45 protein-coding genes and 1 pseudogene (2 of these 46 running past the window's edge) are annotated in these 57,671 nt (G+C 61.1%); 25 read left to right on the forward strand and 21 right to left on the reverse strand.

Translation table 11 applies throughout. The features are described from left to right. Nucleotides 1-651: the 5' portion of a hypothetical protein gene (locus tag HFK18_RS12970; RefSeq protein ID WP_180166547.1), read on the reverse strand. The gene continues 681 nt to the left of window position 1, outside the view; the window shows 651 of its 1,332 coding nt (coding positions 1-651); its start codon is at nt 649-651; its stop codon lies beyond the left edge, outside the window. Nucleotides 652-968: 317 nt separating this feature from the next. On the opposite strand from HFK18_RS12970, the gene HFK18_RS12975 reads away from it, so the two are divergent. Continuing rightward, complete coding sequence (locus HFK18_RS12975; protein ID WP_180166548.1) at nt 969-1,226, forward strand: hypothetical protein; 258 nt, start codon at nt 969-971, stop codon at nt 1,224-1,226. Between the two features lie 506 nt (nt 1,227-1,732). Here HFK18_RS12975 and HFK18_RS12980 read toward each other — a convergent pair. Next, on the reverse strand, nt 1,733-2,158 hold the full coding sequence (locus tag HFK18_RS12980) for a helix-turn-helix domain-containing protein (protein ID WP_180166549.1): 426 nt from the start codon (nt 2,156-2,158) through the stop codon (nt 1,733-1,735). Nucleotides 2,159-2,244: 86 nt separating this feature from the next. On the opposite strand from HFK18_RS12980, the gene HFK18_RS12985 reads away from it, so the two are divergent. The 4 genes from HFK18_RS12985 (at nt 2,245) to HFK18_RS12995 (ending at nt 5,660) form a co-directional block, all read left to right on the forward strand. After that, a complete protein-coding gene (locus tag HFK18_RS12985) occupies nt 2,245-3,096 on the forward strand; it encodes an SDR family oxidoreductase (RefSeq protein WP_180166550.1) in 852 nt (283 codons plus the stop codon). A 713-nt stretch (nt 3,097-3,809) separates the two neighbouring features. Continuing rightward, a complete protein-coding gene (locus HFK18_RS21860) occupies nt 3,810-3,932 on the forward strand; it encodes a hypothetical protein (RefSeq protein ID WP_257216200.1) in 123 nt (40 codons plus the stop codon). A gap of 88 nt (nt 3,933-4,020) precedes the next feature. Further along, on the forward strand, nt 4,021-4,668 hold the full coding sequence (locus HFK18_RS12990) for a hypothetical protein (RefSeq protein ID WP_180166551.1): 648 nt from the start codon (nt 4,021-4,023) through the stop codon (nt 4,666-4,668). After that, nucleotides 4,629-5,660, forward strand: a complete 1,032-nt coding sequence (locus HFK18_RS12995; RefSeq protein ID WP_180166552.1) for a hypothetical protein — start codon at nt 4,629-4,631, stop codon at nt 5,658-5,660. The genes HFK18_RS12990 and HFK18_RS12995 overlap by 40 nt, the downstream gene beginning before the upstream one ends. Nucleotides 5,661-6,301: 641 nt before the next feature. Here HFK18_RS12995 and HFK18_RS21865 read toward each other — a convergent pair. From HFK18_RS21865 to HFK18_RS13025, 8 genes and pseudogenes are all read right to left on the reverse strand, one after another. Continuing rightward, nucleotides 6,302-6,727: a zinc-binding dehydrogenase gene (locus HFK18_RS21865; protein WP_257216201.1), complete on the reverse strand. Its 426-nt coding sequence runs from the start codon at nt 6,725-6,727 to the stop codon at nt 6,302-6,304. Between the two features lie 157 nt (nt 6,728-6,884). Next, nucleotides 6,885-7,034: a hypothetical protein gene (locus HFK18_RS21870; protein ID WP_257216203.1), complete on the reverse strand. Its 150-nt coding sequence runs from the start codon at nt 7,032-7,034 to the stop codon at nt 6,885-6,887. Nucleotides 7,035-7,264: 230 nt separating this feature from the next. Continuing rightward, nucleotides 7,265-7,426, reverse strand: coding sequence for a hypothetical protein (locus HFK18_RS21685; protein ID WP_218946696.1), 162 nt, complete (start codon nt 7,424-7,426; stop codon nt 7,265-7,267). Nucleotides 7,427-7,510: 84 nt separating this feature from the next. Continuing rightward, a complete protein-coding gene (locus HFK18_RS13010; RefSeq protein ID WP_180166553.1) occupies nt 7,511-7,909 on the reverse strand; it encodes a helicase in 399 nt (132 codons plus the stop codon). Nucleotides 7,910-7,963: 54 nt separating this feature from the next. After that, nucleotides 7,964-8,809 carry an alpha/beta hydrolase gene (locus HFK18_RS13015; RefSeq protein ID WP_180166554.1) on the reverse strand — a complete coding sequence of 282 codons (846 nt, stop codon included), beginning with the start codon at nt 8,807-8,809 and terminating at the stop codon, nt 7,964-7,966. 85 nt (nt 8,810-8,894) lie between these two features. Further along, entirely contained in the window at nt 8,895-9,461 is a 567-nt protein-coding gene (locus tag HFK18_RS13020; protein ID WP_257216204.1) for an SDR family NAD(P)-dependent oxidoreductase, read from the reverse strand. 58 nt (nt 9,462-9,519) lie between these two features. Continuing rightward, a pseudogene (locus HFK18_RS21875) lies at nt 9,520-9,696 on the reverse strand (SDR family NAD(P)-dependent oxidoreductase); the annotation flags it as partial. A gap of 64 nt (nt 9,697-9,760) precedes the next feature. Continuing rightward, nucleotides 9,761-10,858: an alkene reductase gene (locus HFK18_RS13025; protein ID WP_180166555.1), complete on the reverse strand. Its 1,098-nt coding sequence runs from the start codon at nt 10,856-10,858 to the stop codon at nt 9,761-9,763. Between the two features lie 177 nt (nt 10,859-11,035). Between HFK18_RS13025 and HFK18_RS13030 the strand changes: the two genes are divergently transcribed. Next, nucleotides 11,036-11,605 (forward strand): TetR family transcriptional regulator, encoded by a 570-nt coding sequence (locus tag HFK18_RS13030; RefSeq protein ID WP_180166556.1) that lies wholly within the window; start codon nt 11,036-11,038, stop codon nt 11,603-11,605. A 218-nt stretch (nt 11,606-11,823) separates the two neighbouring features. Here the strand turns inward: HFK18_RS13030 and HFK18_RS13035 are convergent, their stop codons facing one another. The 3 genes from HFK18_RS13035 to HFK18_RS13045 form a co-directional block, all read right to left on the reverse strand. Further along, nucleotides 11,824-12,597: a thioesterase family protein gene (locus HFK18_RS13035; RefSeq protein WP_180166557.1), complete on the reverse strand. Its 774-nt coding sequence runs from the start codon at nt 12,595-12,597 to the stop codon at nt 11,824-11,826. Nucleotides 12,598-13,739: 1,142 nt separating this feature from the next. Further along, nucleotides 13,740-13,904: a hypothetical protein gene (locus tag HFK18_RS21700; protein WP_218946699.1), complete on the reverse strand. Its 165-nt coding sequence runs from the start codon at nt 13,902-13,904 to the stop codon at nt 13,740-13,742. 1 nt (nt 13,905) lies between these two features. Continuing rightward, a complete protein-coding gene (locus tag HFK18_RS13045) occupies nt 13,906-14,805 on the reverse strand; it encodes an AraC family transcriptional regulator (protein ID WP_180166558.1) in 900 nt (299 codons plus the stop codon). A gap of 170 nt (nt 14,806-14,975) precedes the next feature. Between HFK18_RS13045 and HFK18_RS13050 the strand changes: the two genes are divergently transcribed. The 3 genes from HFK18_RS13050 to HFK18_RS13060 all read left to right on the forward strand — a co-directional run bounded on the left by HFK18_RS13050 (nt 14,976) and on the right by HFK18_RS13060 (nt 17,094). Next, nucleotides 14,976-15,290 (forward strand): DUF1330 domain-containing protein, encoded by a 315-nt coding sequence (locus HFK18_RS13050; protein WP_180166559.1) that lies wholly within the window; start codon nt 14,976-14,978, stop codon nt 15,288-15,290. A gap of 113 nt (nt 15,291-15,403) precedes the next feature. Further along, nucleotides 15,404-16,171 (forward strand): SDR family oxidoreductase, encoded by a 768-nt coding sequence (locus HFK18_RS13055; protein ID WP_180166560.1) that lies wholly within the window; start codon nt 15,404-15,406, stop codon nt 16,169-16,171. 164 nt (nt 16,172-16,335) lie between these two features. Then, on the forward strand, nt 16,336-17,094 hold the full coding sequence (locus HFK18_RS13060; RefSeq protein ID WP_180166561.1) for an SDR family oxidoreductase: 759 nt from the start codon (nt 16,336-16,338) through the stop codon (nt 17,092-17,094). Between the two features lie 467 nt (nt 17,095-17,561). On the opposite strand, the gene HFK18_RS13065 is transcribed toward HFK18_RS13060, so the two are convergent. Further along, nucleotides 17,562-18,233: a response regulator transcription factor gene (locus HFK18_RS13065; RefSeq protein WP_180166562.1), complete on the reverse strand. Its 672-nt coding sequence runs from the start codon at nt 18,231-18,233 to the stop codon at nt 17,562-17,564. 52 nt (nt 18,234-18,285) lie between these two features. Next, complete coding sequence (locus tag HFK18_RS13070; protein ID WP_218946700.1) at nt 18,286-21,246, reverse strand: TonB-dependent receptor; 2,961 nt, start codon at nt 21,244-21,246, stop codon at nt 18,286-18,288. Nucleotides 21,247-21,766: 520 nt separating this feature from the next. On the opposite strand from HFK18_RS13070, the gene HFK18_RS22065 reads away from it, so the two are divergent. Beyond that, nucleotides 21,767-23,185 carry a HAMP domain-containing sensor histidine kinase gene (locus HFK18_RS22065; RefSeq protein WP_180166563.1) on the forward strand — a complete coding sequence of 473 codons (1,419 nt, stop codon included), beginning with the start codon at nt 21,767-21,769 and terminating at the stop codon, nt 23,183-23,185. A gap of 57 nt (nt 23,186-23,242) precedes the next feature. On the opposite strand, the gene HFK18_RS13080 is transcribed toward HFK18_RS22065, so the two are convergent. After that, a complete protein-coding gene (locus HFK18_RS13080) occupies nt 23,243-26,104 on the reverse strand; it encodes a pitrilysin family protein (protein ID WP_180166564.1) in 2,862 nt (953 codons plus the stop codon). A 77-nt stretch (nt 26,105-26,181) separates the two neighbouring features. Next, nucleotides 26,182-29,109 (reverse strand): pitrilysin family protein, encoded by a 2,928-nt coding sequence (locus HFK18_RS13085; protein ID WP_218946701.1) that lies wholly within the window; start codon nt 29,107-29,109, stop codon nt 26,182-26,184. 19 nt (nt 29,110-29,128) lie between these two features. On the opposite strand from HFK18_RS13085, the gene HFK18_RS13090 reads away from it, so the two are divergent. From HFK18_RS13090 to HFK18_RS13115, 6 genes are all read left to right on the forward strand, one after another. Next, the gene (locus HFK18_RS13090) at nt 29,129-30,634 is read left to right on the forward strand and encodes a hypothetical protein (RefSeq protein ID WP_180166565.1); all 1,506 of its coding nucleotides are present in this window, start codon (nt 29,129-29,131) and stop codon (nt 30,632-30,634) included. Nucleotides 30,635-30,638: 4 nt separating this feature from the next. After that, nucleotides 30,639-31,643 carry a MoxR family ATPase gene (locus HFK18_RS13095; protein WP_180166566.1) on the forward strand — a complete coding sequence of 335 codons (1,005 nt, stop codon included), beginning with the start codon at nt 30,639-30,641 and terminating at the stop codon, nt 31,641-31,643. Further along, a complete protein-coding gene (locus HFK18_RS13100) occupies nt 31,643-32,551 on the forward strand; it encodes a DUF58 domain-containing protein (protein ID WP_180166567.1) in 909 nt (302 codons plus the stop codon). Before HFK18_RS13095 ends, HFK18_RS13100 begins: the two co-directional genes overlap by 1 nt. A 182-nt stretch (nt 32,552-32,733) precedes the next feature. Further along, the gene (locus HFK18_RS13105) at nt 32,734-34,275 is read left to right on the forward strand and encodes a hypothetical protein (RefSeq protein WP_180166568.1); all 1,542 of its coding nucleotides are present in this window, start codon (nt 32,734-32,736) and stop codon (nt 34,273-34,275) included. Between the two features lie 9 nt (nt 34,276-34,284). After that, nucleotides 34,285-36,717 (forward strand): VWA domain-containing protein, encoded by a 2,433-nt coding sequence (locus HFK18_RS13110; RefSeq protein ID WP_180166569.1) that lies wholly within the window; start codon nt 34,285-34,287, stop codon nt 36,715-36,717. A 38-nt stretch (nt 36,718-36,755) separates the two neighbouring features. Then, nucleotides 36,756-42,113, forward strand: coding sequence for a hypothetical protein (locus HFK18_RS13115; protein ID WP_218946702.1), 5,358 nt, complete (start codon nt 36,756-36,758; stop codon nt 42,111-42,113). A gap of 60 nt (nt 42,114-42,173) precedes the next feature. Here the strand turns inward: HFK18_RS13115 and HFK18_RS13120 are convergent, their stop codons facing one another. The 3 genes from HFK18_RS13120 to HFK18_RS13130 form a co-directional block, all read right to left on the reverse strand. After that, entirely contained in the window at nt 42,174-43,034 is an 861-nt protein-coding gene (locus HFK18_RS13120) for an aspartyl protease family protein (protein WP_180166571.1), read from the reverse strand. A gap of 198 nt (nt 43,035-43,232) precedes the next feature. Then, complete coding sequence (locus HFK18_RS13125; RefSeq protein WP_180166572.1) at nt 43,233-43,526, reverse strand: hypothetical protein; 294 nt, start codon at nt 43,524-43,526, stop codon at nt 43,233-43,235. Between the two features lie 164 nt (nt 43,527-43,690). Beyond that, nucleotides 43,691-44,524, reverse strand: coding sequence for a universal stress protein (locus tag HFK18_RS13130; RefSeq protein WP_218946703.1), 834 nt, complete (start codon nt 44,522-44,524; stop codon nt 43,691-43,693). Between the two features lie 157 nt (nt 44,525-44,681). Here HFK18_RS13130 and HFK18_RS13135 point away from each other — a divergent pair, with 157 nt between their 5' ends. Continuing rightward, complete coding sequence (locus tag HFK18_RS13135) at nt 44,682-45,311, forward strand: TetR/AcrR family transcriptional regulator (RefSeq protein WP_180166574.1); 630 nt, start codon at nt 44,682-44,684, stop codon at nt 45,309-45,311. A 98-nt stretch (nt 45,312-45,409) separates the two neighbouring features. Here HFK18_RS13135 and HFK18_RS13140 read toward each other — a convergent pair whose 3' ends face one another. Next, the gene (locus HFK18_RS13140; RefSeq protein ID WP_257216207.1) at nt 45,410-46,099 is read right to left on the reverse strand and encodes a TetR family transcriptional regulator; all 690 of its coding nucleotides are present in this window, start codon (nt 46,097-46,099) and stop codon (nt 45,410-45,412) included. 197 nt (nt 46,100-46,296) lie between these two features. On the opposite strand from HFK18_RS13140, the gene HFK18_RS13145 reads away from it, so the two are divergent. From HFK18_RS13145 to HFK18_RS13180, 8 genes are all read left to right on the forward strand, one after another. Then, nucleotides 46,297-47,472 (forward strand): efflux RND transporter periplasmic adaptor subunit, encoded by a 1,176-nt coding sequence (locus HFK18_RS13145; protein WP_180166575.1) that lies wholly within the window; start codon nt 46,297-46,299, stop codon nt 47,470-47,472. Between the two features lie 12 nt (nt 47,473-47,484). Further along, complete coding sequence (gene smeE / locus HFK18_RS13150) at nt 47,485-50,628, forward strand: multidrug efflux RND transporter permease subunit SmeE (protein WP_180166576.1); 3,144 nt, start codon at nt 47,485-47,487, stop codon at nt 50,626-50,628. Next, a complete protein-coding gene (locus HFK18_RS13155; RefSeq protein WP_180166577.1) occupies nt 50,621-52,048 on the forward strand; it encodes an efflux transporter outer membrane subunit in 1,428 nt (475 codons plus the stop codon). Before smeE ends, HFK18_RS13155 begins: the two co-directional genes overlap by 8 nt. A 263-nt stretch (nt 52,049-52,311) precedes the next feature. Next, the gene (locus HFK18_RS13160; protein WP_180166578.1) at nt 52,312-53,628 is read left to right on the forward strand and encodes an NAD(P)/FAD-dependent oxidoreductase; all 1,317 of its coding nucleotides are present in this window, start codon (nt 52,312-52,314) and stop codon (nt 53,626-53,628) included. A 59-nt stretch (nt 53,629-53,687) separates the two neighbouring features. Next, nucleotides 53,688-54,446, forward strand: coding sequence for an SDR family NAD(P)-dependent oxidoreductase (locus HFK18_RS13165; RefSeq protein ID WP_180166579.1), 759 nt, complete (start codon nt 53,688-53,690; stop codon nt 54,444-54,446). A 784-nt stretch (nt 54,447-55,230) separates the two neighbouring features. Then, entirely contained in the window at nt 55,231-56,946 is a 1,716-nt protein-coding gene (locus tag HFK18_RS13170; RefSeq protein ID WP_180166580.1) for an SIR2 family protein, read from the forward strand. Then, a complete protein-coding gene (locus HFK18_RS13175; RefSeq protein WP_180166581.1) occupies nt 56,943-57,518 on the forward strand; it encodes a hypothetical protein in 576 nt (191 codons plus the stop codon). Before HFK18_RS13170 ends, HFK18_RS13175 begins: the two co-directional genes overlap by 4 nt. Next, on the forward strand, nt 57,515-57,671 hold the start of the coding sequence (locus HFK18_RS13180; protein WP_180166582.1) for an AAA family ATPase. Its footprint extends 2,273 nt past the window's final position; 157 of the gene's 2,430 nt are visible here — the first part of the coding sequence; the start codon lies at nt 57,515-57,517; its stop codon lies off the right edge, out of view. Before HFK18_RS13175 ends, HFK18_RS13180 begins: the two co-directional genes overlap by 4 nt.

The raw sequence follows: 57,671 nt of genomic DNA on the forward strand, positions 1-57,671 counted from the left end.
ACGTGTCGCTTCCAGGTGCTTGGGATAGTGTTGGATAAAGTGCCGGAAGGGCAGGGTCTGCAGATAGCTGTACATTGCCTCATTGGCAGGGGGAGTGTTTCCCTCAATCAGCTGGACGCGGAACTGGTCCAGCGGTGCTGCGAGTGAGCGGAATGCACTTGTTAGCAGTGCCTCGTCCGTGCCAAAGGCATCATGCAGGATTTGGGACACCTCGTCATTGGTGCGCTCCATGTGCAGGAGTAGCTCTTCGGCTATAGAGTGCTTCTCTCTGCGGCGGAGCATACGTGACAACATGCTTATGCGACGCGGATCGATCTCCTGTGCGAGTGATTCACAAAGCGTCTGGATCAGCTCTGAGGCGTCAACATCACGCGGGATCGTTGTTACGGTGCTGAACTCCATCGATGCTTGACGGCCGCTTTGTGGCGGCGCCAAGAGCCGCAGCACATTCTTCGAGTGGTTGAGATCACTCAGGAAGATGAGGCGAATCGTTTTCAGTACGGCCAAGGGCATTGGTTTGGCTTTACTGGTGACTGCTACGCCGATCGATTCCTGGAGAAAATCGAGTGTACGCTTTAACGACCTAGTCGATATCAGCTCGCCGTTGGCCTTGACGACCTCTAGGTTCAGGGAATCAATCAGATCAGCCAAGGTCGCCGTGGCTTCCTCTTGCCGGAGTGAGAAGTGGAATGTAGCACTCGTGTTGCAGGGCTTCCTTTCTACGTTTGCCATGTTTGAAATACCGTTGGTTGAAAATTTCTGCTGTAGCAAGAGAATTTCGCAGCATCACATGGGAATAGCGTGGTTTCAACTCTAAGTTGGCTAAGGTTGATTCGCACCTGGTGACCGCGCGTGCCCGCTATGATGGTAATTCTGCATCATCCTAGGCTTTGCGGTCGGGTTCGGGTTTCTTGGAGTGCCGTGGATGAGCAGCCAGGCGCGGTCCGAGATCGAAAAAGATGTTTCGAATGGCAGTGGCGCACTGCCCGGATCGTTGCTGCGTGCCCGACCAACAGCACGGCGGCGATGTTGGTCCGCGTGCCAGTGGCGGAATTGTAGGCACGAAGACCTGGGCCGACTGTCAGCCGGCGCTGAACATGGGGTGCATCTCGCGGTTCGGCATCTCGGAAGGCAGTGCGCGCGACCGGGTGGCGATTCAGTTGCTGCGGGCATCGATGGACTACGACCGTGCATTGCCTTACTTGTTAGGAAACCCATTCCATTGATCCGCCGGCCGTCGCGTTGGGGGGGGGCGCTCGCAAATCGAGCAGTCCCTGCAAGCGGTGTGTGCCCAGTTGGGCGTGGGAAAAAATGACTTGGTTGCCGGTGCCGACGCCGCCGGAGTCCGCTAAAGGCGTAAGCGCATTGCCCGTATGGATCGGCTCACCTTCAGTACCTTATTACTGGAGAATGAGCATATAAGGTGGGCCCTCGCCATCATGGGGCACCGACGCCTAGCCCGTGGATTTACTGCGGCCACCATTTTCCCTTTACCAACCGACGTTGCACGAGTGCTGGCGCCCGCTCCCGCTGCGCGTAGGACGGTTGGAGTGCGTTAGCTGGTGCAGGGACAGGCTCAGAAGGCGTACGCAGCTTGCACCTATACGCGGCGCGGTGACCGGTACGCTCGGTGAACCCACTAGCTCATAGGCCTTGTGGGGCTCAGGCCCCAGCACTGTTGCACACGCTTTGGAGCTGTTTGGCATTGTGCTGACACTGCGCAAGTCACCGCCTATTGGTCTGTGCTGTGTTCCGCCCGCGAACGGGCGATAGCCGGAAGGTTGAGCTCGATCCAGTCGGCTAGGTCGCGGATCTTTAGCGCTGCTTCTCGACCGATGGGCGTTAGGGTGTAGTCAACATGAGGGGGCAGGACATCGTGGGCGCGCCGCTCGACCATGCCGTCATGACTGAGTAGGGCCAAAGTGTGGGAGAGCATGCGCTCGCTGACCCCGCCGATCCGTTTGCGCAGTTGACTGAAACGCTGTGTATCGTCTAGCAGGGCAATGAGTACCAGTACGCCCCAGCGATTGGTCAGGTGACTAAGGATGGGGCGCGAGATGCAGTCCCTGCTCATGACGTTGCCTCGCAGCGGCTGCGGGGGGGTGGGCACGGGTGCGCCAGCGATGGGTGGCGTCTCCGTATTCGAGCTGGTGGGCATAGGGGCACTTACCTTTTTGTCTGTATTTACTGGACGTGCAGACTTTTCTTACAGTCCGGGCTTACTCCAAAAATCGGCAGAACTTCATGACCATCGCAGTTACCGGTGCCACCGGGCAGCTCGGCCAGATCGTCGTCAACAAGCTCAAGGCTAGGGTGCCCGAAGACCAAATTCTGGCCCTCGTTCGCGATCCTGACAAGGCTGCATCGCTGGGTGTCGCGGCACGCGCTTTCGACTACACCCAGACCGATGCACTCGTACCGGCTCTAGCAGGCGTCGACACGCTGTTGCTCATTTCTTCCAGCGAGATTGGCCAACGCACCATTCAGCATGAGAATGTCATCTCCGCTGCGAAGCGGGCAGGCGTCGGGCGGATCGTCTACACCAGTGTGCTCAACGCCCCAGACTCTGAGCTAAGTTTGGCTGAGGAACATCGCGCAACCGAGGGGCTCCTCACTGCATCTGGCCTCCCATACACCATTCTTCGAAACGGCTGGTATACGGAGAACTACCTGGGATCCCTAGAGTCGGCCTTGGAGCATGGCGCCCTCATCGGCAGCGTTGGCGGCGGGGAGATTGCGTCCGCCACGCGCGAGGACTTTGCGGAAGCCGCAGCGGTAGTACTTGTTGAGACGGGACACGACAACGCAATTTATGAGTTGGCGGGCGACAGTGCTTGGTCGCAGGCCGATCTTGCTGCGGAAGTGTCTAGGCAAGCAGGCAAGACGATCGTCTATTCCGATCTGCCCGAGGCTGAGTATGCCAAGGTGCTGGAGGGCTTTCATCTGCCTCCTCCGATTGCTGCAAGTATTGCATCGTGGGATGCGGCAGCTGCGAAGGGCGCGCTTTACTCGGAGGACAAAACGCTTACAAGGTTGATTGGCCGACCGACAACGAAGCTGGGCCAGGCGGTGGAAGACGCATTGAAGGCCATCTGACATCATCTTTGGCGCAAATTCGTACTGGTGACCAGTGAGCGGTTAAAAGTGTTGCCCAAAGGCCCCGACAGCGGGGCCTTTGGCGAGATGAGTCGTTATTTAGTAGCAGATGCCCAATCAAGCAATAAAGCGGTATCCCTGTCTCGCCACCGTTCGTCTAGGGCATCAGCTCCCCGTTCGACTAGCCCGAACGGTCGCAGATGCCCCGTCGCGCTTCGCAGCGGTCAGTACGACCATGACCCATATGGGTGTTCAAGGCGCGGCGGCGGTCATCAGAGAGAGCCTGATCGGCTCATGGGGGGGCAGGTTACTTGCTACGATTTAAGGGTGTCTGAAGGTCAGGATGGTTTCTGTACGCATGCGCTTGGAAAGTGCACCGCTTTGCGTGACCGGCAGGTAGCGGCTGCCAGTGGGCAGTTCACGAGTGTTGGTGTCTACTAATAACAGTCCCTGGCCAGCGACGTCAACGAGATAGAACTCTCCGGCGTTGGGCATGCGCCTCTGTGGGTCGCGACGGGGCCGGAGTGCCTCGGGAGGGGATCATACGCGTCCGCTTGCTGAGTTTCGTGATCTGCCATCGCTCACGGGACCCTGAGCTGACGCATGGTGGCAGACTCCCCACCGGAGCAAGATGATGTTGACGAAGATGAACTAAGGATGTAGAAAAATTGGTGCCCGGATTGGGCGATGCAGCGCAAACAAGGAGATTCAATATGGATTTTGCTCTCGACGCATCTGAACTGGAGTTCGCTTTCGCACAGGCAGACGATGCCAAGGAAACGGTAATGCTGGTGGAGCAGCAGCCGACCACACCCATCTGCGAATGTTTCTGGTGATCTACCGCTAGTCGAAGGAGGGGCATTCGCCCCTCCTTCCAAAGCTAAGACCTAGTGGTTGGCGCAGCTTAAATGGAGATTAAGCGCGATGCTCGTTTCCCAGACTATGCGTATCCGCATATTGGCCACCACTGCCGCCAGCATCGACAGCTCGAAAGCTCTGGCATGTCAGGGATCGACCTTGGTCGTAGGACATCCCAATTCCGTCGCTGCGATCGGTCTGGAGATGGGGCACGCCCGGACACCCGCACAGGCCATGAAACTACTGAAGCAGAACGCCCAGGCCTTCTCGGAAGTCATTGTTTTCTCAGATCAGATCGCCGCAGTTCCGATTGGCCAGATCTACATCGATTCCGGGAATGAGATTGCGTCCGTATCTTCGTTCGAGATGATTTGCGCCATGACACATTCAGCCGCGATATCGTTCGAGACCGGCGCCGTGTACAGAATATCTTCGGATGGCCGAGGTCAGAAGGAATTCCTAGCCGCCCTGTCGCAATTCTTGATCATGGAAGAGTCCAAGGCCGGCAGCGTTGCGAACCTGCTGGCCAGCAACAGAACCAGGCGCACCCATCTACTGACCCAGATTCATCGAATTCGCGACCACCTTTCCTCGGTCATGCAAGAGATCTACTTGGATCGACTCGGCATTGATGAAGGACGGGTGATTTCAGAGCAACTCAAGGAGATCGAAAAGTGCGCAAGGAAGGATCTGCTCAGCTGCACAGCGCACTAGCCAAAGTCCTTGCGGGGTTCTGCGCACTCTACCTGGGCACGTGCAAGATTGTCTTTAAATGGTTGTCGACGGCGTATGTCGACGGAATCATCCTGGCCTTCTATCGTGCTGCGGACGACAAAGATGCCGCGGTACCGTCGGGATTGTCGAAGGTTGACTTCGCCGCGTGGATTCGTGCGAACAATTTAAGGAACGCGCTGATTATTCGGCTTCCGAGCGCTGCAATGGCGGCGTTTGTGCGCACTATGTGCCCTGTGAGCAATGAAACGGCCGGTAGGATCCATCCGGCAGGAGGCGCGGTGGTTGCCATTCCGCACTTCGCCGAATTCATACCTGCCATCATCTCCGTCGCCCTGTGCGCGCCTGCTGACCGTCGCGTGGCAATTTTTTATGAATCGCCTGATGCGGTCGCTACCAATGCCGTCTTCAATCGCGTCGCTGAGCGGACAATTCCGCAACTGGAGCGCGATGTGGTGATCTGCCATAACAACGCTAGTGGCTTGGTGGCGGCGCTCAGGGTGATCCGATCAGGTGGTACGTTAATCATCATGCCGGACGTGGTCAAAGACTCGTCTCTCGGTACAGCGATGCCATTTCTTTCGCGCAGTTTCGTTGCCATGACTGGAATTGGCTCGATCGTGCGTAAGACCGCCGTCCCACTGATCCCAATCATCCCGCGCACGCCGTTCGATGCGTCGTTGACTATCGGAGCGCCGGTCATACCTGCTACACCCGCTGGTCCCGTAGACGACGCGGGGCGATTCACCGACTACATCGATTACTGCATCATGAGAAAAATGTTCGAAAACATGAGTGCCACTATCGGTGGCAGGCAGGCCTTCTGGACGTACTGGCTCAGCTATTCGGCACCCTTCCAGTTGCACGAGAATCCGCCTTCTGGCGACGGGCAGGTCCGTAGCCTTCTGAAGGATCCGTGGCTGTCGGCGCATACGCGTCCGATCGTTGATGTTTCCACAACAGCACATGATTGACCACGCACGTATCAAGTCACGTCCATGGCGACGCCGCATGTCGGTGGAAGCCGTTGTCGCCATGCTTGTCGCTATTGCCCTGCAGATCAGCTTCGCTCTATTCCTGGTTCTGCAAAGCGTTCCACAACCTGCACAAGGTGCGGCGCAGGAGTTCCGCTCGGTTTTGACATGGGTCGAGCGAACGCATCTGCCGTCCCCACCCGTGCATACCCTCCCCTCGGCGCCCTCAACCCCGCCCCTTGCAACGACGAAATCCGTCGTTCGGAAGGCATCCATCTCTCCGGCAGGTACGCAGCCCGACGGATCTGGGATGTCCAATGTTCCACCGGCCCCGTTGATACTTACCGTCCCCTCGACCGCACCGCCGGGCACATTCGACTCGCATGCCTTAGACAGATCCAAATCTCCGCCAGCCTATGAGCAAACGCGGTTTGCAAAGGCGTGGACCCCGGATGGGGGGGCCGTGCAGAAGACATGGGCGCATCGATCGCGAGCGGCTCAACTTCTACTTTCTGCGACCGGCGCGCTGGATTTCCCCTGCACGGATGAAGAGAAGCGCCAACGCAAGCCGCGCTGTGCTGGTGCGCAGTATGACGGGGCTGAGTAGCGGAGCCAGCACCTTCATCTGTCCGGGTTGCGCATCAGTAGGCGGTGCGGGTCGATGGCCTCGTCCATGAAATCGTCGGCGGGGAGGGGAGACCCAGGCGGGCTCGCGGGCTGGCCAAAGGGAAGGAGTGCGCAGGATGAGGGGCAAGGCCGAGCGCTAATCCAAACGCGGCGACCACACCATGGTACTGAGTCTGTGCCAGCACGTTGGCCAGCGTATGGCTGCCAACCGAGTCGATGGCACCAGCCCAACGCTCCTTCGAAATTGGTGCACCTGGGGCGGACAAGGTTTGCCGGTCAATAATCTCCGCAGCGCCCAGCGCCTGCAGGTAGTTGGCTTCCTCCAGCCGCCCGGTCGATGCCACAACACGGTAGCCCAGCGTGGATAACAGGGCGATGGCTATCGAACCGGCACCGCCATTGGACCCGGTCACAAGAACTTCACCGCGCTCAGGTGTCAACCCGCCGTGCTCCAGTGCGAGCGCGGGACAGCATGGGGGTGTATCTGGCCGTGCCAATCGACATGGCATTCCGGGTTGAGAGAACCTCCGGCACCTTGATCAGCCAGTCGCCACCTGACGCGGGCCTTTTGTGCAAAGCGACCGTGGTGTGTCTGGCTCAGGTCCCAGCCATTGGCCAGCACATGGTCGTCGAATACTCGACCGTGACAGTGACGTTACCCGGCATCAGGTCGGCCTCGTCGAAGTCGACCAGGCCGGTGGAAACTACATCGGTGCTCTTGCTGGTCAGCAGTGCTTTGAATGTCATAGTCAGGTCTCCTTGATGGAAAGGGGATTGATGTCTTGCGCTTCGCACCGAGAGGTGAAAAGGAGCCATCGAAAATCGCGATTGATGCCGGGTGCGGTACTCAACGCCGTGTTCGTAGGCGTTGCGTGCGAAACATGCCCCAACCGCTGCTGAGCGCAGACTTACGTTGATATCCCGCTCTCTTCAGGACGCGGAGTTTTGCCCTTTGCCAAGCATCGGAGCTGGCGCGTTTACCAGAGAATCTCCATGATCCCCAGGCGATCAACATCCTTAAGACCGGTGCTGATGGGGCGCACCTGTTGCGGGCTGTCAAGCTCTTGCAGCAAGGCTGCTGGGGGCATCGGGATCGCTCGCCAGCAATCGCGCCAATTGGTACCCAAGGTCTCGCTCATGGCCGCTTTGGCCAGGCTGCTACGCAGCACGCTGCCATGAGGCAGTTGAACGGTTGGCTCAGCAGATTTGATCGCATGGCCAAATCAGAACGTGGTGCGGTCATAGGGAGAGATGACTCTCTGCGGCCGAAGGAACGCGATCAGTCCCTGGAACCACATCACCTCCGAGAAGTCGCCGCTGATGGTCAAGTCCTGACTACCCAGGCCCCGCAGGAAAGCGGCTTGGCTGTCATTGGCCGACAAGATGGTAAAGCCCTTGGCGGCATCGGCGAAGTTCAGGGTGAACTGGGGATTCGCCGTTAGACCGGCCGCGGATCGGAGCATGCCATCGCCGATCAGGTACTGCCGTCTTACGTTTGATGCGGTGCGGATCTGGAAAACCAGGCGCTTGCCGGCGATGTAACGCGCACAGTCGGGGTTGTGCTTGATCTCTCGCTTCAGAAGCTGCGCGAATGCCCATAGCTGAAACTTGAACTTGAGCATGACGGGGCCTTTAAATGCTGGATTCTGGATCAGAGTCGATTCGTGTAGTAGGCGTCACTCGCGCAGGAACTGAACCGCGTGGTCCAGGAAGCGCTGGGGATACTGGAACTGTGCACCATGCCCCGCATCGGGGTAGATGAAAAGCTGTGCGTTCGGCAGGTTCCGGGCCATGTAGAACGAGTTGACGGTTGGAATCATCACATCGTTTACGCCATTGAGGATGAAGGTCGGCTGTTGAATACTGCGCAGATAGGAAAAGGGGTCGTCTTCCGATAGCCTGGGCAGGTACATCATGTTGGCCTCGATCTGCGCCTTGGTGACTTCGGGTGACGACGGCGGATCCTGGTCGACTCGCTGATGCCGTCGCTGCCAGAACTCGTTTGCAGCCTGCTTGGCCTGCTCCGATCGGCCAAAGAATAGGTACACGAAGTCTTCGAAGGTGGGAACCGGCCTAGGCGCGATGGTCAGCACCTGTGGCTCCATATCCGGGGAGCCGCCGCGCGGGCCTGTGCCAAGCAGCATCAACTTGCGCACTAGTTGAGGATGCCGCCAAGTCAGGTCCAACGCCTGGAAGCCGCCCAGCGAGAAGCCCAACACGTCGATCCTGCGCAAGCCCAGCGCGCGAACGAAGGCGGCTGCGTCGTCAGCCATGTCCTCGATGCGGGTTCGTGGCTGGCCACTGGACGAGGCGACACCACTGCCGTTGTAGAGAATGACTTCGCGGCCTTTAGCAAGGCCATCGGTGAGCAGAGGATCCCAATGGTCCATACCACCGCGCATATGCTGCAGGAGCAACAGTGGCGGTTGTGCCGAATCGGCATTGCCCCAGCGGCGGTAGGCGAATCGTGTACCGCCGACATTGGCGAAGCGCGTGGGTGTGGTGAGGTGGGTATCGGTCATTTGGCTACCTTTCGCTGCGTTGACCAAAGGTGCTGGTCTAGCGGCGGGAGTGTCGCTGGGTGTTGCCGCCAGAGGCCGCCGCGATCTAGATCAAGCAGCCGGCTTGTAGCGCTCGGCTACCTCTGCCTGTCGAAGGTCGGAAAGCCCCCCCAAGACGCACGACATCCAGTTCATCCCAGCGTGCGGCATCATGCAGCGGCGGGATCGTGATGCCTTCGCGGCGGTCGAATCCGACCAATGCGGCATCCACCAATTCGCTCACATCCATGAGATCGGGAAGCGTATTGACGTCAATGCCGGCCCGCTCCCAGATCACGGTACGCGTTCCGGCAGGTAGCACCGCCTGAGCGTAGACGCCCTTTGGAGCGAGTTCCAGACCCAGCCCCTGAGAGAGGAAGAGTACGAAGGCCTTGCTCGCACCGTAGACGGACATGCCGAACTCGGGCGCCAAGCCGACCACCGAGCCGATGTTGACGATCGCGCCTTCGCCGGCGTTGGCCAGCCGCGGGGCGATGGCCGAGGCCAGGCGCGTCAGGGCGAGGGTATTCAGTGTCACCGGCTGGTGGATGCTGTCGGCCGACTGGTCGGTGAAGCCGCCCGACTGCGCCATGCAGGCGTTGTTGATGAGGATGCCGATGCGGGCATCGTCCATCGTCGCGCAGGCGGGTTTCCACAGTGGCCAGGTCGGTGCGCACGGTGAGGTCGGCCGGCAGGACGTCTACGGCGACCCCGGTGTCCTGGCGCAGGCGGGCGGCCAGCGACTCCAGGCGCGCCGTGTCGCGCGCGACCAGCACCGGATCGTTGCCGCGGCGTGCGAAGCGTTCGGCGTAAACGGTGCCGATGCCGCTGGAGGCGCCGGTGATGAGGACGGTGGGAAGCTGCCTCATGATGTGTTTCTTGGAATTTGGTCGGCGAGAAGGGGGGGAGGGCAGCGCGACGCTGCCGAACGGATTACTGCGGCGTTGTATCGGTCAAGGCGGGGTAGTCGGTGTAGCCTTCCGCGCCGCCGCCGTACAACGTGGCGGGGTTCAAGGCGTTCATGGGCGCGCCGGTCTTCAGGCGTTCCACCAGGTCGGGATTGCTGATGAAGGCGCGGCCAAACGCGATGAGGTCTGCCTTGCCCTCGACGAGGCGTGCGTTGGCCAGGTCCAGGTCGTAACCGTTGTTGGCCAGGTAGGTGCCCTTGAAACGACCGCGCAGCCCATCGAAGTCGAAGGGCGCCACGTCACGCGGGCCGCCCGTCGCGCCTTCAACCACATGCAGGTAAACGATGCCCAGCTCGCTGAGCTGGTCGGCGATGTAGTCGTACTGCGGCTGCGGATCGCTGACCGTGGTGATGGCATTGGCCGGCGAGACCGGGGAAACGCGCACGCCGGTGCGGTCCGCGCCGATCTCTTCGGCCACGGCAGCGGTGACCTCCAGCAGCAGGCGCGCGCGGTTCTCGATGGAGCCGCCGTAGGCGTCGGTGCGCTGGTTGGCGCCGTCCTTGATGAACTGTTCGAGCAGGTAGCCGTTGGCGCCGTGGATTTCTACGCCGTCAAAACCGGCGGCGATGGCATTGGCGGCGGCTTGGCGGAAGTCGTTGACGATGGCGGGCAGCTCATCGATCTCCAATGCGCGCGGCTCGGACACATCGACAAAGCCGTTGCGGACGAAGGTCTTGGTCTGCGCGCGGATGGCCGAGGCGGAGACGGGCGCGGCATTGCCGGGCTGCAGATCCACGTGCGAGACGCGGCCGACGTGCCACAGCTGCACGAAGATGCGCCCGCCGCGGGCATGCACGGCATCGGTGACCGCGCGCCAGCCATCGATCTGGTCCCGGGTGTAGAGCCCCGGCGTGTCCTGGTAGCCTTGGGCCTGCGCCGAGATCTGGGTGGCCTCGGTGATGATCAGGCCGGCCGAGGCGCGCTGGGCGTAATACGTGGCGGCAAGCGGGCTGGGCACCAGGCCGGCGCCAGCGCGGTTCCGCGTCAGCGGTGCCATCACGATGCGGTTGGCCAGCGCTATCGGGCCAAGGGGATAGGGCTGGAAGAGCGTCGGCGTCGTCATTGGTGTGGGCTTGTGACCGTTAAGGTGGGGCTAAGAAGGTTTCAGATCGGTCCGTCGCGAAAGTCATTCAACGATGACGATGACGATCACAATCATAAATGTCAATGGTTTGATTATGGACGTAATCTAGGTGGTAAAGTGCCGTGCCCCGCAGCACATCGTTACAAGGCATCGGTCATGAAGGTCACTAAGGCACAAGCGCAGGCTAATCGGGCGCACATCGTCGAAACCGCGTCCGCTCTGTTTCGCGACCGGGGATACGATGGCGTGGGCGTTGCGGACCTGATGGGGGCCGCAGGGTTTACACACGGCGGCTTTTACAAGCATTTCAGGTCCAAGGCTGACTTGATGACGGAGACGGCACGCTGCGGCTTTGAGCAAGGCGCCGCCAAGGCCGCAGGGCGTGATGCACGGACCTTTGTCAACCACTACCTCTCTCGTAAGCACCGGGACGATCGTGCTGACGGCTGCACGGTCGCCGCACTGGGCGGGGACGCCGCACGTCAGCCAGAGCCCACGAGAGAGGTTTTTGCGGCCGGCATTGAAAGCATGCTTGCAGGGCTCGCTGGCGCAAAGGACGACGGCGGGAGCGACTTGCGCATCCGAAGTATCGAGACGATTGCTCAGATTGTGGGCGCATTGGTGCTGTCCCGTGCGTGCCCTGATGACTCGCCACTCGCTGATGAGATTCTGAATGTCTGCCGCGCCGCAGCTTTGTCGGCGCTGGATCCGTCCGTTGAAGCATAGAGACCGCATCCTAGGACTGAGGAGATGCAACTGCACCGATGTCAGCGGAGGTGGGGAAGCCTGCGGGAACACGCTGCCGCCACGATGGCCGAAGTGGGTATGAGAGCGATTTGGTACGCATCAAGCCGCCTGCAGCACCACGGTGAATGGGCCAAATCCGAGTCAAGGTCAGGACGTGTGACGCAGAGCGGCTTCAGCGGAAAAGCAATTGCAATCGCTTAAGCGAATACGGCGACAGTCTGTCGTCCTGTCATGACTCGCTTGCCGGATTCATCCCAGACATCCATTTGCTGGATCGAGTAGCCGTGAGCCGCCTTTTCACTGAAAGAGCGCAGAAGGAACCACTCTCCACCGGGAGCGGAAGCAATATCGAAGAACCAATTCACTGAGCTCACGGGCGCCGGACGATTGAGACTTGTGACTGCTGCCGGGGGCAGCGCATCGCCGAGGGCGATCAAGGCGACGACAGGATCCAAGCCATTCGAGTTTTGGTGTTTCACCCACCAGACGATCTCAGGGTTGTCCGAGCCTGAGAACGGGGCCGCCCCGCCTGCCGGCCGGATATCGAAATTTTGGAGGAAAACCGGGGCCATGGACTTGTCGACCAGCAAGGGGTAATGGACCCACGACTTTGCTGGCGGACTAACGGCCGCGTCGTGTTCGATAACACTGTCTCGACCTTCGCCAAAGAAGAACACTGAGCGCACTCCTAGCCCTTCGCCCGAAGATAAATCGGTCCCAACGGTGGTCATGGACCTACCTTCTCTGAGGACGGTGCTGGTAAGGGACAGCTCGCCGGCCACCGGGCCGATGAAAGAAATCTGCCCTGCGCGAAGCGCCGGCGCCTCCCTAGATAGCAGGGCCTTGGCGTGCGCCAAACTCAGCGCTGCTGAGAGTCCTCCAAAGACCGTTCGGCCCTGGTACCAAGAAGCGGGGATACTTGCACCTGTTGCAGTCAACGCACCGACAATGTCAACCAACGAAGAAGTCATAACTCTGCCAATAGGGTAGGGGCGGGCAGGAGATCTCTACCGATGTCCAGCATGTAACAAAGCCGGCCAGGGCGGCAATGGCGCCCCAATCGAACGTAGGACAGGGGAAGTAGCTCTCACAATCGGGAGGCACCAGAGCCTCTGGTTCATCTTAGTAAGGTGACCACCTATGTCAACAGTCATTTCCTGATGCCGGCTGCCAAAAATAAACGGTCATCCGAGCGGCCAACTGATAACTTGCGTGAGCGCGCCACGGTGACCACATTTGGTCCCGGGGATGGCAGCCAAGCTTGTTGACAGTTGAGTTTGTTGGCTAACACTCTGATGAAACCTCTCTTAGGTCACCGAAAACGGAACTGCTTAGGCATGATCTGCTCTTGGCCTTGGATCCAATCGATCACCGAACCGTTGCGTCGATCGGTGATTCCAAGGCCGGGAGAAAACGTACGCATTTGGGGTGCAGTGTAAGAACCTCTAGGAAGGAGCCTCGGAGCTTTGGGCTGTCATTGATTTCAAGGGAGCTGCTGCCAGCGCCTCAACAGGAAGTCGCTGAAAACCGTCAGTCGGCGGGGCACGGGCTCTCGCCGCGCCCGCCTGATGCTGATCTTCGAGGGTATGGCCTCCCATTCCGGCAATATGCGCACCAATCGCCCGTCGCGGAGTTCTTCGTGGATGTCCCAGGCTTCGCGCAGTGAGACGCCCAGTCCGGCCAGGCACACCGCGTGTGGGACGTCGCCGTTGTCGCTGCAGATCGCTCCGCGGACCGTGACAGACTCTTCTCGCCGGCTCATGCGTACTGGGAAGGTGCTTTGCAGCAGCCCTGGATAGGCAAACACCAAGCAGTTGTGCCCTCCAGACCTTCCGGCTGAGTGGGTTGTCCATTCATCTTTAGGCACGCAGGAGACGCCACCAGTATCCGCCGGTCGTCGGCCACGCGCCTCGCCACCAGGCGCGAGTTGGCCAGTTCGCCCATGCGGATCGCCAAGCCCAGATCGCCGCTATACAGATTCTGCACCTGATCAGACAGGCGCAGGTCGAAGCCGACATCGGGGATGTGGACGACAGAAATCGTGGATCGCTAGGGCTACAAACTTGACTCCGAACGGCATGGGGGGCGTTAGGCGGATGATGCCGCTCAGTTCCTAGTTGCTGCCGGTCGCCAGTTTCTGCACTACCTCCAGCACCGCTAGGGCCACGCGGGCACGCTCGGCGATAGCCCGCCCTTCGCCAATGATGCGCAAGTTGCGGGTGTTGCTCTCGAACAGCGTGGTACCCAGCGCGTGCTCGAGCCGGGCGATAGCAGACATCCTAACGAGCCAACGGCTGTCCAATCACTTGACGCATCTGCCGGACGTGGCGCGCCGGCGGTGTGCCGAATTGCCGGCGATACTCGCGGCCAAACTGCGAGGCGCTCTCGTATCCGACGGCGAAAGCCGCATCCGACGCGCTGTGGCTGCCCGACAACAACAGACGGTGGGCCTCCTGCAATCTGAGCTGCTTCTGATACTGAAGAGGGCTGAAGCCCGTCATCGCCTGGAAATGGCGATGAAGGCTTGCCCGGCTCATCCCGCTGGCCTCGCAAAGCGCTTTGGTGCGAAGTGTCTCGTAGGCATGGTCCCGGATCCACGTGACGGCGCGCCTTACGCGGTCCAGTGCGCCGTCAGGTCGCGCGATCTGACGCAGCAAGCGCCCCTGCGGGCCCCGCAACAGCCGGTAAAGCAGTTCACGCTCGATCATCGGGGCGAGAACGGGAATGTCTCCCGGACTGTCGAGCAACGACAGCAGGCGCAGCAATGTTTCGCGAAGCGGAGCCGTCATCGGATTGATAACGACGCCCATGCCTTTGGTATCGCTCTCGCCTTCCGGCGGCATGGTCGCGGCAAGTTCCGCCAGCAGCGCTGGCTCCAGCATGAGCGAGACCGCGACATAGGGACGCTCCGAACCCGCGTCTAGGATTTGCCCGATCAGGGGCAGATCGAGCGCGCTGATGAAGTACTGCGCGCTGTCGTAACTCAGAAGCGTATCGCCGATAGCGATGCGCTTGGACCCTTGCAGTATGAAGCAGATCATTGAGCGATAAAGGCACGGTGTCTTTCCCTCAGACGCACTACCTACGCTGAGTTCGACCCTAGGGATTCGGGTGTCAGTCGTTCCTGCGGACGCATGGCGCAGGGCAATGGCCAGATGGGGGGCTAGTTCGTTGCTCATTACGTAAGGATGGCATCGGTCTAAGCTCACATCAACGATTTTGAGACGATTAGGCAAGAAAATGAGCCTATCAGGCGAACCTGAAATTCGCCATCCGCTTATCTTTGAATCGCACGGTACATGACGCTCCTGAAGTCGTCGCCGGACGATTACGGAAAGAAAGATGAGGTATGGCCGCGTATACACTTTTTGATATCTGGCAAGTTACCGATCAGGACGCGTTCGGCTTATATGCATCGGAGGTCATGGCTGCCGCGAAACTGTTTGGTGGAGTTCACCTGGTGGCCTCAGGCGCTCCGGCCGCCCTCGACGGCCAATGTATTCCGAGGTTCGTGGTGCTCATCGAGTTTCCCAGCCGAGAAAAGGCTGCTGCATGGTACAGCTCCGATCTGTACGCGCCACTCAAAAAGCTCCGCCACGCGAGCGCAGAGTCATTTTTTATCGTATTTTCCGGGCTAGACGAGAAGAATGAATCAACGAGTTGATCAAGGCCAACCAGAAAGATCGCTCGATATCAGTAGATGATTAACCGAAAGAATATTTATTACGATACATGCTGGCGAATTCTTCAGCGAACACCATCAATCCGGAGTTTCACATGAAAGGCTTGAAAGACAAGGTAATAGTTGTGGCTGGAGGCGGGAGTGGCATCGGTGCTGTTACGGCGGCGAGGCTCGGCTCGGAGGGCGCCACCGTCGTGGTGGGAGATATAAGCGGTACGGGAGCCGAAAAGACAGCGGCCGCGATCCAGGCCGCAGGCGGAAGGGCCTTGCCAGTCACTTTCGATCTCTCGGTAGAAGAAAGCTGCGCAGATTTGATCTCATCAGCCGTCAGCGAGTTCGGTGGTATCGACGGCCTCTTCAATGTCGGCGCCGATCTGCGGAACGAGGTGTTCGGGCGCGACACCGATATCGTTGACGTCCCAGTAGAGGTTTGGCAGAGAACGCTGGACGTCAATCTGACAGGATACTTCTTCACTTGCAGGTATGCGATACCACGATTTCTTGAACGAGGCGGCGGTTCCATTGTAAACACGATGACCGGTCTGGCGCTTAGCGGCGACCCCACGAGAGTTAGCTACGGGGTTTCCAAGGCGGGCTTGCTGGCAATGACTAAGCATATTGCGTCTCGCTGGGGTAAGCAGGGCATCCGGGCTAATCTTGTGGCGCCCGGATTCGTACTCACGGAACTTGCTCTGGCCCAGGTCCCACGGGAGGAGCAAGAAGCGATAGCGTCAGCGCTTAGATCACCCCGACATGGAAGGCCGGAGGATATCGCTGCGATGGTCACGTTCCTCCTCTCTGGAGAGGGTGAGTGGATAAACGGCCAACTGCACCTCGTCAATGGCGGCGTCGGGCTGGGATAAGTGGCTCATCCGCCGGCATGGAGTTTTCATCCCTACCGTGCGATCCACAAACAACGCAGCCGGATAGAGCCAATGTTCGACTAAATCAAGACCGATCTCGCCGTTGCCGTCAGCAATGACCAACTAACCCACAGCTGAATGTCGATCCGCCCCAGGCCATAACTATGACCCACCCGATCGGGCTTATCACCGGCGCAAGCCGCGGCCTTGGCCGCAACATGGCGCTTCATCTTGCCAAGCGCGGCGTCCATATCATCGGCACCTACCGTAGTGGCGCCTCCGAGGCCGAGACCTTGCGTCAGGAAATCGAAGCGGTGGGCGGCAAGGCGGCGATGCTGGCGCTCGATGTGACCGATACGACGAGCTTCCCCGCATTCGCCGCCACCGTGTCCGAGACGCTCAAAACAGAGTTCGGCCGGGATCGTTTCGACTATCTGGTCAACAACGCAGGCAACGGCCTATTCTCGAACTTCATCGATGCGACCGAGGAGCAATTCGCGTCCCTGGTTGCGACTCATCTTCAGGGTCCTGTTTTCCTAACGCAGAAGCTCTTGCCGCTGATCGCCGACGGCGGGCGCGTCCTGAATGTCTCGTCCAGTTTCGTGCGCTTCACCCTGCCGGGCTACAGCCTCTATGCCGCCATGAAGGCGGCGGTGGAGGTGCTTTCCCGCTATCTGGCGGTCGAACTGGGTGAACGTCAGATTCGTGTCAACGCCATCTCACCGGGCGCGATCGAAACCGACTTCGGGGGCGGCGCCGTTCGCGACGATGAGGGTGTCAACGCCTTTGTAGCGAAAGGCATCGCACTCGGCCGTGTCGGCTTGCCGGATGATATCGGCTGCGCGGTCGCCGCGATCCTGTCCGACGACATGGCGTGGGCCAACGGCACGACCTTCGACATTTCGGGCGGGCAGTTGCTGTAGTCCGGAGACATTTACCTAACCCGTCCTCTAGTGTCTCTACTATGGAGAGTTGGTGTTCGTACACGGCGCGCATTGCTTGGTCGGCTGATTTAGAGTCGCGTAGTCCATTTGACGAACGAAGCGACATGAATTGCTTCATTGACTAGTGGGAGCTTGAGCCGAAATCATCGTCTTGAAGTAGCCTGGCCAATCGGCGCACTTCATCGCCTGGTATGAACTGGCGCATCCCGGAGCCGACACGCTCCGCCATGCCGGCCAGGTCGTTGCCCAGCACCTGAGAGGGATTGCGAGGAAGCCAAAGAACGAGTGGGCACGCTCAACCAGGCGATGAAGTGAACGAACGTCAGCTTGCGGACCTGGCGGTAGTACGGCACTACTTCACTGCCCCGAGCCTCAGTCGAGCCTGAGCGAATTCCGACTTGTTTGCGACCTATGGATCAAGGCGGTGAGCTAAGGATGATGAGCACTCATTCTTCAACGAGGCTGTAGCCGACGCCTCGCACGGAGTGAATCTGGATGCGCTTTGTCTTTTCACCGATGTTGCGACGAAGGCGGGAGATCTGTGATTCCAGCGAATTGGAACTAACCTGTCGGTCGTAGCCATACACGCGGGCCTCGAGCGATTCGCGTGGCACTAGCACGCCGGGCCGCGCCATCAGTGCGGCCAGCACCAGTGCTTCAGTACGCCGCAGTACTAGCGGCTCATCGTTGATCCAGAATGCGCGACTGTCGGCATCATAGCTGAGTGGTCCAAAACGCTTCAGCTCGCGCCCGGTAATGACGTTGTGTCGCAGTGCGTTACGGATGCGTGCGAGCAGCTCACGAGGCTCGAATGGCTTGGCGATGTAGTCGTGCGCCCCTGATTCCAGGCCGCTAACTTTGCTGTCCAGATCGGCCAACGCGGTGAGCAGAATGAAGCGATGTGCGCGCTGGTGCGCGCGTGCATGGGTGATGAGTGAGAGCCCGTCGCCGTCGGGAAGTCGCCGATCAAGCAGGACCAGGTCGAAGTCATTGTCCAGCACCGCCCTGCGGGCAATGGCCAGGGTGGGGGCCAAGTCAACGACAAAACCCTGCTTGACCAGAAAATGGGTCAGGGTTTCGGCGATGTCCTGCTCGTCTTCTACCAACAACAGGCGCATGTATTCCTCGTAGCTGCAAAGCCCCGGTCCGCTGGACCGGGGCATTTCGGTATCAGAGCTCGTACTGCACTTCCAGTGAAAGTGTGCGGCCTGCCGCGTTATAGCGGGCCGTGTCATACGGTCGATTCTGGATCACCACGAACGGTGGTGTGGAATCCAGGATGTTGCGTCCGGCGAAGTTCAATCGCAGGTCGTTGCGCAGCTGCCAACTGAGCGTGAGGTCGTAGGTGGTGAACGACTCCACGGGCTTGGCATATTCAGGGTTGGACACGTTGCCGGAGTACATCGTGAGCACATAGTCGTTGGTGTAGGTCGGGGTGTAGTTCGCCCACAGCGTGGCAGTCAGGTTGCGGTACTGCCAGCCAAGCTCCGCGACCACCTTGTAATCATCGACGCCCTGCACCGTGCCGACGGTGCGCAGCACCGGCACGCCAGGCAGCGACGTCGTCTCTGCCTTGATGTTGTCCAGCCAGGTCAGCTTCGGTCGGAAGCTGCCCCAGCGAGTAGTCCAGAGATACCCCAGTTCGTACGTAATTGATGAGTATTCCGATCCCTGAAGGTTGAACGTCATCTGGTTGACGTTGATGATCCTTCCGGATGCGTCGCGCTCGTAGAATGCACTCTGCCGCAGCTGATCTCTGGCGGACAGGTAACGGCTGAGCATACCGAACGAGGCGTACTCATTACTGACCTTGGATTGGTTGTAGTTGATATCCAAGGTGAGGCCGGACAGTGCACCTTGCGGAAGCCAGGCGAGGCCGTACGAGCGCTGAATGGAGGTCTCTGGCTTCAGATTGGGATTCGGTGCAGACGTGGCTCGGGCAATGTAGTATCTGGCGCCCGGGAAGGCGCAGTCTGTGGTGCAGGTGTAAAGAGGATCATTGAAGATCCACGCGTCGGTGTTCTGCGTGCCAGTGACCCTGAAGAGGTTGGTCGGCGGCGGTGCAGAGAAACCGCGCGACCAGCGTGCGCGCAGGCTTAGGCTGTCGGTGACTTCCCACAGTGCGCCAAAGCTCGGCGTGGTCTTACCGAATTCGTTCTTGCCGAACAGGATCTGGCCACCCTCGGAGTAGGGCACATTGTCCACGGTGCCTACCGCGCCTTCACTTGTATACACGTCGCGCCGGGCGGCGACGTTGAAGGTCAATGCCCGCATCAACGGGAAACTGAAGTCTTTGCCGAACACCGGAATGCTGGCTTCGGCGAAGAAGGCATGACGGTCGCGACTGGTGGCTAGGATCGAAAGATTTCGGACCTCGCGGCTGTCGATGCCGTCTTCGTTGTAGTCGCCACCTAGCGCGTAGTAGACGCTGCCACCGGGCAGCTCGAAGGCGCTGCCACTCAGACGCACTTCGAAGTTCTGCAGGCGCGATGCCCGGTTCTCGTTGTCCAGCAGATAGTAGAAGGTGTTGATGTCCGCGCCGACCGGGGTGCTGCTGGTGCTCCAGGGATCGAACGCCAGCGACGGACTGGAGCTGGATAACGCCTGACACTGACGGTCGAATATCGCCTGCATCTGCGCCAGCCGTGTGCCGGTTAGTCGGTTGCTATCCAGCTCCCAATTCGTGCAGCGGAAGCCGTTCGGCGAGGTCGGATCCTCAATGAACGACACCACCGAGCCGAAGTTCCTGGTCGCACCGAGGTTCTTGGTTCTCGAAGTGGTGTAGATCAGATCCAGCTTGGTGTTGCTGTTGAACGCGTAACTCAGGCCGAGGTTCGCACTCCACCCCTCCGTCCTATTGGAGACGGTGGCGACTGGTAGGCGGCCAGACTGGATCTCCATGCGGGGATCATAGTAGACAGTGGTTCCGGGGCTGAACGAGTCGGTGAAGTATGCGGGGAAGGGATTGTAGTACTGGCCCGGCCCCAAGGGGATGGCAAGGCCGTTGTCATAGCGCTCTTCCTGCGAGTTCTTGGTGCGATCAAAGAGGCCGCTCGCAGTAAAGGTGAGCTTGTCGGTAATCTTCTGTTCGAAGTTCAGGTTGACCGCAGTTGATTCTGACTCCGGGCCGGCAAGCTGAGGCACACGGTCCGACTTGGCGCTGGCATCGAGCAGTACCAGGTCATCCGCAGTCGGGGCGCGACCGAGACCGGCTGGCACCGTCAACGCCGTATCGATGCGCGTCACAATCTGTGTTGCCGGGTCATACACGTAGTCGCTGATGGGATAGACGGCAGGTTGCGCCCCTTTGCTGAAGCTTCGGAAGTCGTAGTTGGGGTCACCGTTGAAGTAGCCTGAGTAGTCCTCCGTGGTGTATCCGCTCTTCCAGTTGTTGACCGGGCTTCGACGGCTGTGGCTCACCGTTGCTGAAACGCTACCACTCCCCCAGTTGTAGCCGGAGTAGATACTGACGCGTTTGGTGTCTGCATCGTTGCTGGAGTTTTCGTACTGCGCGTTCACCGTGGTGCCCACGTAGTCTCGGCGAAGGATGAAGTTGATGACACCTCCCATCGCGTCCGCGCCATAGACAGCTGAGCCGCCATCCGTGGTGATTTCCACGCGCTCTACGGCGCTGAGCGGGATGCCATTGAGATTCACGAACCCCTGCTGGATGCCCGCGGCGCCGGCCATGCGCCGACCATTGACGAGGATCAGCGTGCGTCCGGCACCCATGCCCCCCAGATTGGCTGCAGAGACGCCCAGTGTTCCCATGTTGCTGATGTTAACGCGGCCCACATTGTCCTGAAGCGGTCCGTTGAGGCGCTCATTGGTGATCGCGCCAATGGTGGCAAGGTTCTGCGGTAAGGTGCGGATCAGGTCTTCGACGCTGGTGACACCGCGCGCCTTGATGTCTTCCTGGTCGATCACGATCACGCGGGAAGATACGTCGCCCTTCTGCAGGCGGCTGCCAGTGACCTCGATGCGTTGCAACGCTTGGGCGGCGGACTCTTCCTGGTCCTCGGCGGCGCTATCTGCGCTGCGTCCGGCTGCACCTTCCTGCGCCCATGCGGGCGACAATGCGGTTGTCAGCGCTATTGCCAGCACGGACAAAGGGAGCGAATGCGTTTTCAACGGATGTTCTCCTAGATTCCAGGCACGTAAGGGTGGACAGCGGGTAAAACCACGGGCTGCAGCCGGGGTCAGGGACGCCTCCCGCGTCCACATGTCTGCTGGATACTCACCGCGCTCCGCGGCTGTGCTCTGCAATGACATGACTTCCCTGCCCGGAACGGATTCCGGGACTTCCCGCCGGTGTGGTTTTCCCCATCACATCGGCCGGCGAGTCATGTTTACGTCATCAAGCTTGCACGAAGCTTGCCGCAAACTATGGGGTTTCGTGTTTTTTATCCGACCTGCAACCACGGGCTGGCGTGGAAGGCGCGGTGTGTGGCACCTTGTCGATCAACGTGGCAGGAGTAAATCCGGCTGCACTCCGCGCCACGCAAGAATGGTTGCAACGGAAACTGCATCGAGGGCGCCATTGGGTGTCTTCTGAGGCGGACGCACCAAAGCTGCGGGAACAGGTTTTTTCACTTGCTGGCGTCGGAGCTGTCCACAGTACCGTTGGCCGTTCATCAGTCAGGATTGCGCAGTGAAAGCTCTCGGAATGCCTTGGTTGTACCGCTCGATGATGGGGCAGGTGGCCCTGCTGGCACTGCTGTTCCTGGGCAGCCTGCTCTATTGGGTCGGCATCCGACCACTGGTCGAAACTGCGTCCAGTCGCTCTTCTGATCCGTTGCAGAGCACGTCAAGTGAAGTCACGACGCGCTTGAGTACTTTCATCGAGCGCACACGCAACGCACCAGCCGAGGCGATCCCTCTTGATCGCGACCCGGTCCTCGCACAGATAAAGGATCGCAACCCCGACTTCCGTTGGTACGTGCGCATCGGCGATGCTGCATTCCAGAGCGAAGAAGGCGAAGTTTTCTTTCATTCGATGCACTACGATGCATTGGCGGCACTGCGGGAAGGTAAGGACGTCCCGGATGCATGCACGCAATCTGAATACAGACATCCGGACACGAGCGGCCTGGTTTCTATCAGTTACTCAGACTGTAGCGGACTAATTACCTATTACGAGTTTGCCGGGTTGCGCACGCCGCTGGACATCGATGGGAGCTTGCTTCCTTACTATCCGAAGTGGGTGTGGGATTCCAGTCGTAGCCTGTTGCTGGTCGGCGCGGGCATGTTCATGATTTTCGTGCTGATCCTCAGTATCAACGTGATCATGATCAGGCGCATCACCGCTGTCACTCGCTCGTTTGATCCCAAGCAGCTGGACCGCAAGCTGCCCGAGGAAGGCTTGCCCAGCGAAGTTGTGCCGCTGGTACAGGCAGTAAACGAGATGATCAAGAAGGTCGACGAAGCACAGAAGCGTCGTGAGTTCTTCCTGTCCACGGCCGCCCATGAAATGCGCACGCCGCTAACTGTGCTGCGCACGCGGCTGGAAATGCTGTCTGATGAGCCGCTGAAGGCCAAGCTGGTTGGGGACGTCGGGCGCTTGACCACACTGGCCAATCAACTGCTCAAGTTGATGAGCATCAGTGGGGGGCGCAAGCTAGATACGTTGGTGGATCTGGGGGCCGCTTGCCGGAGGGTGATCAGCGAGAGAGAGCCGTTGGCGGAGATACGCGGTCTGCGGCTAGACCTGCAAGCGGGCGACGCGCCGGTGCGCGTACTGGGCGATCCCGGCCTGCTGGATGTGGCCATCGCCAACCTGGTCGACAACGCCATGTCATTCTCGCCGGACGGAGGGCGTGTGCTGCTGGAGGTACGGGACACCCGGGAAGTGTCGGTGCAGGATTCCGGTAGCGGCATTTCCCTCGAATTGCTGCCGACGCTGTTCGAACCATTTGCGAAGTTCCCACCTAATCGAAATGGTCACGGGCTTGGGTTGGCGATCGTCAAAGCGGTGGCAGACCTGCATGGCGGCAGCGTGCATGCCGACAATGCGGTACAGGGAGGGGCGCGCTTCACCCTTTGCTTCCCACCGGTGCAGTCGCAGGACTGAGCGGGGCGGCGGGCGTGGTAGTCCGGTGCTGGGCTGCCACCCACGCGCTTCGCAGGCTCAATCGTGTATGTGACCGTCCGTGTCCACCAATTGCATCGGACCTAGCCCCAGCGCACGCAGTGGAGCCTCCACCGTGCGTCGGTCGCCGACGATCACCCAGGTCAGGGCGTGTGGCTGAACGACCCTGGTGAGTGCCTGTTGCGCGTCTGCCGCATCCACACCGTCCAGTTGCGCTTTCAGCGTCTGCACGTAGTTGTCAGGACGCTGGTACTGGACGATGCCCTCCATGGACTTCAGCAACGAGTTGGTAGTTTCTGTGCTGCCGGGAAGGCCACGTACACGCTGGTTGCGGACCTTGGCGATTTCCTCGTCGCTCAGCGGACGTGTCATGGACAGCGCTGTGGCTTCCTTGAGGATTTCCGCCACCGAGTCGGCGGTGCGGTCGGTCTGTACTGGCGCGTAGAACAGGAACGGGCGCTGGCCTTTGGCATCCATGGTGAAAGTTTGCGCACCGTAGGCCCAGCGTTTGCGTTCGCGCAGGTTCATGTTCAGCCGAGACGTGAATGTGCCGCCAAACGCGGCGTTGCCCAGCGCCAGTGCCAGTGTGTCGGGCGCGGCGGTTGGTGGTGCCAGAACGCCGGCGAGGATCAACGACTGTGGCGCATCCGGCTTGTCTACGAGGTATACCCGTGGCGTTGTCTGCGGGGCGACGGCGGGCAGACTGACGCGGCGCAGCGGCGTGGACGGTGACCTCCAGTCGCCAAAGCTGCTGTTAAGCGCGGTCAGCGCCTGTTCCAAGCTCAGGTCGCCAGCGACCAAGATGCGCAGATTGTCCGGTCGGAACCATTGTTGATGGAACATACGCATCGTGCCCGCATGCAGCGCGTTGATGGCTGTCTCCTCGCCGGTGCCGGTCAGCGGGATTGCATAGGGATGTCCGGCGCCGTACAGCAGCGGCGGCAGTACCCTCAGGGCCATGCTGGTCGGCTCGTTTTTTTCCTGGGCGATGCTGGCCAGCCAGTTGCCTCGCACGCGTTCGATGTCGTCGTTGGCGAAGGCCGGCGCACGGACAATATCTGCCAGCAGCGCAAGCGAGGGCGTCAGCTGGTCGTTGAGCGCATCCAGGGTGGCGCTACAGCTGTCTAGGCCGCACTGCACGGCGGTCTGCGCACCCAGCCGCTGGCGCATGCGGGCAATCTGCAGCGAATCGTGACGCTGCGAGCTCTCCCCCATCAACGCGGCTGTGAAGCTTGCAGTGCCAGCCTTGCCGCCCTCGTCGGCCGAGTAGCCGCCGTCGAACAGAAATTCAACCTGTGTGGAGGGCGCGCCGGGACGACGTGCGAGCAGCACTTCCACCCCATTGCGCAGCCTGCCGCGCTGCAATTCGGGGAAGCTCAGGTCGGGGAAGCTACCCACCTTGGGCACGCCTGTGCTGCGATCGACCTCGCTGCTGCGGCCGGCAAACTGAACCGCCGGCGGCAGCTGCGGCTGCGGACGTCCCGCGGCGGCGAGCAGCGGCACCACTGCGGAATCTTCGGCAGCAGCGTCAAAGCCCTGCGGCGCAGGCAGGATGGTCAGCAGGTAATCACCCTTGCTCAGCCAGCGTGCGGCTGCCGTCCGGACGTCGTCAGCGGTGGCCGCCTGCAGGCGCTGCAGGTCATCTTGGTATGCGCGTGGATCGCTGCGGTACACCTGGCCTTCGGCAAGCAGTGCCGCTTTGTCGCTGACCTTTTCCAGGCCGCGCACGAAGCCGGCGCGGATGCCGATGCGCGCGCGCTCCAGCTCATCTGTGGTGGGACCCTCGCGCAGGAAATCCGCCAGTTCCTCGGCGATGACCGCCTCCACGCGCGCCGGGTCGATCCCGGCCTTGACGTCGGTCTGCAGAGTGATCTGGCTTGCCAACTGCAGCGGCAGGATGCTGGCACTGACGTCGTCGACGAGAGCATCCTTGTAGACCAAGCGCCGGTACAGCCGAGAAGTGCGACCACCGCCGAGCACGGTGCTGGCGAGGTCCAGCATCAGCGCATCGTAGGTCCCAGCCTGCGGCCCGACCCAGTTGCGAAGAATGCGTGGCTGCGCGACATGGTCATGTTGAACACCCCGGGTGGAGGTCGCCAGCGGGGTGATCCAGGGCTGCTGCCGCGGCACGGCCCGGCCGGCGGCGATATGGCCGAAGTAGCGCTGCGCTTTTTCCTGTGCTTCGGCGACGGTGATGTCACCGGCCAGTACCAGTGTGGTATTGGCGGCGCCGTAGTTGTCATGAAACCACTGTTTGACATCGGCCAGCGTGGCCGCGTCCAAGTCGTCCATGGAACCGATCGAATCGTGCTGGTAGGGATGGTTGGCTGGGAAAACGTTGAACAGGATGTTCTGGCCGGCGCGTCCGTAAGGGTTGTTTTCCCCTTGGCGCTTTTCGTTCTTGACCACGCCGCGCTGGGTATCCAGTTCGGCCTGGCCGATGGCGCCGAGCAGGTGGCCCATGCGGTCGGACTCCATCCACAGCGCCATGTCCAGCGCGGTGGTAGGCACGGTCTCGTAGTAGTTGGTGCGGTCAAACCATGTGGTGCCATTGATGCCGGTGGCGCCCACGTTTTCAAACGGCTGGAAGAAGGTGCCTCGATTGTTTTCCGACCCGGAGAACATCAGGTGCTCGAACAGGTGCGCAAATCCGGTGCGCCCAGCCGGTTCGTCGGCTGAACCGATGTGGTACCAGATACTCACCGCTACCACCGGGGCCTTGTGGTCTTCGTGGACGACCACGGTGAGCCCGTTGTCCAAGGTGAAGCGCTGGAAGGGCAGGTCCGGGATGGCGTTGTCCTGGCCTGCAGCTGTGATGGAGGACGCAGGGGCAGTGGCGGCGACCGGCGCGGTTGCGCCTGCAAGTACGGCGGCGATCAGAAGCGGAAGCGGGCGCAACATGGATGCGTTCCTCGAGGAAAAAAGGACAGCCATCGGTTCCAGCACGGCGATGGCTGCCAAAGTGGACGGCGGCCGGGTCAGCGAACGGTGTTGCCGTAGACGTCGCGGACTTCCACCGGACCCAGGTCCAAGGCACGGATGGCGGCTTCAATGCGTTTCAGGTCGCCAGCCACCACCCAAGTCATCTGCTCGGGGCGGTAGGTTGCGCGAGCGAGGGCGCGCACCTTGTCCAACGCGACGGCATCCAGTCGCTGCATTGCCCCCTCGGCACGATTGTAGGGAAGACCCATGCTGTGGGAGCTGATCATCGACCCCAGGAACGCGCCATTGGTGGTGAAGGCCGATGGAATGGCCTGGATAGAGGCTGCCTTGTCACGTGCTAGTTCGTCGTCGCTTATCGGCCGGGCGCCGATGTAATCGCGCATTTCCCTACGGATTTCCACCAGCGCGTCGGCGGTCCTGTCGGTTTCCACGTTGCCGCTGGCGGTAAACGTCCGCGGACCCCGGCTGTCGCCGCTGATGCCGGCGCTGAAACCGTAGGTCCAGCCCTTGTCCTCGCGCAGGTTCATGTTTAGACGGCTGTGGAAGCTGCCGCCCAACGCCGAGTCCATCAGCGATTCGGTTGCGGCCGTGTCTTTGTCGAAGGCAGGTACCAGGTGCCCGACCATGATCGCGCTTTGCGGCATGCCCGGAGCGTCGATCAGGATCACGCGCGAACCAACGGACTGCGGAATGGCGGCATTGGCCGGGTCCGGCGGTGGCGTCGGCGTGTTGCGGCGCCAGTCGCCGAACCTGCGTTCGGCCGCAGCAGTGGCCGCCGCCACCGAGGTGTCGCCCATGATGTAGAGCGTGGCGTTGGCAGGCCCCATTTCCTGGTCGTGGAAGCGGATGATGGCGGCACGATCGTTCTGCTTCTCGAAGTCCGCATGAGCCTTGGCACGGGTTGTGATGCGGCCGTTGCGGTGCCCCGGGCCCCACAGCACGTTGGCGAACACCTTGCCGACCGACTGGATGGGATTGCGCTCGTAGGCGTCGTAGGCGGCGTCGATGTTGACGTTCGCGCGACGCGTGTCGATTTCCGCCTGTGGATACACAGGACGACGCACCAGATCTGCGGCCAGCGCGAAGCTGTCGTCGAGGCGATTGCTGGTGGTGCTCCAGTTGAATCCCATCGCCCGATCGCCAACCGCTGCGTTCATGTAAAAGCCAGTTCGCGCAATCTCGCGCGAGACTGCCTTGCTGTCGCGCGTTTGGGTGCCCAGTTGCAGCAAGCCCATCGCCTGCGCCGCCACGCCCTCGCCGTAGCTGTCTTCGACATCTGTGCCGCCGTCGAACTGCAGGCTGGCGTCGATCAACGGTAGCCCGGGGCGCTCAGCCACGACCAGCTTCATGCCGTTCGACAGGGTGGTTTCAACGATGGCCGGGAACTTAACTGTGCCGGCGAACGGGCCAGGCTGCGGCGGAGCCGTGCGGTCGACCTCACCGGGCGCGGGAGCATTGGCCAGCACTGGACGGGTGATCATTTCGTAGTACGGCCGGTCAAGCCACTTTCGGCTGACCATGCGCAGGTCTTCCGGTGTGGCCGTGCGCACCCAGTCCAACTGTTTCAGTGCGCCATCGGGTTCGCCAAGGTAGAGCTGGCCCTGTGCAAGCATCGAGCCGACCGCCGCATTGCTCTGCAGCGACCGCAGTAGGTTGTTCTCGGTGCCCACTACGATCGCCTGCATGCGCTCGGTGTCGCGAGGGCCCTTGGCAAAATACGTTGCAAGTGCGCTGTCCAGAATCGGCGCGACCTGCTCCGGCTGCACACCGGGCTTGAGCGTCACGTTAATAGTGAAAGTGTTGACCAGCAAGTTGCTGGACAGGCTGGCTGACACCGCGGTCGCCAGTTGCAGATCATCCACCAGCAGGTCCCACAGCACCGTGTCTTTCGAGCCGGCCAAGGTGCCGGCCGCTAACTGCAGCAACGCGAGTTCACGGGGGGAATCACCAGATACCGGCCAATTGCGGCGGACACCGCCCATCGGCTGCACGCCCTGCACGATGTCGCGCTTCACATCTGGGAACGACGGAAGCCACTGGTCCATGCGTGAGGCTGGCTTGCCGGCGGGGGCGTCGGAAAAGTAGTGCGCGACCTTGGCTCTGGCGGTTTCCAGGTCGACGTCGCCGGCCAGCACAAGCACTGCGTTGGAGGCGCCGTAATAGTCGGCAAACCAGCCCTTCACATCTTCCAGCGACGCACTGTCCAGGTCTTCCACCGAGCCGATGGTGCTGTGCCGGTACGGATGGCCGACCGGAAAGTAGCTCTCGCGGTAGATGTCCGCGCTGGGATCCTTCTCGCCCAGTTCGGCTTCGCGCTTCTCGTTTTTGACCACAGCGCGCTGCTCGTCCAGTTCGGCCTGGGTAATGCTGCGCCCCAGCCACGCCATGCGGTCCGATTCCATCCACAGCGCAAGGTCGAGCGCGTTGCTCGGTACCGTCTGGTAGTAACGCGTCTGGTCGACATCGGTGGTGCCGTTCATGTCCGACGCGCCGGCCCTGTCCAGCGGCAGGAAGTACTCGCTCCTGCGATTTACTGTTTCCTGGAACATCAGATGTTCAAACAGGTGCGCAAAGCCGGTCTTGCCCGCCGGCTCATCCTTGGAGCCCACGCGGTACCACATGCCGACGAACACATTGGGCACGCTGCGGTTGCTGTGCACGAGTACGGTGAGGCCGTTGGGCAGCGTGAAGACATGATGGTCGATGCTCACTTCGCCGATCCCGGTCGCTGCCTGCGGGCGTGTGGCAGCAGCAGCCAACTCAGGTGACATTGCGACACTGGACAACAGCCCAGCAAGGGAGATGGACAACAGGGACTGCGAAAAGCGGTTCAATGCGAACTCCGGGACAGGCAAAGCAGGTGCTAGGATTGACGCACGCCAAGCTTGCACCGGGCTGGCATGCCTCCGGCGGTACCTGATGGCTGGAAATGCCGGCAAATAGAGATGCCAGGTAAGGTCCATGCAAGTGTCGTGATGTGGAATGCTGGTCAGTCCCACCGACACCCCAAGGTCAATGTCCCTTCCTCCCGATAGCGCGGCCACCACGCTCGCCCAGCAACTGGATTCGCTCGCCCGGCAGGGACAGCGCCTGCTTGACCGGGCGGCCGTCAGGCGTGCCCGGCAGCGAGGCTTGCGCTGGGCGCTCGCTGGCTGCGCTGTGTTGCCCCTGCTGGCGCTTGCAACGGCCCACTGGTTGCCTGTGCCGGTGTGGGCATGGGCGCTGGCTGGCATGGCGGTTGTCGCATTGCTGGCGCTGGCGCCGCGCTGGTCGCTTCGTGCCCGCAGGCAGCCGCAGCGACGTGCGGCGCTTGCCCTGCTGGACCGTCGCGCCGGTGCCGAGGACCGCCTGCTGGCCGCCGATGAGTTCCTGGCAGCGGCGCAGCGTGATGGTTTCCGTGAAGCAGCAATTGCCGACGCGCAGTCGTGGGTGGCCTTGGCGAGGGAGGCCGCCGCGAGCGAGATCGTGGTCCGTGCGCCGCCGCTGGAACGCTGGCGCCGGGCGATGCCGGTCGCGGCAATTGTGTTGCTGGCCGCTGCAGCCTTCGTTCCCGGTCAAGGTAGCCTGGTCGTTCAGCCCAAGAGTAGTGATGCTGACGCTGTTGCCGCTGGGAACGACGTAGCCGGGCGGGGTGCAGCGTTACAGCCGGCGGCGCCGACGGGTACCAACACCCGCTCTGTGAACCAGCCCGGGGCTGGCGGAGCCGTCGGCGAGCAGCCGTCGTCAGCGGCATCGGGAGCGGTGAACACTGACCGGGAGGGCGGGACGCCCTCCGGCGAGGCAGGTACATCGTCATCAGCCGCTGCGACCCAAGCGGGGGACGGGGCTGCGTCCAGTGCCGGCGAGGGACGGCAGCAAGCGGCCCGTCCCGCTCCGGCAACCGGGGACGGGGGACAATCACCGGCCGCAACCCCGCAGCATGCGAAGGATAAGGTGCTGTCGGACAGGGAAGCCCCGCTTGGCAACGGCGACAGTGACGGCATACCTGACGCAAGTACGCAAACACCTGAACGTCCATCTTCGGCACAGGCAGCGCAATCTGCGTTGCCGCCTAGCAGCGGCGCTCCGCCCCCTTCGCAGCCGCAGAGCGGCAAAGACCCGGGCCAGCCGCCGCGGCAGTCGCCTAGCGAGAAAGGAGACCAAGGGCAGTCGCAGGGCGGTGGTCAGGAGAATGGCCAAGGTCAGGGTCAGGGTCAGGGTACGGAAAATGCGCTCAAGCGCACCCGCGGCCTGACCGGGTTGCTGTTGGGCGTGCCGATGGAGGATCAACTGACTGGGACCCCCAACCGTGGGCGGGTACGCAGCATCACCCGGCCCGGTGAACCGAAGAACGACCCGGCAGCAGCCAGCGCGTCCAGCACACGCGGCAGCCAGTCCGGTGACAGTGGCGCGTCCACTCCACGACCTGCCTCCGCCGCGGACCAGCAGTTGGTCCGAGACTATTTCCTGCTGCAGCGCAAGCGCGGCGACTCCGCTACCAAGGAATGACACCATGAGCATCACCCATCTGCACGACGCCGACAGCGCCCGCACCGCTGCCACGGAATTTCGCAACGTGTTCGACGCCGTCGCCAATGAGGTCGGGCGCATGATCGTCGGCCAGCGAGAAGTTGTTGACGGTGTACTGACCGCGCTAATGGCTGGTGGCCACGTACTGCTGGAAGGCGTTCCCGGCCTCGGCAAGACGATGCTGGTGTCCTCGATCAGCCAGGCTGTGGATCTGCCGTTCTCGCGCATTCAGTTCACGCCGGACATGATGCCGGCGGATATCGTCGGTACCAACGTGCTCACTGAGCGCGAAGGCGGCGGGCATGAGCTGGCGTTCCAACAGGGCCCGGTGGTGGCCAATCTGGTGCTTGCCGACGAAATCAACCGTGCTACGCCCAAGACCCAGGCGGCGCTGCTGGAAGTAATGCAGGAGAAGCAGGTCACGGTGGGGCGCCGTACGATCGCAATGCCGGACCCGTTCTGCGTGATGGCCACGCAGAACCCGGTCGACCAGGAAGGCACCTATCCGCTGCCGGAAGCACAGTTGGACCGGTTCCTGTTCAAATTGGTGGTTGGTTATCCCACCGAGCAGGATTATCACGCCATCATCGAGCGCACCACCAGCGGCAGCCAAGTGCAACTGTCGGCGGTGACGGATGCGGTAACGCTGCGCCGAATGCGGGCGATCGTGCGTCAGGTGCCGGTACCGGAGACGGCACGCACCTGTGCCATTCGCTTGGTCATGGGCACCCAGCCCAATAGCCCCTATGCCACTGCGCAGGTCAACGCCAATGTCGCCCTGGGAGCGTCGCCGCGCGGTATTCAGGGCCTGATGCTGGCGGCAAAGGTGCTGGCGCTGCGCAGCGGTCGCTTCGCGGTGGCCGACGAGGATATCCGCGCGGTGGCTGTGCCGGTGCTGCGTCATCGCATCGTCACCAAATTCCAGGCGCAGGCGAATGGCATCACTGCTGATGATCTTGTTGCCGACGTGATGGCAGGTCTGCACTGATGGCGCAGGCCGCGGCCACTACCGAGGCACTTTTCGACCCCGCCTTCCTGGAGGCGGTGCAGGCGCTGTCGCTGAGCATCGCCAAGGCCCAGCGCGGCGGGCGCTTGGCTGAGCAGCGGACCACGGCACGCGGACAGGGCAGTGAGTTCGCTGATTTCAAGCCGTATGCGGTGGGCGATGACCTGCGTGCGATTGACTGGAACGTGTATCAGCGGCTTGGTCGTGTGTTTGTCCGCGTGTTCGAGGAACAGCAAGACATGCCGATGTATCTGCTGGTGGATGGTTCGGCGAGCATGCTCGCCGAGCAGCCCGCGCGGCTGCCGGCGGCGCAACGCACCGCGTTCGCGCTGTCTGCGATTGCACTGTCGCAGCATGATTCCGTCAGCCTGCTTGCCTTCAGCGATACCATGCAGGTGCAGGCGCGCGGATTGACCGGTCGCGGCAATCTGATGCGCGTTGCCAGTCAGCTCGCTGCGCTGCCGGGCCATGGAGGCACCGAGCTGGTCGGCGCGCTACGGCAGCTGGCGGCTAGCCGCCTGCGCCGCGGCTTGGTGGTGGTGGTATCGGACTTTTTCGACCCGGCAGGCATCGACGCGCTGCTGGGCGCGCTTCAGGCATTGCCGCATCGCGTGCTGTTGGTGCAGTTGGTACGTGCGCATGATGCAGATCCCAGCCTGCACCCAGACCTGCACGGCGACGTGCGGATCGATGATGGGGAGTTGGGTCACGCCGTGGAGTTGAGTCTGTCGCCGGAACTGCTGCGCGCGTATGCCGAAGTGCACGCGCGCTTCAGCGATGGCCTGGCTCATTTTGCGCGTACCGGCGGCGGACTACTGCGCATCGATGCAGCCGCGGACGTGCTGCCGCAACTGCAGACCCTGTTCGGCACGGGAGAGTTACGCTTGTGATTTTCGCTACATTCCCCCCCGCACTGGTTGCCGCCGGTGCTGCCGCAATCCTTGTGCTGGTGACGCTACTGTACTTGCTCAAAGTGCGCCGGACCCCCGTCGCACTCGCCAGCGCCACGTTGTGGCAGCAGGCATTGCGCAATCTTCCGCCGAGGCGCCTTGGGGGGCGCTGGCAGCGGCCATTGGCATGGCTGCTGTCGTTGCTGCTGGTGCTGCTGTTGTGGATGGCCGCTGCTGGCCCGCGCAACCCCCTCTCCGACGACGGGCAGCACCACGTGTACTACCTGGACGCCTCGGCGTGGCTGATGAGCGACGGTGCCTTCGGCGCAGCACGCGCCGCGTTGGAGCGCGACGTCGCCGGTGCACCGACCGGCGCACGGCAGGTGGTGTTGGGTGACGGCGTGGCATCGCTGCTGCTGGCCAGCGACGAGCCTCTAGCCCTGCTCCAGGCGAGGTTGCGCGATGCAACCGCGCGGGCCAGGCCATCTGCGTTCGCTAGCTGGCTGGCATCGGTATCGGCCCTGGGACAGGGCGATGGCCAGGCCCAGGGTGACATCGTGGTGCACTACTATGGCGCCGCCCCGGTTCTCCGCGCCGCACGCGAAACATTGCCAGCCGGAGTGCAGGTGGAGGCTGCCTTCCTGACCCAGCCACTGTCCAGCAACCGAGGCATCATCGCGCTTGGCGCTGCACCTGCTGCTTCGGGGCGTTGGGATACGGTGGACGTCCGTGTCGCCTTGGATGCTGCCGGTGCACCTGTGCCGGGCGAGGATGATCTGACCATTGCACTGGACGGGAAGCCGTTGCCTGCTGGCGTCGGCTCTTCCAGTGACGGCGCCGGCGTGCTGCTGACTGACTTGCCCGCCGATGGCAGCATGCTGCAGATCGCACTGAGACAAGGTGATGCCTTCGCTGCTGACGACGGTGCATCGTTGCTGCTACCCATCCGCAGGCCTTTAAGGGTGGGGGTCGCAGGCACGCTGCCGAGTGCGCTGCAGGATGTTCTGTCCCTGGATCCCTCGCTGCAGTTGGTGGACGCCGCACAGGCGCAGGTGTTGGTGGTTGCCGAAGGAGCGATCGCTGCCACCGACGTGCCAACGCTGCAGCTGGTTGCTGCCGCGGGCGGCGACCCGGCATTTCATTTCACCGTACGGGATATCGACGGCGAGATTGCGCTCGCTGGCAACCTGCAGGCGCTAGGTCTGGACCAGGCGCGCAACACTGCCATCGCCAATGAACTTGGCCGCCCCGTCGGCGTCGACGTAAGCCAGGGCAAGGTTGCCCGGGTCCAGACGTGGCAGGAGCTGTTTGCTGCCGATGGCGGTTTCGTGCAGTCGCTCGCCATGCCGCTGTTCGTCAGCCGCAGCCTGCACTGGCTCGCTGACTCGCCATCATGGGTGCCATACGCTGCTGCCGGTCAGCCCTTACAGCAGGCATTGCTGCTGCAGGGGCTTGGTCAGGACACGTCGGTCCGCGACCGCGCACTTGGGGATCGGGTTTTCCTGCCTGCGGCGGGCACGCACGCCGTGGCCGGGAAAAATCTCCAGATTTCATTGCTCGACGGCGACATCACCCGGGGCGTCGCCGAGCCGATCGCGATCAGCTCCTCAACCGCGCCGCCGCGGACGTTCCTGCATGGCGAGTTCAGCAGCCTGCTGTTTTTCCTCGCCCTCCTGCTTTGCTGCGTTGAATGGCTGCTCCTCGTGCGCGGCCGGGTGCCCTGAGGATCCTTGATGGACATGGTTCTACAATCGCCGTGGGCCGCTGTGCTGCTGGTGCTGCTGCCACTGTTGTGGTGGCGCACCGCGCGCCTGCCACGCTGGCAGCCATGGCTTCGCGCAACACTGCTTGTGTGCGTGGTCTTCGCGCTGATGCAGCCATCGCTGCTGGTGCGTGGTGACTCGCCGGCGCAGGTGATCGTGCTCGACCAGCGCGCAGCACTGCCGGACCCGTACCGCTCAGCACTGCGGCAACGCCTGCAGCAGCGGCTTGCAGCCATCCCGGCAGGCACCCGCATCACTGTGGTGCAGCTGGGCGGGCAGCCGCTCAAGCTGGAGGTGCAGTCCTATCTGAGGCTGCGTGAACAGTCTCCGGTAGAGGCGCTTGCTGCGGCTCTGCAGCAGCTGCCTGCCTCCGACGGTGGTCGCTTGTTGTACTTGGGCGCCGCCGGTTCAGATGATCCGCACTGGGGGCGCGTGGTCAGCGCGCTGCTGGAGCGTGGTGTCAAGGTCGATATCGACGGTGCTGATGCGGCGCCGAGCCTTCCGCGCCTCGTGGACGTGGACGTGCCGTCTGCACGCGCTGGAGGGTTGGCGACTGCGCGCATACGCGTCGATGGCACCACCCGTGGCCTGCAGGTTGCGGTGCTGCGCGATGATGTCGAGCTTGTGCGTTCAGCGGTGCCGGATGTGCAGGGCCCCAGCACGGTGACCCTACAGTTTGCAGCCGGCTCCGCCGGTTTCCATCCTTTGCGCGTGGTGCTGCGCGACGGCAGCGGGGGCGTCGAGCGTGGGGCTTTGAGCGGAATCCTAGCCGTGCAGGATCCGCTTCCCTTGCTGTACGTGGCCCGTGATCCCAGCGCAGGAATGCACCTGCAGCGCTTGTTGGGCGACGGGTTCGCGGTGCGGCAGCAGGCGCCGGAGGCGGTGGACGCTGCCAGCTTCACTGGCCAGGACATCGCAGTACTCGATGGGATTGGCGTTGAGCTTTTGCCCGCACCAGCACAGACCGCACTGGCCAGTGCGGTCACTGTCGATGGCCTTGGACTGGTCTTCAGTGGTGGCAGCAGCGCATTCTCAGGGCTGCCTCAGGACCCAACCAGCGGCGGTCCGTTGGCGCAACTTTTACCTGTCAGCGGCAAGCCGCACGAGCAACTGCAGGATCCCAGCGTGGCGCTGGTGGTAATCATCGATTCGTCAGGCTCGATGGCTGGTGCGCCAATGGACCTGGCCAAGCAGATCGCCCGACTGGCGGTACGCCGCCTCAAGCCCGAGGATCGGGTTGGTGTGGTGGAGTTCTATGGTGCTCGGCAATGGTCCGTTCCGATCCAGCCGGCACGCGATACTGCGGACGTCGAGCGCGCTATCGGACGCATGCAGGCTCAGGGTGGCACTCAGCTATTTCCAGCCATTCAGGAAGCTTACTTCGGCCTGAAGAACACAGATGCGCGCTTCAAGCACATGTTGGTGATTACTGACGCGGGCGTGGAGGAGGACAATTACCAGCGCCTGCTGCGGCATATAGCGCAGGACCGCATCAACGTGTCCACCGCACTGGTCGGTGGTGGCGAAGGCGAAGAGCGCATGGCTGAATTGGCAAACTGGGGGCGGGGCCGGTTCTACCAAGTGAGTGATGACGCAAGCATGGTCGAACTCAACCTCAAACAGCCACAGTTGCAGCCTTCTCCAGGCTATCGCAGTGGACGATTCAGCGTGCACGCGATCGCAGGTCAGGCCTGGTGGCAGGATGATTCGCTGCTGGGTATGCCGCCGTTGCAGGGCATCGCCACGGCGGTACCGCGCTCGGGCGCACAGTTGATGGCCCGCGCAGGCGACGAACCGTTTGTGGCCAGCTGGCAACATGGCTCCGGGCGGGTGACTAGCATCATGACCGAGCCGCTTGGAGCAGGTACACAGGGTTGGGAGGCTTGGCGGGGATACGGCCATTGGCTGTCACGACTGCTCGTGGGCACGGCGCGACAGCAACCTTCGCATGCGGTCCAGGTCAACAGAGACGGGCGGTCGGTGCAGGTGGTGGTGGAAGGGAGCGACGCCAAGGCTGTCAGCCAGTTACAACTGGTCAGCGTGGACGCAGACGGAAGCGAGAAGACACTGTCGCTACAGCCCATGTCGCCAACGCTCTTGATCGCGAATTTGCAGGCACGCGACGAGATGCGTCTGCTGCTTCGCGGGGACGGCACCCAACTACGCGTGACCGACGGCAACTGGCGTGATCGGGCTGGTGGTCCGGCGGTGCTTCGTTACTCACTGCCGCTGCAAAAGCTGGCCGCACTCAGTGCTGGCGTGTCGGCCGACGCGGTAGCGGGATGGCGCGTGCTGGACCTGCGCACATGGCTGGCGCTGCTGGCGATCGGCCTTTATCTGCTGGAAGTGCTTTGCCGTCGCTGGGCCTGGCACACACCGTCGTTCTTCAGGAAACCCCGTTGATGCCTGTGCACCGTACCCCGCTATCCTTGGCCCTTGCCATGGCTTTGGTTCTCACCGCGCCGGCGCTTAGCGCGGCGCCACTGGCTGCAGTAGGGCAGCACCAGTCTGGCGCGCCAACCGCGTCGGCCCAGGCATGGCAACAGTGGCGGCAAGGAGATGCTGCTGCCGCGCTTGCTACCGTAGATGCCGCCCTGCGGACGAGGCCGGATGCCGACGGTCTGCAACTGCGCGCAGCACTGCTGGATGCTACCGGTGATCTGGCCGCAGCACGTGTGGCGTACGCCCAAGCGGCAGAGGTCAGCCACGGCGTGCGGCGCTGGAACTTGCTTGTGCACCAGGCAGTATCGAGTGACGATCCTGCCGACACGCTGGTGAAACTGGATGTGGCCGGAGAATCCAAGCACCAGTCGGCGTTGCTAATGGCGATGCTTGGACGCACCGACCTCGCGGTGTCCAGTGCAGGAGGCATAGGCGTGGCTGCACAATTGCAACGTGCCGGCTGGGCACTGGAGTTGAACGATGCAGCCAGTGCGCGCGAGCATGCGTGGCGCGCGTTCAGCGACGCCAACGACCCCGGCGACCGCCGTTATGCGCTGGCGTTGTGGATGGAAGCCTGGCGCGATGAACAGCAGATGGAGCGGGCGGTGCAGTGGCTGCAGAGGCAGCCCCCACAACCACAGTTGCAGCAGGCCCTGATTGACGCGCTGCTTGAACTTGAGCGCTACGATGAGGCTATTGCGCTGGTGCGCGGCGCGCAGGACCCGGTCATCCGCCAGCGCTTGATTGGAATACTGGAGCTTGCGGGACGTAGCGATGAGGTGGCCAACGAGTACCGCGACCAGATAAGCCGGTATCCCCGCGATCCAGTCGCCTATATCGGGCTGGCTGAACAGGAGCTGGTGGCCGGCCGTTCGCCGCAGGCGCTCGCCGCGTTTGAGCAGTTGTTTGCAGTCAACCGGGGGCGCGCGGAGGTACTGTTGCCGGCGGCGCGGCAGATGACTGCCATGGGGATGCAGAACAGTGCGTTGTCGCTGCTTCGTGCCGCGGGGCTGGATGCACGCGCAGGCGGGATGGTTGACCTGTTTGCGTTTGATGGCGCACTGGCCCGCGGCGACGATGCAGCAGCAGCTGAACTTTTGGCTGCGCTGCATGCGCGGCTTGCGGCCGCAGATCCTCTGCAGGCCGATGTCGCCGTCGGATACGAGCGTCTGCAGCAGCCGAGTCAGGCGCTGCAGGTGCTGATGGCGATGGAGCGCGCGCGGCACCAGCCGCTCGACTACGACCTGCAAGTGCGAATCGCCAACCTCGCTGTAGCTGCAGGCGAATCAGAACAAGCGCTGACACGCTGGCGTACGTTGTGGTCGCAGGCACAGCTTCCAGCACGGCGCGCGTTCCTGGAACGTCAGATCGTCAAGGTCGCTCGTTCACGCGATGAGTTGGAGCCGATGGCGGCGGCACTTGAAGCGCAACAGGCAGAGGGCACGTTGCAACCGGCCGGGGTCGACCTGCTGGTGGCATTGACACTGGCGCTGGACGCGCCAGAACGTGCCGAAGCGGCTGTAGCCCGGCAGGCGCGCATGCGTGGCGAAGGCCGCACTGCCGAGCTGCTGCAGCTCGGCGGTTTGTACGCGCGACTGGGCGATGCGGAACGCGTCGACGAAGTACTGCGCAAGCTGGTCGTCGCCGACCCGACCAATGCTGGAATTTACCTACGCAAGCTTGCCGTCAACACTGCACGCAGACCGCATGACGGCGGCACCGACCCGGTCGCCAGCGATGCGGCGCGGCTACAGGAACTTCAGGCCATCCTGCAGCAGCTCCAGGCGCGCGAGGCCGATAGTGGTCAGTCGCTGCAGTACGCCGCGGGAATGTACTCCATGGCCGGCCTGGATGTTGCCGCTGCGAGCACGTATGAGCGAGCGTTGGCGGCCGCGCCGGACGACCTGGACAACCTGCTGCAATTGGCCGAGCTGCGCAAGCGACAGCACCGTGTGCCGGAGGCAGTGGCAATGCTCCAGGCTGCCGCGGCGGCCAGCAACGGGCAGGCGCGGTTCATCCAGTTGGCAGATGCTATCGGCGGCCTGATTGCGGTTGCGCCGGACGAGCGGCTGCGGCGCGGGGATGTGCGCGCGTCTTTGGCTCCTGCCACCAATGCATGGATCCAGAGGCAGCTGCTTGCCCGGCTTGCCACTGACGCTGACGACTACCCGCTGTATGCGGTACTGGCCGACCTGGGCCAAGCACAGTCCGATTTCTCGCTACAGCTGCGCGCGTATGACAATGCGCTGGCAGCGGCCGGCGAGCAGCGCGGCCTTGTGCTGCGTCAGTTGGTGACACTTATGTCCGGTGCCAGCGGAATGGACGGAGTTGCAGGTGCGTCCATTGGTGACAATGAGCGCAAGGTGCGCTATGGCCGCCGTCTGCTCGCATTGCAGCGCGAGTTTCCGCCGGACTTCTTTGCCGACCTTGGACGCTCGCTGCTGGCCAGTGGTGATGCGCTGGGTGCCGAGCGTGCCTTCGCGGCAATGTCCGACATCGGCGGCCTGGTGAACATAAACCAGGTCAAAGGCGACAGTTACGCGCGCCTCGGGCATGTGGAGCAGGCATTGATCAACTACAGCCAGGCATTGGCGAGGGATCAGGGCAACCTCGACCTGACGCTCAAAACATCAATCCTGCTTGAGCGTCAAGGTGAAGAAGCGCGCGCCAACTACTGGTATTGGCACGGACTGCGCGCACTGCTGGTGCTGCAGCCGCAGCAGGACAACGGCCTGGTCAATGATGCCGCGCTGGACAGCCAGCGCTTCCAGCCGGCGCTTCTGGAAGGTCTGCAGTTGACCTGGGATGAGCAAGACACCGCGACAATCGCGGTATGGCAGGACCTGCAGGAGCTCTTCAACGAGACCCTCGCGCGCGCGGATACTTCTGCGCCCTTTGAGCGGCAGGTGCGGCTGCGTGCGGTTCTCGCGGTCCTGCAGCAGCTGGGCAACTATCGCGGCGACCTGAATGCCGTGGGCCGTGCCGAGGATCTACTCATCGAGCGCTTTGCAGGCGATCCTGCGGCCAAGTCGGCTATCGACACCACCCGAGCTAGGGAGGGGCGCGGCCCGGTCGCGGCGGCAGACAGCAGCGGCGCATGGGTGCTTGACAGCCTGTTTGAGCAGGCGCAGCGGGGCGGCAACGCCGGCTTGGCATTGGCCATGGCCTCCAGCACCGATGACTACACCCGAGTGCAGGCGCTGGTTGCCGATGCCATTGCCGCGGAAACCACGTGGCAGGCTCTGGCAGCACGGCAGCCGCAGCGAGACCCTGGTCCGGACACGATTTATGTGCTGCTGACACAGGGCGGCAACGCGCTGCCGCGCGATGTCTTCTTGCAGCAGGTGTACGCGCCGGTTGCGGCAACGCCGTACAAGGAGAACATACTTTTCAACATCTACCGTGGTGCGCCGCATAACTACGCAGCGTTGGAGAAGCTGATCGGCTACCGCTTGCTGGACGATACAACCTTGATGCGTTTGCTGGTGGAGCAGGGCAACCAGCCAATGCCATTCCTGGTGCAAAGAGCAAGGTCATCTGAGGAGTATGCTGAAAGCCTGATCGGAACATTCGATACAGGCCAGCGGGTCGCTCTTCTGGAGCAGTTCAGTGCGGCGACGCAGGCCGGCAAGGGACGTTCCGCGCTTCAGTCGATCCTGGTCCGCGACCTCCTTCGTAGGCCGCTGACCGACGCGCAGCGCGAGCGCGTCGCGCGGGTGATAACCGCGCAGATCGACAGCCCGGCCGACTATGAGCAGGGGAGTGCGGCATTTTTACTGATCCCCTTATTGATCCTGGATGCCGACCGCGGCAATCGTTCGGTACTGGAGGGTGCCGCTTCACGCATTGCCCGCCGGACTACCGACGGCAGTCATTTTCCTGCATTCCTGCAAGCGTGGTTCGACGATGATAAGCCGTCGGCACTGCGCGAGCTACAAGCGCTTTACAGTGACACAGGCGATGTAGCAGGCAACTATGCGCAGCCGCTGGTCGCCAAGTGGTTCCCGGAACAGCGCCAGCAACGCATCGACACATACCTGGCAAATCCAACGCCGGACGCTGCCAGCAGCCTCGCCTTCTATCGCGAGTTTGTACTGGAGGCCAGCAATGGCGATGCTGCACCGCCTCCGGAGGACATCACGCGCTATCTTGAACGCTTGGTAGAGGCAGAACCACTTAACGAAGTCTACGCTGCCGCGTTGCTGGAAGACGACCTTAACCACGGCCGCAAGGCGCGCTACCTGGAACGGTTGCAGAGCTATGTCAATGCCAGCCCCGGGCCCTCCACGGCTGCAGCAACGCTGGTGTTAGACCTCTATGCCGCCAGACAGGATGCCACCGCGCGGGGTGTGGAAGCCGCAACCGATCTTGACATTGAAGACACGGCTCTGATGCTCGACCTCGTCAACAAGGCGCGGGCCGGACAGCAGCGTGCGCAGGGGCCTAGCTTCGACCGGTTGCTGGAAGGTGCGTTCGGTCGTTTTCAGCATGATTGTCCGCAGGCAACGTTGTCGCAGACGGTCATCCGCCAAGGCAAAGCCGCGGCGTTGGCGGGCCCTGGACTGCGCGAGGGAGCTCAGCTGGACCAATTGGCACGGGCGCATGCGCAGGCGCCGAATACCGTGGCGCACGTGCTGCGCGGGGTGTGGCGCAATGCACCGCCGGGTGTACGCCAGGCCATGATGTACCAGAGCTACGATCGTGACGGCAACATGCGCGATGCGGCGGCACCGGAGATTGCCGATGCGCAGGACCTGCTGCAGGCTGTGGTGCACGACCCTGGCGTCGTAGAGGAACTGGACCGTTACCTGCGGGCGCTGCCGGCAGTGCAGCGTCAGCGATCACTGCGGCTTTATGGCTTGATGGGGTTTGGCCTGCAGGGCGCCGGCCGGGTACCTGCACGCGAGCAGGAACTGCGTGACATGCTGCTGCTTGGTACGTTGGATGACCATAGCTTGCAGCTGCTTGCCACGCTGCTGGTGCAGCAGAACAAGACGCTGGATCCGCGCGAGTTGCAGGCACTGCGCCAACGGCTCACGCGGATGCCGCTGCTTGCGCCGATGCAGCGCGGCATGTTCGCCCAGATCTTTGCGCAGTCCACCGCCAATGAGGAGGCCATTGCCCTGGTACAGGCCTCAGCGCAGCAGTTATTGCACCCGGATCTGCGGGGCGGTGACGACTTCGACATCTGGCAGCGGCCCCAGGACGGACTGGAACAACTTGCGCAGGGACTAGGACGCTGGCCGGACCGCTCCGCTGCGCTGGCTGTATGGCGGTGGCTGGACGCACGCATCAAAGAAGACGGCGCGCGGCCGGAACTTGGCATCAAGGATTTTAAGAACCCGGACTGGCTGTAGGAGTCGCCAGTCCTGCGGCGCCCCCCAGGGGCGCTCCGCTCACTTCATCCTTTTAGTAGTTCAGGGCTTGGATTGCGCTTCGACGGACGTGGGCATCTGGATCTGCAGCTCCGCACGCGGAAAGTCCACCGCGTAGCCCTGAAGCAGTCCGAGGAGGTTCGTACCCAGGATCAGCGACGGCGTAGGAGAACCATCTGTATTGGAGAAGATGATCGGCACGTTGCGGAACACCACCGGGCCGAGCGCGACTGTGCCCAATTGCGCGACCCATGCACTGGACAGCCCTTGGGTAGCTCCACGGATCGCGCCCGCAGGCTTCAGTCGTGGGTCGTCCCAGCGCATCCCGAGAGCCTCCAGTAGCGCGAGGTTGCCGACGCTGGGGCCGGCGCCCGTGTCGACCAGTGCCTGAACGGTCACGCCCTCAAGCTGCATCGGCACGTGCAATAGACCATTGTCACCCGTTGCGCCGGCCACGGTTGCGTGGCCCGCACCGGCGGCGCTGGAGGGGGCGATTGATAGCGTGCTGTCGGCGACGTTGAACGCGATCTTGGAACCGGTGAAGCGCTCCATCCCTATGATGCCCCTTGCCGAAGTCAGGCTGCCATTGGGCAGTGCCAGTATCGCCAGTTGATGGTCGTCGAACAGGCCCGTGCTGATCCGCTCGATCGGGTACATCCGCGCAGACTGCGCGTCAACGGCGCCGTTGATCGTCATTTCACCTTCTAGCGGCCGCAGCGCGAGTTCTTCTACTAGCGACGGCACCAGCAGGCTGGTCTGCGCGGCGGTGTCGATCACCATATCGAAGGGTCCGCGATCATTGATGTGCGCGCTTATGACGGGGCGACCGCGGTCATCCATTTTCAGCGCAACCGTCGAGGGGGAATCCAGAAGTGCGGCAAGGGTGAGGCTCAGGACGATCATGGTTTGGCACCGAGGTAAGAGCAGTCGACATCGTGCGTGCCCGAGCTTGCAGGAAACTGGCATGTGAGCTTTTTCGATCCGCCGAAGGCGTCAGCGGTACGTTGAGGGGGGGGTAAACCGCGCCGCTGGCATATGGCGTTTGCGCGTAACACGCGGCTGAACGCCTCTGGCAAGTTGTTCCTGGATCATTCACCGAGATCACTGCCGGAAACGCGTCGAGCTGGACTCCAGACATTCACGCCTTCTTGTCCAAGGCGCTCGAAGCGTAAGGTCCGTCACCTGTGGATGCGGCGTCGGCCGCATCGCGATACGGATGGACAGTAACTTGGCGATGCGCTGAGCTCCGGCGAGCCAGTCCTGGTGGACACGGTTCGCGTGATCTCGGACCAGACAGGCATGAGCATCTTCCATGGAGAGGTCGCTGCCGCTATCGCGTGCAAAGAGGCTGCCGTAGATGTCATGGCTGGTTCCTTGCTCGCGAACGGTCTTCACCGCGGCATCGAGGGCGGCCTGCTCTATGGCCAGCCGTGTGCATGGCGCGGCCGGTGCATCGCGGCCGAGTGATGGAGCTAGATGTCGCGCCCGCGTCAGTCGGTGGGCCAGTCCAAACCTGAGCGTGTGGCGCCACGACGTTCAATGTCAGATTGACTGAAAGTCTACTGAGACACAAACAGAGGAATGGACACGCCTGCAAGCAAAGTCTTCGTGACGCCGCCAATCAGCGATTCTGTCAGGCGAGCGCGGCTATATGCGCCAAAAACGACGAGATCTGCATCGGAAGCCGTCGCATACTCGAGAATTACATCGGCAACGCGGGCACCCTGGGCCGATAGGCGTACCAGTTCTACGCTCACGTCGTGACGAGCAAGGAACGCGGCCATGTCTGCTCCGGGCTCGTCTCCGAGGAGGTCTGATGTTTTATCCGGGTCAACAATCAGAAGCTTGACCTCCTCCGCACCAGTCAGCAGAGGCATGGAGTCCGCAATGGCGCGCCTAGACTGCCTGCTTCCGTTCCAAGCGACGATAATCCTCCGACCGATCTTTCGACCCTGCCAGGCACGCGGCACGATCAGAATGGGAATCCCCGAATGCCGAAGCATTGAGTGCACCGCCCAAGTTTGCGGCGTCCCGGGGATGTCAGGGCTGGCCAAAACCAAGAGATCGCAATAGAGCGCGTGCAACGACGACTCACTGCTCGACTCGACGTAGGAAATGACCCGTAGCTCGCCGTCTGCACCGTACTTCTGAACAGCTTTCGCTAGGTTTTGCCCGCAGTTCAGCACTTTGCTTGCCATGGCCGACTGCCGCAGGGCCACGATCTCTGGCAGCGCTCCGCCCTTGGCAAACCCGTCATGTATCGAGACAGGGTCTTGATTAAGCGCGGTGACGCCAATCAGGTGACTGCCTTGGCTACCGGCCAATCGAGCGGCAGCGTCAAGGACATCAAGTCCGTAGTGGCTCTCATCGAACAGAACGGCGATGTCTTTCATCGTGGGCATTCTTCTCGTTCCAAATGGGTGAGCGTTGGCGGGCGAGGCTCGCGCCGGTTGGCTAAGCCGAATGTAGAATGGTCATTCTAGTTGGTGTGATCGTACTACAATCCTCGGTAATGCGTGTTCTCAATTTCCGGGTACAGAGGTTTTATTCATGGCAAAGGCGGCAGACACCCTGACGAGCATGGACAAGGCCGAAGCTCGGCGCCAGCAGGTGCTTGAAGCAGCTTCTATGTGCTTCCGCAAGAACGGGTTCCATGGCACAAGCATCGCGCGCATCTCGGACGTGGCCAAGATGAGCCCAGGTCACATCTACCACTACTTTGCCAACAAGGATGCCATCGTTGAGGCTATAGCTAAGCGAGAGGAGCACGACCTCTCCCAATTGGCACGAAAACTCGAAGCTGATGAGGTCGGCGGATCCATTGCTGATCGCCTCATGAGGCTGGTCGATGACTCCGTTGACAAATTCTTGGACCCCGAACATGTTCAGCTCCATCTAGAGTTGGCTGCTGAGGGTGCACGAAATCCCCACGTCAACCGCATTCTGCGGCAGTCCGATGCGGTCGTGGTGCGACAGTTCCTCGCAGCAGCGGACAGGGTGGGGCTCCCGGATGGAGTTGACCGTGCTGAGATGAAGGCGCGAATGATGATGGTTTCAGTGATTTTCAATGGCCTGATGGTGCGGGCCACAACAGGCCAGATCCCTGACCGAAAAACCCTTATTCGTCTATTGAAGGGGGTGATCAAAGTCTTGGTGGAGGGCAATGACGGAAATCGTTGAGCGTGGTTCCACTGAGTTGCGCGGGAGACGCGGCCTGTGCCGCGACCACATCGTCCCGGGCCGCATCCTCCAATCGCGCCTTTGTGCTCCTGGGTGAACTACCCTAAAGGCGGCAGTTGGCCAGCCGGAGAGCCTGGTTCAAAGGCCCCTGGCGTTGCGTAAACGCTGAGGATTGCGTCTATCGCCTCCATCCCGTCGCGCTCGAGCTCATACAACGCCGGTTCCAGCATTGCGCTATAGAGCACACCAATGAGGCAAGAGAGCAGGCTTCGGGAGGCTGCTCGCACATCGACCCCTTCCTTTAGCTGACCAATTTCCGCCGCGCGGGTGAGCGCGCTGGACAAGATATCGAGCTCTTCAGTAAGCAGGTTTCGTTGCATGGCGCGCATGGCTTGGCTTTCAACGGATAGATCGTTGCGAAGCATGATCTCCATCATGTTGCGAAGTTGAACATCCTCGGCCACCTCCTTGAAAGAAACCAGGAGTGCTGAGCGCAGGTCCACAATGGGTGTTGTCCGCTCAGCGGAAGTGGTGCGGCGAAGTCGTTCGATGAAGGGGTCATGCTCCCGGCTGACCAACGCCTCAAGCACCTCGGTCTTGTTCTTAAAGTGCCAGTAGAGGGCACCTCTCGTATAGCCGGCCTTTGAGCAAATCATCTCAAGGCTTGTGCAGGCTACTCCGTATTCATGAAAGCAGTCCCGCGCTGCATCTAGCAATCCCTGGCGTGTCGCCAGCGCCTCAGCTCTTGTTTTTCGCGCCATCTCGTGTGCAACCCGCGTCTTGTCCAATGACGGAATTGTAACCGCTTTACATGCAAACATGCGCGCATGTATATTTCACTCCTAGTTGCTCCGTTTGCCTTGCTCCGTTTGCCGAATCTGCCTATTCAGCTTTGTCTGGCCGTGCTGATGGACGTAGCCGTAGCGCAGCCCACAGCTATCGCTTAACCACCATTCCCCTCCCCCCGTTTTTGCGAGTCCCGCCCATGTCTCCCAAGCCCTCCCTACTCATCGCCACATCTCTAGCTACTGCGCTGGCACTTGCTGCCTGCGGCGGTAAACCGGACGACGCAGCCCCACCGCCGGGCCAGGTAACGGTAGCTACCTTGAAGGCAGAGCAGGTCGGACTAACGCGGGAGTTGCCGGGCAGGACGAGCGCATTTCTTGTGGCGGAAGTTCGACCACAGGTGAGCGGGATTGTGGGCGCGCGCCTCTTTACCGAAGGATCCGTGGTCAGTGCAGGGCAGCCGCTCTATCAGATTGACGACCGCAGCTATCGTGCTCAGAGCAACAGCGCACGCGCCCAGGTCGCACGCGCTGAAGCTACCGCTAATGCGGCTCGGCTTAGTGCCAAGCGAATTGCCGAACTCACCAAGGTTCAGGCTGTCAGTGTTCAGGACAACGAAAACGCTATCGCCGCGCTGAAGCAGGCAGAGGCGGACCTTGGCGCGGCCAAGGCATCGCTCGAGGCTGCTGAGGTGACCTTTGGATACGCGCGTATCACTTCCCCTATCGGTGGCAGGATTGGCAAGTCCTCCGTCACGCAAGGTGCCTTGGTTAGCGTGGGCCAAGCCGATCCGCTGGCCACAGTCCAGCAGCTGGATCCGATCTATGTTGACCTGACGCAGTCGGCGAGCGAGCTGTTGCAACTCCGCCGTGAGATGGCAGGCGGGCGCTTGCAGGACAATCTACAACTTCCGGTGACTATCCTTTTGGACGATGGAACCGAGTTCAATCACAAGGGAACCCTGGAGTTCTCTGAGGTGAGCGTGGATCCGACGACGGGAAGCTACGCGCTGCGCGTGAAAGTCGAGAATCCAGATCATGTCCTGATGCCAGGAATGTACGTGCGAGCGCTTGTTGGTAGTGGCGTTCGCAGCGATGCCATCCTCGTTCCTATGCGAGGTGTTGCCCGCGATGCGAAGGGCGCGACCACTGCCATGGTGGTCGGCAAGGACGGTAAGGTCGAAGTCCGGCCAGTTGTTGTGAGTCGTGCGCTTGGAGACAAGTGGCTTGTCGAGAGTGGCCTGAAACCAGGTGACAAGGTCATCGTGGAGGGTCTGCAGAAGATTCAGCCTGGCATGCCAGTTCAGGCCAGCGAAGCAGGTGCGGGTGTGGCCAAGAAGCCCACCTCGCCGGCTGATGCCGCAGCCAAGCAGTAATCGGAGAACGACATGGCACGTTATTTTATTGATCGCCCGATCTTCGCATGGGTCATTGCGATCATCATCATGCTCGCGGGTGCTTTAGCGGTAGTTAAGCTGCCAGTATCGATGTACCCGGAAGTGGCGCCACCAGCGGTTGAGATCACCGCCACCTATCCGGGTGCTTCGGCTAAGGTCGTTGAAGATTCGGTTACGCAGATCATCGAGCAGAACATGAAAGGGCTCGATGGACTGATCTATTTTTCCTCCAACAGCTCCTCCAACGGACGTGCAACGATTAAGTTGACCTTCCAGAGTGGAACGAACCCGGATATCGCCCAAGTCCAGGTGCAGAACAAGCTCCAGCTGGCGATGCCTTTGTTGCCACAGGAAGTGCAGCGGCAGGGCATCAACGTGGCGAAGGCAACCAGCAGCTTCCTACAAGTCTTGGGCTTTGTGTCTCAAGACGGAAGCATGGGGGCGACGGATATTTCTGATTACGTCGGTTCAAACGTATTAGATCCTCTCAGTCGAGTGCCGGGTGTGGGCACCATCCAGGTGTTCGGCGGCAAGTATGCGATGCGCATCTGGCTGGATCCGAACAAGCTGCACACGTATGAGCTTTCGGTGGACGAAGTGGTGGCGGCGATCACTGCACAGAATGCACAGGTCGCCATTGGCCAGCTTGGCGGTGCGCCGTCGGTGAAGGGGCAGCAGCTCAATGCCACCATCAATGCGCAGGATCGACTCCAAACTCCAGAGCAGTTCCGCAACATCGTGGTGCGCAGCAGCCAAGGCGGCGCAGAGCTCCACCTTTCGGACGTAGCGCGCGTGGAGATGGGTGCTGAAACGTATGACTTTGTCACCCGTTACAACGGCAAGCCCTCATCGGGTCTTGCGATCTCCCTTGCAACAGGGGCAAATGCGCTTGAAACTGCTGAAGCTGTCAACGCTGTACTTGAGGACCTAAAAGCTAACTTCCCCGCAGGCTTGGAGGTTGTGGTTCCGTACGACACCACGCCCTTCGTCAAGGTATCCATCAAGGGCGTTGTTCACACGCTGATCGAGGCGGTCGTACTTGTTTTCATCGTGATGTATCTGTTCCTGCAAAACTTCCGTGCGACGCTGATCCCCACGATTGCTGTTCCTGTTGTCCTTCTCGGCACTTTTGGTGTCCTGTCGGTGCTTGGCTTCTCGGTCAACATGCTGACGATGTTCGCGATGGTGCTGGCGATCGGACTGTTAGTCGACGATGCCATCGTGGTGGTAGAGAACGTCGAACGCATCATGGCCGAAGAAGGTCTGTCGCCCTTAGAGGCGACGCGAAAGTCAATGGACCAGATCACTGGCGCATTGGTGGGTATTGGTCTGGTCCTTTCTGCGGTCTTCGTCCCGATGGCGTTCATGAGCGGCTCGACGGGCGTCATTTATCGTCAGTTCTCAGCAACCATTGTCTCGGCGATGGGGCTGTCCGTCCTGGTGGCGATCGTCTTGACTCCGGCGCTTTGCGCAACGTTGTTGAAGCCGATAAAGCAAGGGGAGCATCACGTCGCGAAGGGCTGGTCCGGTCGCTTCTTTGGCGCGTTCAATCGAGGATTTGACCGATCGAGCGCAACCTACCAGCGGGGCGTGCGCGGCATCCTGGCCCGTCCAGGCAGGTTCATGTCTGTCTTCTTGGCGCTCGCCGTTGTTATGGGCATCCTCTTCATGAGGCTGCCTAGCTCCTTCCTGCCCAACGAGGATCAGGGCGTGCTCATGGTGCTCGCCCAGACGCCGGTCGGTGCAACTCAGGAGCGCACCTTGGAGGCTCTTGCCAAGCTTGAAGACCATTTCCTCAATGAGGAAGCGGATGCGGTGGAATCTGTTTTTTCGGTACAAGGCTTTAGCTTCGCCGGCATGGGACAAAACGCAGGCATGGCGTTCGTCAAGCTGAAAGATTGGAAGGACCGCGATGCTGAGCAGGGTGTCATGCCGATCACGGGTCGGGCCATGGCTGCGCTAAGCCAGATCAAGGATGCCGCGATCTTCGCTTTCCCGCCGCCTGCGATGCCGGAGCTTGGTATTGGTTCTGGCTACACCTTCTTCCTGAAGGACACCGCAAACCAAGGCCACGAGGCCTTGCTGAACGCACGTAACCAGTTGCTTGGTGCTGCGGGACAAAGCAAGCTTCTGGCCAACGTTCGCCCGAATGGCCAGGAAGACACGCCGCAGCTGCGTATCGATGTTGATGTTGCTAAGGCAAGTGCTCACGGATTGGACAACGCTGCGGTCAACAATACGCTCTCTGCGGCTTGGGGTAGCAGTTACATTGACGACTTCATCGACCGTGGCCGTGTGAAGCGGGTCTATGTTCAGGCTGATGACAAGTTCCGTATGAACCCGGACGATTTCGCGATGTGGTCTGTGAAGAACCGCGCTGGGGAAATGGTGCCTTTCTCTGCTTTTGCCTCGATGCGTTGGGACTTTGGCTCACCGCGCTTGGAACGCTACAACGGCGTGCCGGCTATGGAGATCCAAGGTGAGCCAGCCAACGGTGTTGCCTCCGGTGACGCCATGCTGGAAATAGAGAGGATTGCCAAGGATCTTCCGGCGGGCTTTGAAGTTGAGTGGACCGCGCTTTCGTATCAGGAAAGGCAGGCTGGCTCACAGACCCCCCTGCTTTATACGCTTTCGCTACTCATCGTATTCCTATGCTTAGCAGCCCTTTATGAAAGTTGGAGCGTGCCGACGGCGGTGTTGCTGGTTGCCCCTCTGGGCATCTTGGGCGCAGTGCTGGCAAATACCATGCGCGGCATGGAACGCGACATCTATTTCCAAGTGGCCATGCTCACAACCGTTGGTTTGACGTCAAAGAATGCAATTCTGATCGTGGAGTTTGCCAAGGAAAATCTTGAAGCGGGCGTTGGCCTTTTGGAGTCGACCATGAATGCAGTCCGGGATCGACTGCGTCCTATCATCATGACCTCTCTCGCCTTCGGTCTGGGTGTCCTGCCCTTGGCCATTGCCTCCGGTGCTGGTTCGGGTGCACAGCAGGCCATTGGCACTGGCGTGCTCGGTGGCATGGTCGTTGGCACGCTTTTGGGCGTCTTCTTAATCCCGCTGTTCTTCATGGTTGTGCAGCGTCTCTTCAATCGAAAGAAGTACGGTAAGAAGGAAGGAGGCTCTGATGTCTAAGGCTCTGAAAAATATTCTGGCGCTAGGGATCGGCCTTTCATTGGCCGCGTGCGCCGCCATCGAGCCTCGGGATACAGTTTTTGCACCTGGCATCCCAACAGTTTGGCCGTCCTCGAGCGAGGCGTCTGGCATGCAGTCGCAGCCGGTTGCTGACATTGGATGGCGTGACTTCTTCACCGATGAGCGCCTGCGAGAGGTAATTGCACAGTCTCTGGAAAAGAACAGGGATCTGCGAGTCGCAGTGCTTAACGTCGAACGTGCTCATGCGCAGTATCGAATACAGCGTGCGGATCGCGTGCCGGCGATAGGTCTTCAGGGGCAGATGACTCGAAGCGGTGGCGATGTGCCGGTGAGCGAGCAGTTTGAGGTTGGCTTGGGTGTGTTGGACTTTGAGCTGGACTTCTTTGGTCGCGTGCGTAACCTGAGCGAAGCCGCCGTTCAACGTTTCTTCTCAGAAGCCGCGAACCGCCGCAATGCCCAGCTCTCGCTCATCTCAGAGGTTGCCAATGCGTGGTTGACCTTAGGGGCCGACAAGGAGCAGTTGCGGATCTCGCTGGCTACCTTGGCAACGTATGAGGACTCGCTGAGGTTGACCCAAGCTCGCTACGATCTTGGAGGTGCGTCCGCGTTGGAGCTTCATCAGACAAAGACGCTGGTTGAAACGGCGCGCACCGATGCTGCGAGATATCGGGGTTACGTCGCGCAAGATGAGAATGCATTGACGCTGCTTGCCGGCGGCGGAATTAGCCAGGACCTGCTTCCTGACGGCGAAGTGACTCAGGTGGCTGCCGTGAGTCCGCTGCCAGCGGGCATTCCTGCTGAGGTGCTTCTGCGACGACCGGACGTCATGGCTGCTGAGCACTTGTTGCTCGCCTCCAACGCGAATATTTCAGCTGCACGTGCGGCCTTCTTCCCTTCCATCAGTTTGACTGGAAGCGTCGGAACCACATCATCGGAGCTGTCGGGGTTGTTTGACAGTGGGACAAGAGCCTGGAGCTTTATTCCGAAGCTGAACTTGCCGATTTTCCAAGGTGGCAGGCTGCGCGCGAACCTGGACGTTGCCAACGCGGAGAACAAGATTGCGTTGGCCCAGTATGAAAAGGCGATTCAGTCAGGTTTCCGAGAGGCCGCTGATGGTTTGGCCCTATCGGAGAGCTACAACGACCAGCTCTCGTCGCAGACGGCGTTGGTGGAGGCCGCCAATCAGTCTGAGCGTTTGTCGCAAGCCCGGTATGACGCAGGGCTGGACAGTTTTTTGACTTTGCTCGATGCGCGGCGGACCGCTTACGCGGCAAGGCAGTCGCTGGTGTCCACTCAGCTGTCCCAGCAGGCTAACAAAGTGGCGCTTTACAAGGCATTGGGAGGCGGTTGGCACGAACGCAGCCGTTACAACGCCGCGGCGGGTAGTCTCACAAATTAGCTTGAAGTTGGTGGCACCGAGCGGTGCCGCCTCCTGACATCGACTGATATATCGTTCATATAGCCAGGACTAGAATGAACACTCTAAAGTCCGGGCTGCCGAGCGGATTTGCGCACTCTCCGCGTTTTCCTTTTGGCAGCCCGGCGCTACGTTTCCGGACAGGTGGCAGAGTCCGTCAATGAAATTTTGTAGGTTCAGGCGGGCTGAAGCGCTCGTAGGTTTGTGTCCCACCGGTGCCCCCACCATATCGAGGAATGTACGGTATGAACAAGCATGCTCGACCACACCGTATCGTCATTGTCGGAGGGGGAGTTGCAGGAACTGAGATAGCCTCTGCGCTTGGCAGGCGCTTTAAGCGCCTCAAACCGGGCGACCAGCAACTCTCCATAACGCTCGTCGACAGCGACTCTGCGCACGTCTGGAAGCCGATGCTGCATACAATTGCAGCTGGCACACGAGAGGTGTCTCAGCAGCAGACGCCTTACTTGGTTTTAGCGAGTAAGGCGGGCTTTGATTATCAGCCTGGTGCCCTAAAGGGCTTGAATCGAGCAGCCAAGGAAGTAGTCCTCCAAGCAATTGCTGGCCAGGATGGAGGAATACTCGTGCCAGAAAGGCGTTTGGAGTATGACACCCTCGTGCTCGCGGTCGGCAGTCAAGCAAACGATTTTGGCACGCCTGGCGTAATGGAGCATTGCTCCATGATCGACTCACGTCAGCAAGCCATGTCGTTCAACAACATGTTGCGTGAGCGCATCCTCATGTCCGCAGCATCCGGAGCCCCTTTATCCATCGCGATCGTCGGTGGCGGGGCGACTGGTGTTGAGTTGGCTGCCGAGCTTGTTCAGCTGACCCAATCCGCGGTCAGCTACGGGGCACAGGCCTTGCAGGGGCGGGTTACTGTCACGTTGATTGAGGCGGGTTCCAAGTTGCTGCCGGCGTTCCCTGAGAACATCTCGGCCGCGACGCAAGCACGGCTTGAGTCGCTCGGTGTCAAGGTCTTGGTGCGGGCAAAAGTGAACTCTGTCGAGCCCGATGCGTTGTTACTGGACGACGGGAACAAGCTCTACGCTTCGGTGAAGGTATGGGCTGCGGGGATAAAAGCTGCTCCGCTTCTCAGCGAACTGGACGGCTTGGAGACGAGCCGGGGCAATCAACTGTCCGTGTTGCCGTCGTTGCGTACTACTCGCGATTGCAGTATTTACGCTGTGGGCGACTGCGCAAAGGTCAGCGTCGATGAGGGGCTTAGGGCACCGCCACCAACTGCACAAGTAGCCCATCAGCAGGCGAGGTATCTGGTCCGCCACCTTCCAAAGGCAATCTTGCAAGGGGCGTACCCGCCTGACTTTCATTACCGTGACGCGGGCTCGCTCGTCTCCCTGGCTGAGTACGACGCGTATGGCTCGCTGGGCAAGTTCGGCTTCTTCAAGGGAACCACGATACGCGGGCGCCTTGCCCAGCTGGGTCACGTGTTGCTCTATCGCAGTCATCAAGCCCGTATACATGGCTTCTGGAGTGGGAGCTTGCTCTGGCTCGTGGATAGGCTCAACGCCCGAGTGCGTGCGCGCATCCGATTGGACTGAGCGCCCCGCGATCATGCCGAACCTCTATTAACTTTATTCCCAACAGAAGGAACAACGCGATGATTGATTATCAACTTAGGGGAAAGGTAGCCATCGTTACCGGTGGCGTCTCTGGCATTGGCTTGGCTGTGGCTGAACTGCTGGCCGATTCCGGTGCGGCGGTGGCGGTGTGGGATCTCAAGGCCGACGCCGTGGAGAAGACCGCCCAGGAGCTGCGCAGCAAAGGGGTGAAATCGATCGGCATTGCCTTGAACGTCACCGACGAGCAGGCGGTGGAGGCTGCTGTGAAGCAGACCGTCGAAGAACTCGGCGGACTGGACATCGCGGTGAACAACGCGGGTATCGCCGGGCCGTCTGCGTCCAGTGGTGATTACCCGGTGGATGGCTGGAAGAATGTCATCGACGTCAATCTCAACAGCGTCTTCCTATGCCAGCGGGCGCAGATCCAGGCGATGCGCAGCTCGGGTACTGGTGGCAGCATCATCAACATGGCCTCCATCCTCGGGCAGGTCGGGTTCAACAACGGAGCGGCCTATGTCGCGGCTAAGCATGGCGTGGTCGGCTTGACGAAGACGGCCGCGTGGGAGCACGCCGGAGACAAGATCCGCATCAATGCCGTCGGCCCCGCGTTCATCGCCACGCCGCTAATGGACACGATGGACCCGAAGGTGAGGGAGGGGCTGGAGAGCAAGCATGCGCTCGGCCGTCTCGGTAAGCCTGAAGAAGTGGCTGCGCTCGTTGCGTGGCTGGCAAGCGCAGATGCGGGCTTTGCGACGGGTACCTACTACGCCATCGATGGTGGGTATCTGGCGCAGTAGATTGCGCGACGGCAGGCTCACCTGAGTCTGCCGTTGGCTTTACCGTCCTCAGACCCCACTGTCTGAAACGCTCGTCCAGTGCAGGATGAGTGACGTAGATGGACTGGAAAAGATCTATCGATCCTGCTGAGGATGGCCGTGGCGACGCTGTCGGTCGGTAAGCTGGAATTATGTTCGACGCCGGACTGATGACGCTCGATGATCAAGATGATGCCATCTTTGCGGACAAGCGCGGGCCGAGGCGAGTTGCGGACGCCGGCCTAGCTCCAAGGAAGGTGTGCCTGCACAAGAAGCCAGGTGATCGCTTGAGGCACTATCTCGCTATACACGGCGGAAATGTGTTTAAGGGAAGGCTGGCACGCAGCCGGAGGCGCCAACTCTAATGCGGATGTCAGAACCGCACACGATAATCGATCGCAGTGGGCGGCCGGCAATCGGAGTCATGACGCGATGCGAGCTTTATTGCGCATCGTGCACCTCCCTTGGCGACCCATGCTCCATCAGGTACTGCGCGTCACTTGCCATGGCGGCACTCCCGCTAGCACGGTTAGATAGGATAGGCTGGAAGCCCGACCGCTTATCATCAAGAATGCGGAATCTCATCCGTCGGTTTACTGCCTCCTAGACAGCTGAGGGTATTCTGGTGCGGGAGGGGGGGGGCAGTAACGAGGAAATCGGCGGTTGCTAGATCGATGTACACAATCCGACGCTTTACATTTTCACGAGCCAGCTGCGCAATCTGGATTTGCACGGGGCGGCGATACAGGGGGAGGAGGAGCATTCCATGTCCGCAATTGACATTAGTGTGCGCGACACGCTCAAGCTGCTTGATGGCTCGTTCGAACCCTTCGCGGCTGGCGTGTCAAACGGGCTTTACGCATTTTGGCTGGGGTCTGGGATCTCATTCGGACGCGCGCCGAGTCTGCGCATTTTAGTCGGAAAGGTCGTCGAGTTCGTGCGCTCGCACATTGACGATGCAGACCCCAACTGCAAGTTCGCCCGAACCTTGGGGGAGATTCTCAACTTGGCCAGCACCTCGCCGGATGAACTTGCGCGCTCGAACTTCGATGAGCCCTTTGATAATTGGCCGGATCAGGATGCCATCGCTCGCCGATTGGTGAATAACTATTCCAAGCTGCTCGGCCTCACAGTCGATGGCGAGGACATGGACTACCTCCTGTGGAACGTCATCGATGTTGGTGCGACGTTCGCGGATCCCGACATGGTCCCCGACGTGGAGCATCTCTGCCTCGCCGCCTTGAGCCTAGAGGGTATAGCGCCTGAGATGCTCTCTGCCAACTGGGATCCGCTGATCGAAAAAGCCGTGGACGCCCTGACGAATGGCAATGTCGCGCTGAGTCCGACGGTTGTCGCACGTCCCGCCGACCTACAACTACCCCGCAATAGAACCCGCCTTATCAAGTTCCACGGCTGCGCCGTCAAAGCACAAGGTGACCCCGACCAGTATCGCCAATGGTTAGTGGCGTCAAACGATCAGGTCGCCGCTTTCTGTACGCAGGCGAATAATCAGGCGCTCGTGACAGCATTGACGCACATCGTAGGCAGCAAGCGCACGCTTATGCTTGGTCTGTCGGCACAGGACTCAAATATCCAGGGGGTCTTCAATAAGGCCGCCAATGAGCTGACATGGCAGCTTGGCGATCCTCCTCCGAGCTATGTGTTCTCGGAGCAAGAGCTGGGCATAGACCAGCGATCGCTTTTGAAAAACGTCTACCGCGACCAAATCACACCAGCGAATCAGGCGGCGGTTTTTGATGCGGCGCGCATCCAAGCATACTCAAAGCGGTTGCTCACGGCGCTGCTGCTGGATGTCTGGTCGAGAAAGCTGCAAGCATTGATCCTTCTCGCGCCAGGTCTGCTTCCACCGGTAGAGCGTCAACACCTGTGCAGCGGAATTGTAGCGCTTCGCAACCACTTGGCAGATTCAGCGCTGCCAGAGCTCGTTTTCATCGATGGGCTACTGGACGGGTTCGGTCGTGCTTGCAAGTTGCTGCGCGACGGTCAAATCGAGCACCCCGATGTCAGGTTTGAGCCGATGACGACTGATGTCGTGATGGCCCTTGCAGGTAACCCCGCCTTGGGCGCCCTCGGACTGCGCGAGGCTGCCGTTGCGCTTGGATTGGTGGGGATGGGCTTGAGACGGGATGATTGGACAGTGGAATCGGAGACTTTGGACAGGGAATCGGGTGTGCTGGCAGTTACCGGAAAAGGTGCAGCATCGGGTCGCACCAAGGTGTACCTCACGTCCAGCTCGGCAGCCGCTGCGCTGCTTCGGAGCGAGGGCCACCTGATCGAGGTGGAATGCCCCGTCTTGATCCAAGCTCAGAAGCTGGCAAAGCCAATGGCGCGATCTCCGAGGGGGGTGTCGGGGCGAACTGGGCTACCGAAAGCACGCGAAGTGAGCGTATCAACCCTGCTGCAGAGCTACGCTACTGCTGGCGAGCTGTACGAGGCATTTCGACAGGAGCTTGCGCTATGAGTGATTCAACGCCGATAGGTCGTGTCACGGTGGCGCTTGAGGATGCTGGGTACCGACGGATCGCCAACGGACTGCAGATTGGCGAGCTGAAGTTTGAGTTTCCGGCCGCGTTCGTAAAAGCGAATAACTCAGGAGAACTGATCCTCGTCGCAGACATAGCAAGCGAAAGCGAGACGCAGCTCAGCCGCAAAGTCGACGGCGTGGCGCGTGCCCTGGATATCGCATCCTCCACACGGTCGCTCACTCTAGTAGTGACCGGACCCCGTCCCAGTACTGCCACGCTGGATTCACTAGGACGGGTCTGCCGAGTACTTCCCACCGGCGACATAAGTGGTGGCGATGGAGACCACGTGCTCAAGAACTGGCTGGCGGTGCTGCTGCCTCTCTCGTTGCCACAGCCTGAGTCTGTGGCGGGGAACGCCTTGGCCCGCATCCACGCTGCCGCGCACTACCTGGACGAAGCCACCAGAAAATTGATCGATGTTGCGTTGCAAGGCGAGCGTGCCGTCAGTGAGGAGCTGTACTCGATCATCGACACTGCTGCCGTCCAAGCCAAGGAGAAGACCTCATGATGCCGCGTATTACGTCCCTGACGGCCACCGATTTTCGTAGTCTTCGTGGGACCGTCACGATCCCTATGAACAGCCCCGTTGTGCTGATCCATGGCCGCAATGGCGCTGGTAAGACCAGCTTACTGACGGCAATAGAACTTGGGCTCACCGGCA

The sequence above is a fragment of the Stenotrophomonas sp. SbOxS2 genome, assembly GCF_013416715.1.
GTDB lineage: Bacteria > Pseudomonadota > Gammaproteobacteria > Xanthomonadales > Xanthomonadaceae > Stenotrophomonas > Stenotrophomonas lactitubi.

What these genes read in the sequence shown, in the direction of transcription:
- HFK18_RS12975 (WP_180166548.1), top strand. Translation starts at nt 969, where the DNA reads ATGGCAGTGGCGCACTGCCCGGATCGTTGCTGCGTGCCCGACCAACAG.
- HFK18_RS12980 (WP_180166549.1), bottom strand. Translation starts at nt 2,158, where the DNA reads ATGCCCACCAGCTCGAATACGGAGACGCCACCCATCGCTGGCGCACCC.
- HFK18_RS12985 (WP_180166550.1), top strand. Translation starts at nt 2,245, where the DNA reads ATGACCATCGCAGTTACCGGTGCCACCGGGCAGCTCGGCCAGATCGTC.
- HFK18_RS21860 (WP_257216200.1), top strand. Translation starts at nt 3,810, where the DNA reads ATGGATTTTGCTCTCGACGCATCTGAACTGGAGTTCGCTTTCGCACAG.
- HFK18_RS12990 (WP_180166551.1), top strand. Translation starts at nt 4,021, where the DNA reads ATGCTCGTTTCCCAGACTATGCGTATCCGCATATTGGCCACCACTGCC.
- HFK18_RS21870 (WP_257216203.1), bottom strand. Translation starts at nt 7,034, where the DNA reads ATGACATTCAAAGCACTGCTGACCAGCAAGAGCACCGATGTAGTTTCC.
- HFK18_RS21685 (WP_218946696.1), bottom strand. Translation starts at nt 7,426, where the DNA reads ATGAGCGAGACCTTGGGTACCAATTGGCGCGATTGCTGGCGAGCGATC.
- HFK18_RS13010 (WP_180166553.1), bottom strand. Translation starts at nt 7,909, where the DNA reads ATGCTCAAGTTCAAGTTTCAGCTATGGGCATTCGCGCAGCTTCTGAAG.
- HFK18_RS13015 (WP_180166554.1), bottom strand. Translation starts at nt 8,809, where the DNA reads ATGACCGATACCCACCTCACCACACCCACGCGCTTCGCCAATGTCGGC.
- HFK18_RS13020 (WP_257216204.1), bottom strand. Translation starts at nt 9,461, where the DNA reads ATGGACGATGCCCGCATCGGCATCCTCATCAACAACGCCTGCATGGCG.
- HFK18_RS13025 (WP_180166555.1), bottom strand. Translation starts at nt 10,858, where the DNA reads ATGACGACGCCGACGCTCTTCCAGCCCTATCCCCTTGGCCCGATAGCG.
- HFK18_RS13030 (WP_180166556.1), top strand. Translation starts at nt 11,036, where the DNA reads ATGAAGGTCACTAAGGCACAAGCGCAGGCTAATCGGGCGCACATCGTC.
- HFK18_RS13035 (WP_180166557.1), bottom strand. Translation starts at nt 12,597, where the DNA reads ATGACTTCTTCGTTGGTTGACATTGTCGGTGCGTTGACTGCAACAGGT.
- HFK18_RS21700 (WP_218946699.1), bottom strand. Translation starts at nt 13,904, where the DNA reads ATGTCTGCTATCGCCCGGCTCGAGCACGCGCTGGGTACCACGCTGTTC.
- HFK18_RS13045 (WP_180166558.1), bottom strand. Translation starts at nt 14,805, where the DNA reads ATGAGCAACGAACTAGCCCCCCATCTGGCCATTGCCCTGCGCCATGCG.
- HFK18_RS13050 (WP_180166559.1), top strand. Translation starts at nt 14,976, where the DNA reads ATGGCCGCGTATACACTTTTTGATATCTGGCAAGTTACCGATCAGGAC.
- HFK18_RS13055 (WP_180166560.1), top strand. Translation starts at nt 15,404, where the DNA reads ATGAAAGGCTTGAAAGACAAGGTAATAGTTGTGGCTGGAGGCGGGAGT.
- HFK18_RS13060 (WP_180166561.1), top strand. Translation starts at nt 16,336, where the DNA reads ATGACCCACCCGATCGGGCTTATCACCGGCGCAAGCCGCGGCCTTGGC.
- HFK18_RS13065 (WP_180166562.1), bottom strand. Translation starts at nt 18,233, where the DNA reads ATGCGCCTGTTGTTGGTAGAAGACGAGCAGGACATCGCCGAAACCCTG.
- HFK18_RS13080 (WP_180166564.1), bottom strand. Translation starts at nt 26,104, where the DNA reads ATGTTGCGCCCGCTTCCGCTTCTGATCGCCGCCGTACTTGCAGGCGCA.
- HFK18_RS13085 (WP_218946701.1), bottom strand. Translation starts at nt 29,109, where the DNA reads ATGGACCTTACCTGGCATCTCTATTTGCCGGCATTTCCAGCCATCAGG.
- HFK18_RS13090 (WP_180166565.1), top strand. Translation starts at nt 29,129, where the DNA reads ATGCTGGTCAGTCCCACCGACACCCCAAGGTCAATGTCCCTTCCTCCC.
- HFK18_RS13095 (WP_180166566.1), top strand. Translation starts at nt 30,639, where the DNA reads ATGAGCATCACCCATCTGCACGACGCCGACAGCGCCCGCACCGCTGCC.
- HFK18_RS13100 (WP_180166567.1), top strand. Translation starts at nt 31,643, where the DNA reads ATGGCGCAGGCCGCGGCCACTACCGAGGCACTTTTCGACCCCGCCTTC.
- HFK18_RS13110 (WP_180166569.1), top strand. Translation starts at nt 34,285, where the DNA reads ATGGACATGGTTCTACAATCGCCGTGGGCCGCTGTGCTGCTGGTGCTG.
- HFK18_RS13115 (WP_218946702.1), top strand. Translation starts at nt 36,756, where the DNA reads ATGGCTTTGGTTCTCACCGCGCCGGCGCTTAGCGCGGCGCCACTGGCT.
- HFK18_RS13120 (WP_180166571.1), bottom strand. Translation starts at nt 43,034, where the DNA reads ATGATCGTCCTGAGCCTCACCCTTGCCGCACTTCTGGATTCCCCCTCG.
- HFK18_RS13130 (WP_218946703.1), bottom strand. Translation starts at nt 44,524, where the DNA reads ATGAAAGACATCGCCGTTCTGTTCGATGAGAGCCACTACGGACTTGAT.
- HFK18_RS13135 (WP_180166574.1), top strand. Translation starts at nt 44,682, where the DNA reads ATGGCAAAGGCGGCAGACACCCTGACGAGCATGGACAAGGCCGAAGCT.
- HFK18_RS13145 (WP_180166575.1), top strand. Translation starts at nt 46,297, where the DNA reads ATGTCTCCCAAGCCCTCCCTACTCATCGCCACATCTCTAGCTACTGCG.
- smeE (WP_180166576.1), top strand. Translation starts at nt 47,485, where the DNA reads ATGGCACGTTATTTTATTGATCGCCCGATCTTCGCATGGGTCATTGCG.
- HFK18_RS13155 (WP_180166577.1), top strand. Translation starts at nt 50,621, where the DNA reads ATGTCTAAGGCTCTGAAAAATATTCTGGCGCTAGGGATCGGCCTTTCA.
- HFK18_RS13160 (WP_180166578.1), top strand. Translation starts at nt 52,312, where the DNA reads ATGAACAAGCATGCTCGACCACACCGTATCGTCATTGTCGGAGGGGGA.
- HFK18_RS13165 (WP_180166579.1), top strand. Translation starts at nt 53,688, where the DNA reads ATGATTGATTATCAACTTAGGGGAAAGGTAGCCATCGTTACCGGTGGC.
- HFK18_RS13170 (WP_180166580.1), top strand. Translation starts at nt 55,231, where the DNA reads ATGTCCGCAATTGACATTAGTGTGCGCGACACGCTCAAGCTGCTTGAT.
- HFK18_RS13175 (WP_180166581.1), top strand. Translation starts at nt 56,943, where the DNA reads ATGAGTGATTCAACGCCGATAGGTCGTGTCACGGTGGCGCTTGAGGAT.